Genomic DNA, 45457 nt, shown 5'->3' with positions numbered 1-45457 from the left:
GAGTGAGACCCCGCAGGAGCGTAGCTGTAAGGAGGCTCACGGGCGAGCCCGCGGAAAGCATAGCGCCTGGAGCGCAAATCAACAGCCTAAGTTGACACAGCCTTCAATAAAACAGATTACTTAATATAGAAAGAGTGAAGTTCGTGGGAAAATATGCACTAATTACGGGAGCAAGCGGCGGGATTGGGCAAGCGGTAGCGTTTAAATTAGCTTCTCTTGGTTTTAATTTATATTTACACTTTAATAAAAATGAAAAATCAATAATGGAATTACTTGAAAAAATTAAACCCTTTGGTGGAGAGTACATACCTATTCAGGCAGATTTAGAGGAGGCAGAAGGCTATAAAAAAATCTGTTCACAAATCTTCTCCCTGGATGAAATTATCCATTGTAGTGGGAATACTCAATATGGTCTCCTCGTCGATATAAAACAGGAAGAGGTAGAATCCTTAATGAGGGTACATGTAATGAATCCCCTAATGATAACAAAGGAACTGCTCCCAAAACTAATAAAGAAACGGTCAGGAAATGTAATTCTTATCTCCTCCGTCTGGGGTCAAACCGGTGCCGCATGTGAAGTGGTCTATTCGACTGCAAAGGGAGCACAAATTTCATTTGTGAAAGCATTAAGCAAAGAAGTGGCATTAAATGGGGTACGAGTTAACGCTATTGCGCCTGGTGCCGTTGAAACACCAATGATGAGCCAGTTCTCAGTGGAGGATAAACAACTTCTTCAATACGAAATCCCAATGGGCAGGCTGGGTGTTCCTGAGGAAGTAGCCAATGGTGTGAAATTTTTACTTTCGGAGGATTCTTCATATATTACAGGGCAAGTTCTTTCAATAAATGGCGGCTGGTATACATGAAATATACATTTTTTCCGTGAATAAATTCCGCCCTTTCATAGCAAAATATCAATGTACAACTATAAAGGAGGGTTTATTATGTCTGTTTTAGATAACTGGAAACAATGGGAAGACTTTCTTGCTGAACGACTTCATCAAGCACAAAATGAAGGAATGAGCGAAGGTGCTATAGGTGCTCTTGCATTACAAATCGGTGATTATTTATCAGAGCAGGTAGAACCGAAAAACGAGCAAGAAAGAATCTTGGCTGATTTATGGTCTGTTGCGGATAAAGAAGAGCAGCAAGCAATCGCCAACATTATGGTGAAATTAGTTCAAAATAACGGAAGTCGCTAGGAGAGAGGTTTTAACCTCTCTTTTTTTTTGCATTTTAGAAGCAAAATATATTAAATAAGCATTGAACTTGTTTTTGCTTTCATCTTCAATCAAAATCATATATTATTATGGATAGATAAGGAAATGAAAAATTTGTCGTTTTAGTTTAGGAGGTTTTTTATGGAGAAGAAAGAGTGGTATTTAGAATATGAGATTCAAAAAAACCGTCCTGGTTTGCTTGGCGACATCTCATCTTTACTAGGAATGCTGTCAATCAATATAGTAACCATTAATGGAGTGGATGAAGGTCGGCGCGGATTATTAATTTTAGCAAAAGATGATAATCAAATTAAACGGTTAGAGTCAATTTTAAATACAATGGACACAATAAAAGTAATTAAGATTAGAGAACCAAAGCTTCGTGATCGGCTGGCAGTCAGACATGGACGGTACATACAACGTGACGCAGATGATAAAAAAACATTCCGATTTGTCCGTAGTGAACTAGGGGTACTCGTTGATTTTATGGCAGAATTGTTTAAGCAGGAAGGACACAAACTGATTGGAATTCGTGGGATGCCAAGGGTAGGTAAAACGGAATCGGTGGTTGCTTCGAGTGTATGCGCGAATAAACGGTGGTTATTTGTATCTTCGACTCTTTTAAAACAAACCATACGTAATCAGCTAATTCAAGATGAATACAACGAAAATAATTTGTTCATTCTTGATGGGATTGTTTCAACAAAACGTGCAAGTGAACGGCATTGGCAGCTTGTACGCGAAATCATGCGTTTACCTGCGGTTAAAGTGGTCGAACATCCTGATATCTTTGTGCAAAATTCTGAGTATACGCTTGATGATTTTGATTATATTATCGAGTTACGGAACGAGGCAGACGAAGAAATTACTTATGATATTGTCGACCAAAATAACTTATTCTCTGGCTCCGATTTTGGAGATTTTGGATTTTAAATAATTGGAAGGTGTTAACAGGTGACTGAATTAGGTAATCGACTAAAAGATGCGCGATTAGCCAAAGGATTAAGCTTAGAGGATTTACAGTCTATCACAAAAATTCAAAAGCGGTATTTAATAGGTCTTGAAGAAGGTAATTATTCTAGCATGCCAGGAAACTTTTATGTTCGAGCTTTTGTGAAGCAATACTCTGAGGCTCTTCAGCTTAATCCTGATGAAATTTTTGAAACGTATAAGAATGAAATACCAGCAACTCATAATGATGATTTAACTGAAAAATTTTCTAGAGTAAAAACACGTAAGACGGTATCAGAAGGATCCTCGAAAATATTTGATATTATCCCAAAAGTCTTAATTGGAGTCTTTATTATTGGTGCTGCGGGGGTACTGTATTATTTCGTTGTAAATAACGTCGGGGACAAGGCGAATGATTTGATTAACAATGAAAATGAACCTGTAAAGTTTGTCCGCTCTGAAAATCTTGAAAAGGCGGAGGACGCAGAAAAAGACAAGACAAAGGAAAATGATAAAGAGGAAAAAACGGATGAACAAAAGACGGTTGAAGAAACACCTGTTGTAGAAGCGCCGAAACAGGAATTAACACCAGTTCAAAACAGTGGAAAAAACTCTACCTATGATTTGAAAAATGCAGATAAATTTGTTGTGAAACTGGTTTCAACAGGGGAAACATGGGTAAGTGTTAATAATAGCAGTGGTCAATCCAAGTTCCAGGGGTTATTATCAACCACTGGTACACAAAGTACGGAAGTAGATTTAACTGGCGATACCAAAGCAGTAATTGTTGTTGGTCGAACGCTCGATACAGAAATCTACGTAAATGACCAGAAGCTTGAGTATGCAATCGCACCTGCTGATGTGGTTCGTCAGAACATTACGATTCAATTTGTTCAGAAGAACGAATAGTCATCTAGTGATGACTATTTTTCGTTCTAATATTATTTGGAGGCAAAAAAATGAATGTACCAAATCAAATAACGATATCAAGAATACTTTTAATTCCAATTTTCTTGATTATTATGCTTGCCCCCTTTGAGTGGGGAAATATGCATCTACTGGGAGTTGATCTTCCGGTAACTCATTTTGTTGGAGCATTAATTTTTATTTTTGCTTCTTCTACAGATTGGGTAGACGGCTATTATGCCCGAAAATATAATCTTGTTACAAATATGGGGAAATTCCTCGATCCGCTTGCCGATAAATTACTCGTCTCTGCTGCGCTGGTTGTCCTTGTTGATCTTGGATATGCAGCCTCATGGATTGTGATTGCAATCATAAGCAGAGAATTTGCTGTCACAGGTCTTCGTCTTTTGCTAGTTGAGGGTGGAGAAGTTGTAGCCGCCAATAATCTCGGGAAAATCAAAACCTGGGCACAAATCATCGCTATTTCAGCACTATTATTACATAATATTATTTTTGAAATGATTGGATTTCCATTTGATGATGTAGCATTATGGGTTGCATTGATTTTTACTGTCTGGTCTGGATGGGATTATTTTTCAAAGAATATGCATGTTTTCAAAAATTCTAAATAGAACATGAGGTAACGGATGATGAATGCAGAAATTATTGCAGTTGGTTCTGAATTACTGCTAGGTCAAATCGTTAATAGTAATGCACGATTTCTATCGCAACAACTTGCTGGACTAGGTATAAATGTTTTTTTTCATACAGTGGTTGGCGATAATCCTGACCGATTAAGGTCTGCGATAGAGATCGCAGAAAAGCGCTCTAATTTGATTATTTTTACCGGCGGGCTTGGACCGACAAAAGATGATTTAACGAAAGAAACAATTGCTCGCCATTTGGGGAAAAATCTCATTATGGATCAAGAGGCATTAGAATCTATTGAACTTTATTTTAAAAAGGGAAATAGGGTAATGACTGAAAATAATAAGAAGCAGGCCATTGTTTTAGAGGACTCTACTATCCTGCCAAATAATCATGGGATGGCTCCTGGCATGATGGTCGATATTGGCGATCGTATTTATATGCTTTTGCCTGGACCACCGAAAGAAATGGAGCCTATGTTTTTACAATTTGGAACAGCCGCTCTATCAAAACAAGTAAAAACGGATGAGAAAATAGTTTCTAGGGTTTTAAGGTTCTTTGGAATCGGAGAGGCTTCGTTAGAAACTGAAATCATTGATTTAATAGAACAGCAAACAAATCCCACAATTGCCCCACTTGCTGCAGACGGAGAATGTACCTTACGGCTTACTGCGAAGCATCAAGATATGCAAACAGCAGAGTTAATGCTGGATGAAGCAGAGGGGAAAATTAACGATCGTGTTGGCCAGTATTTATATGGGTATGACAATACTTCTTTGGTAGCTGAACTAATGAAAGTTTTAAAAGAAAAACAATTAACAATCTCAGCGGCAGAGAGCTTAACAGGAGGGTTGTTTCAACAGGAACTAACTAGTATTCCAGGTGTAAGTTCGGTCTTTAAGGGTGGAGTTGTTTGTTACACGAATGAGGTTAAGGAGAAAGTCTTAGGAGTTAAAAAGGAAACAATTGAAAGTTTTGGCGTAGTAAGTCATGAGTGTGCTAAAGAGCTGGCTGAAAATGTTGCGGAATTAGTATCTGCTGATATAGGAATTAGTTTCACTGGTGTTGCTGGCCCTGACGAGCTTGAAGGAAAGCTTGTAGGAACCGTCTATATTGGTATTTCGATTAAAGGGAAACAAACAGTGGTTGAAAAGCTGGAACTTGGCGGTTCGAGGGAAGCAAACCGGACCCGTTCAGTAAAATACGGCTGCTATTATTTAATAAAGCATTTGCAAGAATCACAGAAAGCTAACTAAGCGCTCTGTGATTTTTTTTACCAAAAAAGTAATGGTCTGAATATAGAAGAAAAAGGATAAATCAATGGAAAAGTTAATCGAAAAGATATAATTGGCTGGGAGAATTACCTATTTTTACATGACTACTAGATTCAAAAAAGTCGAATGAATGTTCGTTTTTTTGCTGTACAAAAGTCTAAAAAGAGGTTATATTATTAATAGGAATTAAATTATAGAATTTGGCTATTAACTTTTTGGTTTATATATAAGGGAGGAACTAGTAGTGACTGATCGTAAAGCGGCCTTAGAAATGGCGCTAAAACAGATTGAAAAGCAATTTGGTAAAGGCTCTATTATGAAAATGGGAGAGAAAACTGACACAAGAATTTTAACAAGTCCTAGCGGCTCACTAGCACTAGATTCAGCACTTGGAGTTGGCGGATACCCTAGAGGAAGAATTATTGAAATTTACGGACCAGAAAGCTCAGGTAAAACAACAGTTGCCTTACATGCTATTGCAGAAGTACAAGCTGCAGGTGGACAAGCAGCGTTTATCGACGCCGAGCATGCCCTGGATCCAGCATATGCACAAAAACTTGGAGTAAACATCGATGAGCTATTGCTATCCCAGCCAGACACTGGTGAACAAGCACTAGAAATCGCAGAGGCACTTGTACGAAGCGGTGCAATTGATATTCTAGTAGTCGATTCCGTTGCAGCATTAGTTCCAAAAGCAGAAATTGAAGGAGAAATGGGAGATTCTCATATGGGTCTTCAAGCCCGCTTGATGTCTCAAGCGCTCCGTAAACTTTCTGGTGTCATTAATAAATCAAAGACCATCGCAATCTTTATTAACCAGGTTCGTGAAAAAATTGGAGTTATGTTTGGAAATCCCGAGACAACTCCTGGTGGTCGTGCATTGAAATTCTACTCTACGGTACGTATTGAGGTGCGTCGTGGAGAAGCACTAAAGCAAGGTACTGATATAGTTGGAAACAAAACGAAGATTAAGGTCGTTAAGAATAAAGTTGCTCCTCCATTCCGTACAGCTGAAGTGGATATTATGTATGGTGAAGGAATTTCTAAAGAGGGCGAGATCATTGATATTGGCTCTGAATTAGATATCGTCCAAAAGAGCGGTTCTTGGTATTCATATAATGAGGAAAGAATCGGTCAAGGCCGTGAGAATGCAAAGACTTTCTTAAGAGAAAATCCAAGCATTCGTCTTGAAATTCAGCAAAAAATCCGTGCGCACTATGGATTAGACGGTGAAAAGATTGTCACTGAAGTCGATGATGATGAGCAATTTGAATTAATAGATTAACAAAAAGAGCAAAGCCTGATTAGGTTTTGCTCTTTTTAATAAAATGCATAGTTATTTATAAAAATGTATATTTATTCATCCGATAACAATTTAAGTAATTTTAAACTATGAACAAAGTCTAAATATTTCAAAAAGCTGTCAGGAGTTACCCTTGACAATGAATATACACACATTTACAATTAACATGTATATTTTACATTTTTGTTAATATTACAATGAAAAGCTTGGTGCTTGCTGTATGTTGAACCTAACCAATGTACATGCCGACACTTAAAAAGTGTAACAAAAGTTCATAGCAAGAGGAGGTGTAACGATGGAACCTATTACTATCATCTCCATTTTGCTTGGCATTATCGTCGGTGCCGTTGTTGGCTATTTTGTTCGTAAATCCATTGCTGAGGCAAAAATAGCAGGTGCAAAGAATGCTGCAGAGCAGATTCTTGAAGATGCAAAGCGTGACGCTGATTCATTGAAGAAAGAAGCTTTGCTTGAGGCAAAGGATGAAATTCACAAGCTTCGTTCAGAGGCCGAACGTGAGGTTCGTGAACGAAGAAATGAACTGCAAAAACAAGAAAACCGTTTACTGCAAAGAGAAGAGAATTTAGATCGAAAGGATGAATCGTTAAATAAACGAGAAATTCTATTAGAAAAGAAGGATGATTCTCTAAACCAAAGACAACAGCATATTGAACAGATGGAAAGCAAAGTGGACGAGTTGGTACGAAAACAACAAACTGAACTTGAACGAATTTCGAGTTTAACTCGTGAGGAAGCGAAGAACATCATTATCGATAAAATGGAGCAGGAATTAACCTATGACACTGCGATAATGATTAAGGAAAGTGAAAACCGCGCGAAAGAGGAAGCAGATAAGAAAGCGAAAGAAATTTTATCGCTAGCAATCCAGCGTTGCGCTGCTGACCATGTAGCGGAAACGACTGTATCTGTAGTCAACCTTCCAAATGATGAAATGAAGGGTCGTATTATTGGCCGTGAAGGAAGAAATATCCGTACACTAGAAACACTTACGGGAATTGATTTGATTATCGATGATACCCCAGAGGCAGTAATTCTATCAGGATTCGATCCAATTCGTCGTGAAACGGCTCGATTGGCGCTTGAAAAGTTAGTTCAAGACGGACGTATCCATCCTGCACGTATTGAGGAAATGGTAGAAAAATCACGTCGTGAAGTGGATGAGTATATTCGTGAAGTGGGTGAACAAACGACCTTTGAAGTCGGTGTTCATGGATTACATCCGGATCTTATTAAAATCCTGGGACGCTTAAAGTTCCGTACAAGTTACGGACAAAATGTCCTAAAGCACTCAATGGAGGTAGCTCAGCTATCTGGCTTACTTGCAGCTGAACTTGGTGAGGATGAAACGCTGGCACGTCGTGCAGGGCTGTTGCATGATATCGGAAAAGCAATTGACCATGAAGTGGAAGGAAGCCATGTTGAAATTGGGGTTGAACTTGCAACTAAATACAAGGAACACCCGGTGGTTATCAACAGTATTGCCTCACATCATGGTGATACGGAACCAACATCAACCATATCCGTTCTAGTGGCTGCTGCTGATGCGTTATCAGCCGCAAGACCTGGAGCACGTAGTGAAACTCTAGAAAACTATATTCGCCGCTTAGAAAAGCTGGAAGAGATTTCTGAGTCCTATGATGGTGTAGAGAAATCCTTCGCCATTCAAGCTGGACGTGAGGTGCGGATTATAGTTAGACCTGATGCAGTGGATGATTTAGCTGCACATCGTTTGGCTCGAGATATTCGGAAACGAATCGAAGAAGAGCTTGATTATCCAGGACATATTAAAGTGACAGTCATCCGTGAAACACGGGCTGTGGAATACGCAAAATAAAGCGGTGCTTATGCACTGCTTTATTTTTTTGCAGGGTTCCTAACGGTTAAATAAAATAAAATGTGATACAATTTATAGTAAATAAATGCATCACGAAAGGATTACAAATGAACTTATTATTTATTGGAGATGTTGTAGGCTCACCAGGCCGAGATATGGTGAAAGAGTATGTGCCAAAAATTAAAGAAAAATATAGACCTAATTTTACGATAATTAATGGTGAAAATGCTGCAGGAGGCAGAGGGATTACAGAAAAGATTTACCGGGAGTTTTTGGGTTCCGGCGCACAGGCTGTAACCCTTGGAAACCACTCCTGGGATAACAAAGAGATCTTTGAATTTATCGAATCGGCAAAGAATATGGTACGACCGGCAAATTTCCCTGAAGGTACCCCAGGGAAAGGATTAGCATTCTTTAAGGTAAATGACCTAGAAGTAGCTGTCATCAATTTACAAGGGCGCACATTTATGCCGCCTCTAGATTGTCCTTTTAAAAAGGCGGATGAATTAGTGGAAATGGCACAGGAAAGAACACCATTTATTTTTGTGGATTTCCATGCAGAAGCAACAAGCGAAAAACAAGCAATGGGCTGGTATTTGGATGGAAGGGTTTCAGCTGTAGTTGGCACACATACACACGTTCAAACCGCTGATAGCCGTATCCTGCCAGGAGGCACAGGCTATTTAACGGATGTAGGGATGACAGGTCCATATGATGGAATTCTTGGTATGGAAAGGGAGGCAGTCATCACAAAATTCCTTTCAAGCCTTCCTATACGATTTGAAGTTCCTAAAGCGGGTAGAACCCAGCTTAGTGGAGTCTACATGGAACTTGACAGGAAAACTGGCAAGAGCAAAAAAATGGAAAGAATTTTAATAAATGAAGATAATCCTTGGTATTCTTAACCTTCCAATTGTGGAAGGTTATTTCTTTGTCTAGCGCAAGCAGCCTAGGGGCTCGGGGTCATAAGCCAATCCGTCAAGAAGGTAATGACCAACCTTCTCGCCGGCTCGTCTTATGCCTGTCGCCCCTGTACAAGGCGCTTCCGCTTTTCAAATTTTACTGATAAATAAGCACTTTTTTTGTCCAAGCCGGAATATGTCTTTTGCAGAATGAATATAGTAGCAGTGGAATCTTATATACCTGATTTGCTCATGAAACTGCTCATGTCAGGATCGGGATTATACAAGGGGGAGCTAGGAATGGAAATATTAAAAGTTTCAGCAAAATCTAATCCTAATTCTGTAGCTGGTGCACTTGCTGGAGTTCTGCGTGAAAGAGGTGCAGCAGAAATACAGGCGATTGGTGCAGGTGCATTGAATCAAGCTGTTAAGGCGGTAGCGATTGCAAGAGGATTTGTAGCACCTAGCGGAGTAGATTTGATTTGCATCCCTGCGTTCACTGATATTAAGATTGATGGTGAAGAACGCACGGCTATAAAGCTTATTGTTGAACCAAGATGAAAGAGATAGAATCAAAGATGTGAAACAAGATGAATAAAACAAACTTTTACCTGCTTAAATTGTAAGCAGGTATTTTTATATACAAATCATATTAAAAATGTTATTCTAGTATAAATGAAAGCGTTTTCCGAGTTAAAGTATTAAAGTAATATATTTTATTAGATTTATTAATAAATCGCATAACAACAACGTTTTATAACCATTTTATATAGTTATATGCAGATTTAATAAATGTCAATTTTTATAATATAAAAAAATATTCATATTTTAGACAATATTTCGTATGAAAGGGTTGCAATTTTTGGTTTAGAGGTCTAGAATTGTAAGCGTTTAGTACATCTTCAAGTTTCAATTTATTTTTCCTTTAAAGCTTTAAAGGCTAAAATCTAGTGAATAACTCGGAATTGTGCTACTCTAAATGAGAGTTATAAAATATATTTTTTACATATCCAAAGGGGTGTAAGTCATGATCAATCAACTTTCGTGGAAAGTTGGCGGACAACAAGGGGAAGGTATTGAAAGTACAGGGGAAATATTTGCTATTGCATTGAATCGCCTCGGTTATTACTTGTATGGTTATCGTCACTTTTCATCTCGTATCAAAGGCGGTCATACAAACAACAAAATCAGAGTCAGCACGACAGAAGTTCGTTCAATCTCTGATGATCTTGATGTTCTTGTCGCTTTTGACCAAGAAACTATCGATTTAAACTACAAAGAGTTACACAGCAAAGGTGTAATACTTGCGGATGCAAAGTTCACGCCGAAGAAACCAGAAGATACACAAGCAGCATTGTATGCGGTTCCATTTACAGAAATTGCTACTGAATTAGGAACATCCCTAATGAAAAACATGGTAGCCATTGGTGCTACATCAGCTGTCTTGAATCTTGATATTCATGTTTTTGAAGAAGTAGTTCAAGAGATTTTTGGTAAAAAAGGTTCTCAAGTAGTTGCGAAAAACATGGATGCCATTAAAGCTGGATATGATTATATGAAGAAACAGCTGGTAGATGGTATTGAAATAATGGAACTTGAAAAAGCTGACGGCAAGAAGCGTATGTTCATGATTGGAAATGATGCTATTGCATTAGGAGCAGTTGCGGCTGGATGTCGTTTTATGGCTGCATACCCAATAACACCAGCTTCTGAAATAATGGAATATTTAATTAAAAAGCTTCCTGCTCTTGGTGGTACGGTTATTCAAACGGAAGATGAAATTGCTGCCTGTACAATGGCAATTGGTGCTAACTATGCTGGTGTTCGTACAATTACGGCATCTGCTGGTCCAGGATTATCATTGAAAATGGAAGCAATTGGTCTTTCAGGTATAACTGAAACTCCGCTGGTGGTAGTTGATACTCAGCGTGGCGGTCCATCTACAGGATTACCAACAAAGCAAGAACAGTCAGATTTAATGGCTATGATCTATGGAACACATGGAGAAATTCCTAAAATCGTTATGGCTCCAAGTACTGTAGAAGAGGCTTTCTATGATACAACTGAGGCATTTAACCTTGCTGAAGAATATCAATGTCCTGTAATTGTTCTTACAGACCTTCAACTATCTTTAGGTAAACAGACAGTTGAACCTTTAAGTATGGATAAAGTAGAAATCAGACGTGGAAAGCTTGTTACTGATGAAATTCCTGAGAGTGAAAATAAAGCGTATTTCAAACGTTATGAAGTGACATCTGATGGAGTTTCTCCACGTGTCATCCCTGGTATGAAAAATGGTATTCACCATGTAACTGGTGTTGAACATGATGAAACAGGAAAACCTTCAGAATCGGCTGTAAATAGGAACGCTCAAATGGACAAGCGATTCCGTAAAATTGAAAATATTCGTTTCAATACACCAGTGTACAAAAACACTAAGCATGAAGATGCTGACATTTTACTAGTTGGTTTTAATTCAACTAGAGGTGTAATTGAGGAAGCTATGGTTCGTTTAGAAAAAGAAGGAATGAAAGTAAATCACGCTCATATTCGTTTGATTCACCCATTCCCAACGGACGAAGTATTACCACTTGTTCGTTCAGCAAAGAAAGTAGTGGTTGTTGAAAACAATGCTACTGGTCAATTGGCAAACATTATGAAAATGAATGTTGGGCATGCTGAAAAGATTATTAAACATTTAAAATATGACGGTAATCCGTTCCTACCACACGAAGTATATACAAAATGTAAGGAGTTGTTCTAAACATGGCCACTTTTAAAGACTTTAGAAATAATGTAAAACCGAACTGGTGCCCTGGCTGTGGCGACTTCTCTGTACAAGCGGCAATGCAACGTGCAGCAGCAAATGTAGGTCTTGAGCCTCAAAACTTAGCTGTTATTTCTGGTATCGGATGTTCTGGTCGTATCTCTGGTTATATTAATTCATATGGCTTCCATGGAATTCATGGCCGTTCATTACCAATCGCTCAAGGTGTAAAAATGGCAAACCGTGATTTAACAGTGATCGCTTCCGGCGGTGACGGTGACGGTTTTGCAATCGGAATGGGACATACCATTCATGCGATTCGTCGTAATGTAGATATCACCTACATTGTTATGGATAACCAAATCTATGGTTTAACAAAAGGACAAACGTCTCCGCGTTCAGCTACCGGCTTTAAAACGAAATCATCGCCGCTAGGTTCGATTGAACAACCGATTTCACCAATGGAGATGGCTTTAACTGCAGGGGCAACATTTGTTGCACAAAGTTTCTCTACAGATTTAAAAGACCTAACTGCATTAATTGAAGCAGGCATTAAGCATAAAGGGTTCTCTTTAATTAACGTTTACAGTCCTTGTGTAACCTATAATAAGGTCAACACTTATGATTGGTTTAAAGAAAATCTAACGAAGTTAAGTGATATTGAAGGATATGATCCTTCAAACCGTGAAAACGCTATGCAGACATTGATGAAGCATAATGGTTTAGTTACTGGTTTGATTTATCAAAACACAGAACGTAAATCCTACCAGGAATTGATTAATAATTACTCTGAAACTCCATTAGCACATGCAGATCTTAACCTTGATCAAGAATACTTTGATAAATTAGTTAACGAATTTATGTAAGTACATGGAAAATCCCGTAGTATACTGCTACGGGATTTTCTATTGTTTTCAAGCCTATAAACCTTTATACTATAATAATGTGCGGAAGTGTGTTAGGTAGGATTCTTATACACTAGTACAGGGAAAATTTTACTTTTCATAGACTAATTTTTAAATTGACTGAAAGGAGATTTATTATTTATGAATGAAAAACAACGTATAGATGCTCAACAAATCGAAGCTGCTAATTCTTCGGACAAAAAATCCGCCAAGGATTACAGTAAGTACTTTGAGCAGGTAATTACAGCACCTTCATTAAAAGACGCTAAAAAGCGTGGCAAAGAAGAAGTAAAGTATCATAACGATTTCTCTATTCCAGAAGAATTTCGTGGTATGGGAGAAGGCCGTAAGTTTTATATCCGTACCTATGGCTGCCAAATGAATGAACATGATACCGAAGTAATGGCAGGAATCTTTTTGGCTCTAGGGTATGAACCTACAGATTCAACTGAGGATGCCAATGTGATTCTTTTAAATACATGTGCAATTCGTGAAAATGCAGAAAACAAAGTGTTCGGTGAACTAGGGCATTTAAAGCATTTGAAGTTGGAAAAGCCAGATTTACTTATAGGTGTATGTGGATGTATGTCTCAAGAAGAATCTGTGGTTAATAAGATTCTAAAAACCTATAATCAAGTTGATATGATTTTCGGTACCCATAATATCCACCGCTTGCCAAACATATTACATGAAGCTTATATGTCAAAAGAAATGGTTGTTGAAGTATGGTCTAAAGAAGGGGACGTTATTGAAAACCTTCCAAAGGTAAGACGCGGAAATATAAAGGCATGGGTTAACATTATGTACGGCTGCGACAAATTTTGTACCTATTGTATTGTTCCATTTACACGCGGTAAAGAGCGAAGCCGTCGTCCTGAAGAGATTATCCAAGAAGTCCGTCATTTAGCTGCACAAGGCTATCAGGAAGTTACACTCTTGGGCCAAAATGTAAATGCGTATGGGAAAGATTTAGAGGGTGTGACCTATGGTCTAGGTGAACTTATGGATGAATTACGGAAGATAGATATTCCGCGTATTCGTTTTATGACAAGTCATCCACGTGATTTTGATGACCATTTGATTGAAGTTCTTGCAAAAGGCGGCAATTTAATGGATCATATCCACCTTCCTGTTCAATCCGGGTCTACTGATGTATTAAAGATTATGGCTCGTAAATATACGAGAGAACAATATCTAGAACTGGTACGCAAGATTAAAGCAGCGATTCCAAACGTTGCATTAACTACTGATATTATTGTTGGTTATCCAAATGAAACGGATGAACAATTTGAAGAAACAATGTCTTTATATCGTGAAGTGGGCTACGAACTAGCGTATACGTTCATATATTCACCTCGTGAGGGTACCCCTGCTGCAAAAATGCAGGATAATGTTCCAATGGAGGTAAAGAAGGAACGTTTACAGCGTTTAAATGCTTTAGTTAACGAGATGTCTGCTGAGGCAATGAAGAAATATAAAGGCCAAATTGTCGAAGTTCTTGTCGAAGGGGAAAGCAAGAATAATCCTGAAGTACTTGCAGGATACACGTCTAAAAGCAAGCTTGTTAATTTTGCTGCACCTAAATCAGCGATTGGTAAAATCGTAAAGGTGAGAATTACCGATGCAAAAACATGGTCATTAAACGGAGAAATGGTGGAAGAATTAGAACCAGTAGAGGTGAAGTAAAGTGGCTAAATATACAAAAGACGATATCATCGCTCGTGCCCAAGAATTAGCACGTATGATTGCGGAAACAGAAGAAGTTGATTTCTTTAAACGAGCAGAAGCACAGATTCACGTAAACGCAAAAGTTAGTACGCTAATTTCTGATATTAAGGGTTTGCAAAAGCAAGCAGTTAATCTACAGCATTACGATAAGCCAGAAGCATTGAAAAAGGTGGAAGACAAAATTGCTTCCATTGAACAGGAACTAGACAATATTCCGGTTGTGCAAGAGTTTAAGCAATCTCAAATTGAAGTAAATGAATTGCTTCAGTTAATTGCCACAACGATCTCAAATAAAGTAACAGATGTTGTTATTGAATCAACCGGTGGAGATGTATTAAAAGGTGAAACAGGTGCAAGTGTAAGTAATGGCGGGTCTTGTGGAAATCATGACGACCATGACCACAATCATTAAATAAATCATAACCAGGCTTTGTTAAAGCCTGGTTTTTTTATGCATTTATCTCACAGAAGAAAATCCTCCTGACTTAAATACATGCCTAATTGTAACCTACATAAAACTCCCGCATAAAATGTACTATGACTAAACTTTTAACCAGTATTCTCAGAAATATATCGCACACTAGTCTAAAAAATTGCATAGGATGAAATGAAAATGAATGAGGAGGTTTCGCGCGAAATGGGAGAATACAGAGAGATAATTGTTAAGGCCGTAGTAGCGAAAGGGCGTAAATTCACCAATTCCAATCATACGATTAGCCCGGCACATAGTCCAACCAGCATACTTGGCTGTTGGATTATCAACCATAAATACAACGCGAAAAAAGTCGGCAAAACTGTAGAGATACACGGCTCTTATGACATCAATGTATGGTACTCATACAATGACAATACCAGAACTGAAGTTGTTACTGAATGTGTTAAATATACAGATGTCATTAAGTTGAAATACCGTGACCATGATTGCTTGGATGACAATGAGATTTGTGCTCGTGTTTTGCAACAGCCTAATTGTTGTGAAGCAGTCATCTCCCCAAATGGCAATCGAATCATTGTTCATGTTGAAAAGGAATTCCTAGTGGAAGTAATTGGTGAAACAAAAGTATGTGTTGCCATTAATCCAAAGGGCTGCCAAGATGATGACGATGATTGGGGAATGGATGTTGATGACGAGGAATTTGAGGAATTAAACCCAGATTTCTTACTTGGAGTCGAAGAAGAATAAACATACTAGGAAGTTTCTACTTCCTAGTTTTTTCTTTTGTATCATTATATAATAGTTTTAAAGAAAAAAATGTATGATAAAAAAGAAAAATCAGCATGCTATTTTTTAGGAGGTGTCAATGAGATGGACCCTAGACAACCTGGAAATAACAAACTGCCTGATTTCGACCAATTGAACGACAGAATTATTGCTGAGCAGCCCTCGGTACCACATTTGATCATTAAGACCAATCTTGACCCACAGGATTCTACCGAAAACAATCCATATTATCAGGGGAAGGATACAAGTAACCCCAAAGCATTTAAAGACTATTTTGAAGAATAATGAAAGCCAGGATTCACTTTCCTGGTTTTATTTTTTTGCTTTTTGAGTATTTTGTACTAATTTTAATCTCTTTCGTTTCAAATAAATTGGAAAATCATGTACCACCTCGTGAGTATAGAAATATTTTCTTTAAAATAAGAATATTTTATTTATTCAAAGTGTATATCGGATATATACTAACATAAAGAATTAATAATCCGCTTTTTTCTGAGGTGTGCAATGAATATAGAGAAATATATAAAATTAATTGGAAATGAATTACTGCCCAATATCCAGCTGACAATGGAAGGTCCATTTGAACCAATTATTGTTAAAAATGTCTCGAATACTTGGAAAACAATCGGCAGCGGTAATTATGCAGGTGTCTTTTTGCATCAATCAAATCCTAAATGGGTTGTTAAGGTGTATGGAAGAAAACCTGAGGATTTAAAAAAGGAAGTTAATGTATACAAAAAGTTAGGTAAGCATGAATCTTTTTCCTCACTAATTGACTATGGAGATAATTATTTGATTTTAAAAAGGATAGATGGAATGAATTTGTTCGATGCGGTTGTTAAAGGCATCCGCATCCCTGAATCTGTTATCCGGGATGTAGATGAGGGGATAGCATATGCGCGTTCAGTGGGTTTAAATCCATTTGATGTCCATGGAAAAAATGTCGTTATGAGTAATGGAAGGGGATATATTGTGGATGTTTCGGATTTTTATAAGCATGGTAAATGCCGTAAGTGGGATGACTTGAAAAAAGCGTATTATAAAATTTATTTGCCGCTTATTTATAAATATCATCCACCTATTCCATTTTTTATTGTCAACAGTGTTCGAAGAGGATATCGATTATACCGAAAAATAAAAAAGGGAAATAAGTAAACCTATTTCCCTCATTTTGTTTATTGATTATTATTTTGAAATTGTACCATGAATTCACTAAAAGCTTTACATGTTGCATATGGGACAGAGTTATAGGTGGATGCACGGCAGCCTCCGACAGAGCGATGTCCATTAACACCGACGAATCCTTCGCTCTTAGCCTCACTTAAGAATTTCTTCTCCAGTACTTCATCGTTTACTCGGAAGGTAATATTCATTAGTGATCGGCTTTCAGGTTCAGCGTGACCAATATAAAAACCATTGCTTTGGTCGATTGCATCATATATAAGTTTCGCTTTATCCTCGTTACGTTCAGTAATGGCAGAAATTCCGCCTAATTCTTTTATACAGCACAAAACTTCACCAAGCATATAGATTCCGAATGTCGGAGGTGTGTTATATAAAGAGTTGTTTTTTGAGTGGGTACTATACTTTAACATTGTAGGAATGTTAGGATTAGCTTTTTCAATCAAATCCTTGCGAATGATTGCCACTGTAACGCCGGAAGGACCAAGATTTTTTTGAGCACCGGCATAAATTAAACCAAACTTGCTGACATCAAAAGGCTTAGATAAGATATCACTGGACATATCAGCAATCAGTGGAACATCACCTGTATCTGGGAAGTCACGCCACTGAGTACCATAGATAGTATTATTAGATGTTAGATGTATATAGGCATCCGTTGAATTGTACTTCAATTCTTCAAAAGAAGGGATTCGGCGATATTGGCTTTCCTTTGTGCTGGCAACATGATAAGGATTCCCAAATAACCTTGCCTCTGAAAAGGCTTTTTCAGACCAAGAACCTGTCATTATATAGCCTGCTTTATCCCCAGGCTTCAAGAAGTTCATGGGAACCATTGAAAACTGGAGACTTCCTCCACCCTGCAGAAAAAGTACCTCATAATCTTCCGGAATAGATAACAATTCTTTTAGAAGGGCAATGGCATTATTATGTACCTCTTCATAGGCTGCGCTTCGGTGGCTTAGCTCCATGATTGACATACCGGTGCCACGAAAATCAATAAGTTCCTGCTTGGCTTTTTCAAGCACCTCAAGTGGAAGGGCGGATGGTCCTGCATTAAAATTATAGGCACGCTGTATTAGTGAATTCATTTTCTCACTCCCCATTTTCATTTATTAGAATATAACATATTTTCTAACATTTTAAATGCAAAAGACTCAAAATAATTCATTGATATATCAATATTTTTAGTGAATGCGGTTACATTTCTTACGAATAACAAGTATTTATTTTTAATATTCTGATATTATATAAATATAGATTATTATTGTCTGAAAGGAGAGGGAAACTTGGATTTCCCATTCTCTCGGAATGCTAATTGTAATGTAAGGTAATAGAAGTAATATTTCAGATAAATAGCTTCAGGTGCATTTAATGAGGCTATTCTATATTTATTTGGGTATAAACAAATTAGATAAAAAACGCTGAATTTTCAGCGTTTTTTTCATTTGCTATTGGATAATCTAATAGTAATTATTCAGAAAATAAAAAACATTATGAATATATTGACAAGTATTTATACCGATTGTAGAATTACAGTTAGTAAAAGAAAGCGCTTTTTTTACGCTTTTCACCGGTAAAACGTAAAAAAATAAAATATTAAAATTTTAGTGTAACTAAAACTGAAATTTTAGCTGTTGTTTCTTGCAGGCCACAAGGGCAGCAGAGTTTATCATTTTTAGAAAATGAAAACAAATATAGGGAGGATCCAAATGGCAAAGAATATCAGTAAAAATATGCTAAAGTTTTTAGTCGTCATTCTAGCGTTCCAAGATGTAGCTGCTGGTGTAGCAGGATCCATTATGGCTGACATCATTAAGGCATTTCCTGAATATGATCCAACAATTGTCATGTTGGTTGCTACTTTTCCAGGTCTCATACAAATCGTTCCTGCACTTTTTTATGGAAAACTTACAAAGGTGTTTAAAAAGAAAACATTGTTATTTATCGGTTTGACCTTATTTATTATTGGTGGGATACTCCCAACCTTCATAGATAACCTGCCATTAATTATTGCGATGAGAGGACTATTAGGGCTAGGTGTAGGGATAACGATGCCGTTATCAATAGATGTGATTACAGATTTCTTTGACGGCAGAGAAAGAGATTTCTTAATTGGTTTTGGAACTTCCACGGTTGCTTGTATTGGGGCAATATTCTTCCAGTTAGGCGGCGGGATTTTAGCTGATTCCTTTGGCTGGCAATATGGTTTCCTAACATACCTTTTCCCAATTTGGATTTTAGCTATTACCATGTTGTATCTTCCTGAACCTGAGAAGAAACAATTTTCAGAAACGACTAGCTCAAAGGCTAAAGTCAAGCTTCCGAAAGCAATTTATTGGGTATGTTTAGGACAGGTATTTTATTCTGGTTTGATTTTTGGTTATGTAACAAATATTTCTGTTGTTATTCAGGGGGACCAACTAGGTAATGCAACAGAAGCAGGTATGGCAATCTCCGTATTCACTTTTGGTACGCTGATAGCTGGGTTTATTTTCGGAAAAATAAAACATGCACTGCCAACCTTCTATCTGCCTGCAGGCGTTTTAGTAACAGGGATTGGAATGGCGGTCTGTTATTTCTCACCAACCTTAACAATGATTTTTGTTGGTAGTATTATTGGTGGGTTTGCAATGGGAATTGGACTTCCAGGGGTATTCACTAAAGTTTCAGAACTTACTCCTCCTGGTGCCCCACCAGCAGTAGGGTTAGTTGTTGTAGGCCAGGGTTTAGGCGGTATTTTAGGGCCATTTGGATTCCAAATGGTACAGAACATATTTAATCAGGATATTGGCAGATTCCCATTAGCTGTAAGTGCAATCGGATTAATTATCTTGGCTTTGATATGGGCGATAGCGGTTAGGAAACCGAACAAGGATTTAGAGGCTACTTTAAATCATTAACATTATAGGGATGAGAGGATGTTACAAAGATTTTTTTGTACATCCTTTTTTATATTTAATAGGTTTTGTTGGTTTTGGGATAGATTCCTTTAGTCTTGTCTACTTTTTTGATTTTGAATTAATAAAATATTTAGAATTAATTGACAAGGAATAAAAGTGGAGGTAAAATTATAGTTAGTTAATGAAAGCGCTTTTGATATGGAGTTTACACTACAATCATGGTATAAAACACGTAACTGAAATTTTAGTAAAGGGAAGCACTACTGCCTTAAAGTATTTTAAGAAAGTGAGGTTATGAAGTATGTCGGATGTTAATACTAGAAAAATTCCAACCGGAAACTATCAAACTTTTATTAATGAGGGTGGAGATAAGAAGTCATCTGAGACCATTATTTTTCTTCACGGCAGTGGCCCAGGGGTAAGTGCCAAGTCAAATTGGAAGGAAATATTACCTCATTTTAAAGGGGAATTCCATGTAGTGGCACCTGATATCTATGGATTTGGAAATACCGATCATCCTGAGAATTACCCAAAAAATGGGGCAGAGTGGATGAATATCAGGGTTAAGCAGGTAATTGAGCTAATGGATGCTTTAGAGATTGATAAAGCCCATTTAGTTGGAAACTCTCTTGGAGGTGTTATCGCTCTTCACCTTTTAATGTATGCTCCAGAACGGTTTGACCGTGTCGTTTTAATGGGAGCAGGCGGAGGATTATCAGAACCTACTCCTGAGTTGGCTAAATTAGCAAACTTCCACAAAGATCCGGATCCAGTTGCCTTTAAAAACTTATTGAGCTGGTTCTTATATGATAAAAGTATTCTTGAGGATAAACTTGAGAAAATTGTATCTGAGCGATTAGAGCTGTTTTTAAGACCGGATGTTCGCAAATCCTATGAGGAAAATTTCTCAAAGTCCCATTTGTCAGATATGCTGGTCCCACCTTCAGCACTTAAAGAAATGAATCATGAAATTTTACTTATACATGGACATCAAGATAGATTTGTACCGCTTCAAAGCAGTCTTTATGTAATGGATTATTTACCGAATGCACAGCTCCATATCTTTAAACGTTGTGGACATTGGGCGCAGGTTGAGCAAAAAGAGAGATTTCTTAAACTTACATTAGATTTTTTCAACGGTGAATTATAAGAATTAATATATTGATAGTATTTATCTATTTAAATATACCGTTGAATCCCTTACCTTATTATTAAGGGAACATAAACAAAAAGAGGATAAAGGGTGTATTGAAAAATGAAAATAGATCAGGCATATCGATATATTAAAATGCAAATTATTGATGGTACATGGGAACCTGAATCTGCTATTAATGTTAATGAAATTACTGCACATCTGAACATAAGCAGAACTCCCGTTCATAAGGCATTAGCGAAGCTTGAACAAGAGGGATTTCTTTCTATTATTCCTCAAGTAGGGGTTTATGTTAAAAGACCAGAGCAAAGTGACGTTTTAGAACGGTTATTGGTTTGTGCAAATCTGGATGCCTTAATGACAGAACGTGCTGCATTTAAGCTCAACGAAGAAGAACTTACATATATGAAAGAGACATTGGCGAAGATGGACAATCCAGGGATATCCGAGGATGAGTATTCTGCCCTCAATATTGAGTTTCACCGAACTATTTATGAAGCCTCAAAGTTAACGTATGCACTTAGTCTTGCCAAGCAGCTTTGGGATTACTTGAATTATGTTGGCAACCCAGTTGTTTTGTTTTCAAAAGATCGAAGAAAACAATCTCAAGCTGAACACTGGATGATCTACTATAGTTTGAAAGAGAAAGACTCTAAATTAGCAAAAAAGCTGATGGAAAAACATCTGCTTCGCGTCGCCGAAGCGGTAAGCGGAAAATACCAGAATGTAGATTCAACGCAGCATATGTTTAACTAAAAAGTGCAAGCGAGGCAATATCCACTATTTTGCGGGAGGTATTCATATGGAACAAAGTGTGTTGGAAACCAAAAATGTATTGGTAGAAAGAGCGAGGGCTCTTATTCCTAAACTTAGAGAGTATAGTGATGACATTGATAAGAATAGCAGAATCCCTGATGTTATTGTTGACGAATTGAAAAATCAGGGTCTTTTGAAAGTACTTAGACCATATATGTTTGGCGGCTATCAAACAAATATGAGAGCGTTCACGGAGGTCGTTACGGAAATATCCCGCGGGAATGGTTCAGCCGGTTGGTTCGTATGTCTAAGTAATATTCGAGATTATATGATTTCTTACACCTTTGGAGAAAAAGCACTGAATGAAATCTATAATTCTGGCAAAGATGTAGTCCTTGCAGGAAATTTTAAACCTATTAAACGTGATATCAAAAAAGTAGAGGGCGGCTATTACATTGAAGACGCTCAATGGCCATTTGTTTCCGGAAGCCCTCATGCTGACTGGTGCTACTTTGGATTCCCATTAGCAGATGAAAATGGCGGAATGGAAATGGCCATTATGGTTATTCCTCGTGAAGAACTTGAGATCCTTGATGACTGGCATGTTATGGGCCTAAAGGGTTCCGGCAGCAATAGCTGTAGAATTCAAAATGTATTTGTACCTGAACACAGGGTATCATTGGATCGTCTAGCGAGTAAAGGTCATTACTTAATTGATCCGCTTAAGGATGTTGCTTTATACAAATCTTCCTTTGTTCCATCACTTACTTTATCGATTGTAGGGCCGGCATTAGGGCTTGCACAGGCTGCGATGGATCTCTATATGGAGAGACTTCCGAAAGCTGGAATTGGAAACACCTTTTATCATAAACAAAATGAAGCACCAATCACACATCACCAGGTTGCCCAAGCACAATTGAAAATTGATACTGCTGAAATGTTTTTATACCGTGCTGTGGATAAAATTGATAGCTATGCTGAACGCGGAGAAGTAATGGATACTGCTGAAATTGTAAAAGTGAAGGCAGATTTCGGCTATGTAAATCAATTATGCAAGGAAGCGATTGATCTTCTAGTTGCTGGAGCCGGTTCCATGTTTACCTACCATAATAATCCTTTACAATTAGTCTACCGTGACTTTTTCGCCATGCACTTACATGGTTTCATTACACCATCAAGTTTAATCGAAACATATGGAAGAGTCCTTTGTGGCCAAGAACCGAATACCTATTTTGTCTAATCTAAAATGAAAAGGCTTTCCGTACTCTGAAGATTCAAATAAAAAACAATTAGGAGGAAAATAACATGAGTTTACCAGAAATCGCAAAGTTAGGACACGTAGCTTTAGTTTCGTCAGACCTTGAAAAATCACTTTGGTTCTTTAAGGAATTGATTGGATTAGAAGAAACAGAAGAAGTGAATGGCACACATTATTTACGTGCATGGGGTGACTTCGAACATCACACATTATCCATAACAGCGGGCGAAAAGTCGTATGTTGATCATATCGCATGGAGAACAAAACGTCCCGAAGATGTGGAGCAATTTGCTCATTTACTTCAAGAAGCAGGCACAGAAGTAAGCTGGGTGGAGGCTGGAGTGGAAGCAGGGCAAGGTAGAGCGATTCGCTTTAAATTGCCAAGTGAGCACCGGTTTGAAATTTACTATGACATGGAAAAAACCTTAGCTGAGCCATCCAAACGTTCAGTATTAAAAAATCAAACGTATAGATCATGGGAGCGAGGCGTATCACCTCGAAGAATTGACCATGTCAATATCCTATCTTCATTAAAAGCTAATGTTATTTCAGATTATTTAATGGAAAAGTTAGGCTTTAAAATGAGAGAATGCGTTCAAGCTCCGGATGAGTCGTTAATTGGTGCATGGCTAAGCGTAACACCACTGGTACATGATATTGCGGTAAGTCATGATCCATTCTCACCTTCAACACATCAAATTCACCATCTGTCTTACTGGCTGGACAATGCCCAAGACCTTCTTCGTGCAGCAGATATCTTAACAGAACATGGTCTAAAGTTTAAAGGTCCAGGTAAGCATGGTATATCTCAAGCAATGTATATCTATGTTGTGGACCCAGGAAGTGGAGTTCGGTTGGAATTGTTCACCAATGGCTATTTGATTTTTGAACCAGACTGGGAGCCGATTGTGTGGACTTTAGATGAGATGGATGTAGGCTTTACCTTCTGGGGCGATCAAACAGACACGGTGCCAGAAAACAATCCGACTATTGAAGCTTAAGAATATAGTAGATTAATTTTATAGAAGAGAGGTTAGTAAAATGGATGATCGTCAATTTCGAACCGCGATGGGAAAATTTGCAACAGGAGTAACTGTCATTGCTACAGATTTGGAAGGAGATGTGCATGGGATGACAGCGAATGCTTTCATGTCCGTGTCACTTGATCCGAAACTGGTTGTAATCTCTATTGGAGAAAAAGCAAGGATACTTGAGAAAATTAAACAAAGCAAAACCTTTTCAGTCAATATTTTAGCTGCTGACCAACAGGAACTTTCGATGATTTTTGCAGGCCAGTTGAAGGAACACCGCGAAGTGGAGTTTGACCGTCTTGATGGAAAGCCTGTCATAAAGGGAGCAGTTGCACAAATTGCCTGTGAGGTATCTGCAGAACATCTTGAAGGCGATCACACGCTATTCATTGGAAGAGTGACAGATATCCATTTAGAAGATGCTGAACCGCTTGTATTTTACAGTGGAAAGTACCGAGCTTTAGTAGAAGAAAAAGCAGTTACGGTATAATTAACACTTTAATTGAAAAGGGGACAGCTGTAATGGATATTCAAAAAGCAGCAACTGCTTTAATGGAAGCGGAAAATGAGAAAAAACCGATTGCCCCATTCACTTCATCAACAGAAGAAATTTCTGTTGATGATGCTTATAAAATCCAGCTTTACCAAATTCGCCGAAAGGTAGAAAACGGTGCTGCAATAGTTGGGAAAAAGATTGGGCTAACAAGTAAAGCAATGCAGGAAATGCTTAATGTTAACGAACCAGATTATGGGCATCTCCTAAATGACATGATGTATGGAGATGGTGACACGATTAGTCTTAATAAATTTATTCAGCCGAGGATTGAATTTGAGATTGCGTTTGTTCTGAAAAGGGATTTAACAGGTCCGGGTGTGACGATGAACGATGTGATTGACGCTACGGACCATGTTGTACCTGCCCTTGAAATTATTGACAGCCGAATAAAAGATTGGCAAATCAAATTTGAGGATACAGTTGCAGACAATGGTTCATCCGCTGGTGCAATTATTGGAAGTACAAACGCTAAACTAGATGATTTAGATTTGGCAAAGGTTGCTATGACAGTATCTAGAAATGGTGAATTTTTGGACTCAGCATTTGGATCAGCAGTGATGGGACACCCGGCCGAAGCCGTTGCCTGGTTAGCCAATGCACTCGGAAGCTACGGAATTTCTCTTTATGCTGGTGAAGTAATTCTTTCAGGAGCGCTTTCAAAAGCAATACCAATTGAAGATGGCGATACCTTCACAGCTGAATTTGAACAAATAGGGGCTGTAACTGCTACCTTCAAGAAATAATAACACGCTATATAAGATTAAGACTCCTTGTATGTAAAATGTAAGGAGTCTTTATTTTAAACTTTAGCCATTATTTGGAATCAATCCTGTTTAATACTTAATCCAAAGAGGGAGAAGGCGAGTTTATGAAGGGGAACCTTGACAATCTACTGGAACCAAACTACATAGAAGATGGAAATAAAAAAATTCTAACCACAGCTGGAGCCTTTGGACTATTACGTAAGGGAATAATAGAGAACTTAGGGTCAAAGAGAGCCAAGGGGTTTTTGCTTCGTTATGGTTGGAACTTGGGTGTCAGTGATGCTGAAGAAGCAATGGTAACGAGTACCTCTATAGAATATCTTATTAATCAAGCCTCGGTTCTCCATTTAAGTTCAGGACATATTGGAGATGTCCAGTCTGAAAGATTTATTGAATTAGTTGATTCAGAAAATATAAAAACAATCAGAGCAAAAGGAAAGTGGATCCATTCATTTGAAGCATATGAGCATCTTAAACATCACGGAAAATCGGATACGCCTGTCTGCCATACTTTAACAGGGTATGCAAGTGGCTATATGTCTACAATTTGTAAAAAGAGTGCGATTGTAAAGGAAATTAGTTGTATAGCCAAAGGGGACTCTGAATGCTGTTTCGAAATGAAGCTCCAGGAAGATTGGGGAATAGAGATTCAGGAAGAGCTAAAATACTATAATGAAAGTAATATAATTGAAGAATTAGAGTATACGTACGAGCAATTGTTAGAGCAACGCAATTATATCGATAAGGTGTCTAAATTTCATAAGAAATTAACGGAAAGTATTTCTAATGGAAGCAATTTGCAGGATATTGCCGATTCTGCATTTGGGCTATTAAAAATACCCATATCAATCGAGGATTTAAGTTTTCAAAAAATTGTTTACTCAGGAATGGAAGAGGACGAGTATAGCAGTTTAAGTAAAGAACTGAAAGAGAGTTTAATACGAAAAAGTAGAAAAAATAACAAAATACTGCCTCTATTTAAAGAGACAACAAGATTAAAAACAGAAAACCAAGAACGACTTATAACTCCGATCATTGTACAAAAAAAAGTAATTGGGTATTGTACGTTTCTATATTTAAAAGATACAGAGAAAAGCTCTGAGAATAATATTATGTTTATTGAGCGGGTAGCAAATGCAGCTTCTTTATACCTTTTAAATGAAAAGACGAGCTTTGAAGCGCTTGAAAAAATGAAAGGATATTTTTTGGAACAAATTTTAAAGGGACAGTATTCTTCTAGAGAGGAAATCATCAATCGTGGCCGTTATATGGGGGTGGACCTTGAAACTCCATTTTATATTGCAGCCATTGACTATAAAGAGTATGGTAAAACTGCAAAAGATAGTAATGAGCACTATGATCAAATCTTAGAATCAATTGCTAAGTACCTTGACATTCAGGGATATAAAGCACTCATCGGTCAATATGAAGGTAAAATCATTATGCTGATACCTGAGTTGTCAAACATTTTACCAAATATGGAAAAAATCTTAAAACATATTGAAACAACTCATTCCTCTTACAAATTTAAAATTGGAGTTAGTGACAATTCTGAGGAAATTGAAAATATTTTGGAGTATTTGGATGAATCACTTATCAGCCTTAGAATGTCTACGGAGAAGAAAATTATTCATTTTAAAGATTTAGGGATTGTTGGTATCTTGATTAATTCGAAAAATGTTAGCGGGATTAAGAAAATTGCCAAACAAGAGTTAGGACCCCTTTATAAATTGGGTGAGAGCAAACAAAAGGAATTAATGAAAACACTTTATGTTTTTTTATCAAATGGTGGAAAACTTCAGCAAACGATGGATGATTTGTCTTTATCGATGAGTGGTCTTATGTATCGGATTAACAAGATAGAAAGTCTAATCAATAAAGATTTACGAGATTCATCACAAAGCTATCAGTTATTATTGATTTTAGATTCACTCTTAGCTTTAGGGGAGCTAGAGATATAAGAATAGAGAGTTAAGTTGGTAGAGCATCCATGTTTGATTGCTCTTTTTTTCAGAGGAAGTATCAAAAAACCAATATAAACTAGTTGAAAATAGTAGAAAATTCAATGAGTTTTACTCTAGTTTATATAGTTGTAATTTTCTAATATTTACAAATGTAAGGGTTTTCTTTTTGATACAAGAATCTGGGAGGGATCTATTTGAATCAAGTTACATCTATTAATACCGTTGAAAGAAGTACTGTAAAGAAAACAATGAGAAGAATACTGCCGTTTATTTTAATTCTCTATGTCGTTGCTTTCTTGGATCGCGTTAATTTGGGATATGCAGCTTTGGAGATGAATGCAGATTTAGCATTAACGGCTGAAGCGTTTGGCTTATTGTCTGGTTTATTCTTTATCAGTTATTTCATCTTTGAAGTCCCGAGCAACCTGATTTTACACAAAGTTGGTGCGCGGCTTTGGGTTGCCCGTATTATGATCACTTGGGGTATTGTAGTCGTATTAACTGGGTTTATCCAATCTGCGACCCACTTATATATTTTGCGCTTTTTATTGGGTGCTGCAGAAGCAGGGTTTGTCCCAGGGATTATTCTTTACTTAACGTATTGGTTTAGAGCCCGTGAAAGAGGTAAGGCAACTGCTCTCTTTTTTGTTGCCTTGCCATTAAGTGCATTAATCGGTGCGCCTCTTTCTACCTGGATCATGGATACTGTGACTTGGGGAGGATTAGCAGGCTGGCGGTGGATGTTTATTTTAGAGGGCATACCTGCAGTTCTATTAGGTATTGTGGTTTTGTTTTACTTGACTGACCGTCCTGTTAACGCCAAATGGTTAACAGAAAAGGAAAAAACATGGCTTGAAGATGAACTTGTTAAAGAAAGAAAACTAAGTGCAAAATTAAATAAATCATCACATCTTGGTATGTTAAAGGAATCGAAAGTTTGGAAATTAGCTTTATTTAATATTGCTGGTTTTGTTGCGGTGAATGCTCTCTCGTATTGGATGCCTACGATCATTAAATCACTTTCATCTTCTGAAACAACCAATATGCAAATTGGCTGGCTGGCTATGATTCCTTCAATTATCGCGATTCCATCCATACTTTTTACAGGGTGGAATGCAGATAGAACGGGCATGCATAAATTGCATTTAGGTGCATGTGTTTCAATTGCTATGATTGGGTTCATAGGATGTGCATTCGTTTCAAGCGTGCCGCTGATGGTATTAATGCTATCAATTACTTCAGCAGGACTTTATGGTATATCCGGAACTTTCTATGCCTATATCACCTTTTTCTTTTCTGAATCAACCGCACCAGCTGGGATTGCATTAGTGAGTACACTTTCTTCACTTGGCGGTTTCATGGGCCCAATGTTAATGGGTATATTCAATTTTAAACAGGCGATGTTTATCATTGCTGGATGCTTACTGGTCAGTCTGATTACTTTATTTACCTTAAGATTAGTAAAGAAAGAACAGAAAGACCTAGTCGATACAGGAGCGGTAGAGATCCCGAATTGATTTGAACGGCGTATTTAATCGAATCTCCATAATTATTTGAGCCCAATTTGGGCTTTTTTTATGGAAATTCCCCCCCATTAGCTGAAATTTTTAGTTAATCTGTCAACAATCCAACAAAAAACTACTAAAAAATGACTAATAATCAAATACTTTTTATTCTAGAAATAAACGATTAAATTTTCTAAAATTTCAGTATAGATAAACTTTTCTAAGTTTAAAAGTTTAATTTAAAAATGTAAGGGATTTCAAACAGGGGACTTTCTTAAAAAACTTTTATATGTGCAAGGAGGAGAATGGAAAATTGACAAACATTAATCAAAAATCAATTAAAACTACTAACTTTGAAACCTATTTAAATCGTACTGGTGAAGGCAATTCAGAAGTGATTTTATTTTTACATGGTTCCGGACCAGGTGTTACATCGTTTGCAAACTGGCGCTATGCCTTAAATGCATGCTCTGAGACATATGACTGTCTTGCACCAGATCTTTTAGGGTTTGGAAACAGCAGCCATCCTGAGACATTGCCAAAGAATAGGCAAGGATGGATGGATTTATGGGTAAATCAACTCATGGAGCTTCTAGATGAATTGGGTGTTCAAAAGGCCCATTTAGTGGGGAATTCGTTGGGATGTTCCATTGCACTTGAGCTTCTATTAGAACATCCGGAACGTTTTGACCGAGTGGTTTTGATGGGACCGGGAGGAACACCAAATACCAAATTAAGCCCAGAATTAGCTCGTGCGAAAGGTTTTTATGACAATCCATCACCAAAGAAATTGCGGCAAATTATGAGCTGGTTTGTATATGATGCGGAGGAAATGGCACCAATCATTGATGCGATTACTGATTATCGATATGAAACAGCCATGAAACCAGATGTCCGTATTTCCAATGATTCTATTTTCTCAACTGCTGCGGTGCCTGTTCCTGTAACAGCACTAAGAAGAATTGAGCATCCTGTCCTGCTCGTTCATGGTCGTGATGATATGGTTTGCTCGGTAGAGTCTAGCTATTACTTGCTCTCACATCTGCCGAATTCACAACTCCATGTATACGGTAAATGCGGTCACTGGACTCAAATCGAAAAGCAAGAAAGCTTTAATCAACTCATTCAAAATTATTTTGCAGATATCATTTAATGAAAAAAAGGAGGAATGTAGAATGTCTTTACCTGAAATTGCTAAGTTAGGGCATGTCGCACTCGTTACACCGGATCTTGAAAAATCACTTTGGTTTTTCCGTGATGTAATCGGTTTAGAAGTAACGGAGGAAGTAAACGGAACGTATTATTTACGTGCATGGGGTGATTTTGAACACCACTCACTATCATTAACAGCAGGGGATAGAGGATATGTTGATCATATTGGCTGGAGAACAAAACGACCAGAAGATGTAGAAGGTTTTGCTCAGCTGCTTGAAAAAGCCGGAACAGAAGTAAAATGGATTGAAGCAGGAGAAGAGACTGGTCAAGGTAGAGCGATTCGTTTTAAACTGCCAAGTCAGCATTCCTTTGAAATTTATTATGATGTAGAAAAACCGAAAGCAGATGAAAAAAGACGTTCAGTCTTGAAAAATCAAACATACAAGGCTTGGGCACGTGGCTGCTCACCTAGAAGATTTGACCATGTAAATATTGCTACTTCCATGGATGTACAAGAAATCCTTAATTACTTGGGCAATCAATTAGGTTTTAAGCTGCGTGAATATGTGAGGTATAACAATGAAACAACCTTAGCCGGCTGGATGAGTGTAACACCTCTCGTTCATGACATAGCTGTTATCACAAGACCACAGGCAAAAACGCCAAACCAGCTTCACCACATTTCCTATTGGCTGGATAACGCACAGGATGTCCTGCGGGCAGCTGATATATTAAGCGAAGAGGGCATTAAGTTCATCGGCCCTGGTAAACACGGGGTTTCTCAAGCTTTATACTTATATGTAATTGATCCAGGCAGTGGCTGCCGTGTTGAATTGTTTAGTAATTCCTATTTAATTTTAGAACCGGATTGGGAGCCTGTTGAGTGGACAGAAGAGGATCATTCCATTGCAAACACCTATTGGGGCGATTCCGTTATGGACAAGGAAATGAACAAACCAACAATTGAGGCTTAAATACAAAGGGCGCAAGTGCCCGTTTAGCGAAGTACACTAGTCGCTGGGCGCTGGGGCTGGATTTAGAAAGCTGACTCAAAAGTAATTGAGTCAGCTTTTTTAAAAGAGATTTTTAGGTGGAAGTGTCCACCTTAGGAAAGAGAGGCAGATTGTAGTGAGTGATAACAGAATTTATGAAACAGATATTGTTGTAGTTGGTGCGGGAAATGCTGCTATGTCCGCAGCGATATCCGCAAGGGAAAATGGCGCGAGTGTTTTGGTGCTTGAAAAATCACCAGAAGCTGAAAAAGGAGGAAACAGCACCTATACTCATGGTTCCATTCGGTTTGCTTATAATGGTGTCGAAGATTTAAAGGAGATTATGCCAGATTTTTCTCCAGAAGATATCGAGACATCAGATTTTGGAGTCTATTCCGAGGAAGAATTTTATGTAGATATGTGTCGTGTTACAAATTATCGGACCGACCCGGAATTGGCCTCGATTCTTACAGGGAAAAGTTTTGAAACGATGAAATGGCTCACCTCCCATAAGGTACGCTGGGTGCCTATATATGGTCGTCAAGCCTTTAAGGTTGACGGTAAATTTAAGTTCTGGGGCGGAATGATTGTTGAATCCGTAGGCGGTGGACCGGGATTAGTGGAAACCCTGCACAAAGAAGCATCTTCTTTAGGTGTGCAAACCCTATTCAATGCCATGGCGACTGAGCTAATCCATGATGACCAGGGTGTACATGGAGTGATTTTTAAGCACAATGGCAAAACAACAAAGGTACATGCTAAAGCAGTGATCTTGGCCTCTGGAGGCTTTCACGCAAATCCTGAAATGCGGACGCGATACTTAGGACCTAAATGGGATTTGGCTCATGCTAGAGGGAGCCGTTTTAACACCGGAGAAGGTATTCAAATGGCATTAAACATTGGCGCTCTTGCCAGCGGTAACTGGTCGGGCTGTCATTCGGTCGGAGGAGACAGGTATCTTCCGGATTTTACGGAAGGCTTTCAAAAACTTAGCTATCCTTTTGGAATCATGGTAAACGCAGAAGGAAAGCGCTTTGTGGATGAGGGAGCTGATTTCCGGAATTACACGTATGCAAAATATGGCAGGTTAATTCTTGAACAGCCAGGACAATTTGCCTGGCAGATTTTTGACCAAAAAACAGCTCGACTATTACGAGAAGAATACAAGGGCAGGCAAGTGACCAAAGTAAAAGCCGCTACACTAGAGGAATTAGCTGAAAAACTCGAGGGCGTTAATCCTGAAGGGTTCTTACAAACGGTCAAAGAGTACAATGCGTCGATTCGGAAAGATATTCCGTTTAATCCAAATATCAAAGACGGCAGACGTACAGAAGGATTACCGGTACGTAAATCAAATTGGGCAAACACATTGGAGGACGGCCCGTTTGAAGCCTATGCGGTTACCTGCGGCATTACCTTTACTTTTGGCGGATTAAAAATTAACCCAAAGACAGAAGTTCAAGATGTATTATCCAACTCTATTCCAGGACTATATGCTGCTGGAGAATTAGTAGGAGGTTTGTTTTATTTTAACTACCCAGGTGGTGCAGGACTGATGGCTGGATCTGTATTTGGGAAAATTGCAGGGGAAAAAGCAGCGAAATTTATCAAAACAAAGGAACTATTGAATTCATAAAAGATTCCTTACTTTTTCTGGTTTTTGGGCCACAACTACTGATTTATCACCAAAAAACTAATAATAGTTATCTAAAAACATTTGAAAATTGAAAGGTTTTTACCCTTTAAAAAAGTTTTGTAATTTTCTAAAATTTAACTAAGATCTTAAACGAATAAGCGAAATAAAATTGAAAAGGGGATTTTATAATGAACAAAGTAGCCTATAGTGATGCTTACCTTGTAGATAAGGCCAAAGCACTTGTTCCAAAGCTGAAGGAAAGAGCTAAAGAAACGGAAGAAATTCGCCGAATTCCTGAAGCAACCATAAATGAATTAAAAGAAGCTGGTCTTTTCAAGTTACTTCGTCCACAAATTTATGGCGGCTATCAAACGAGTATGAGAACCTATTCTGATGTTATTGTTGAAATTTCCCGCGGCTGTGCTTCAACAGGCTGGATTCTATCACTTTGTGCTATTCGAGAACTGATGGTGGCGGAATCATTTACGGAAAAAACGCATCAAGAAATATATGGAGAGAATGAGGATAATGTTCTTTTCGCAGGAGTCTATGAACCTAGAAAATGTATTGCCAGAAAAGTTGAAGGTGGATATTTAATCGAAGAAGGTTTCTGGATGTTCTGCTCAGGATCACTTCATGCGACTTGGGGATACTTCGGAATGGCTATCAGGGATGATGAAGGAAACCTCGTAGATCAAGCCTTAATGACACTTCCTTTCGAAGAATTAGAGATTATGGATGACTGGCATGTTATGGGGTTGAAGGGTACAGGAAGTAACAGCGTAAAAATGACGAACGTCTTTATTCCAGATCATCGAGTTGTTTCATTTGCAGATGTATTGAATGGACAATTTAAATCAGATCATCTCAGGGATATACCTTTATATAATACAGCACTTTTTCCAGCTCTAGCTTTATCTCTTGCATTGCCAGGATTAGGATTGGCCAAGGCAGCATTAGAATTTTTCCAAGTAACGCTTCCAAATCGAAAGGCTGCCCATATTGGTGTAGAAAATTTAGTTGATTCACCTACTCTCCATTCTTTACTTGCCGAAGCTGCGTTGAAAATTGATACCGCTTCCATGCATTACTACCGTGTGGCCGATGAATTAGATGCTTGGGCTGCCAGCGGTAATTTCATGGATAAGCCAGCACGAGTGAAGGCTCTAGCAGATATCGGTTATGCCAATCAAGTAAGTAAAGAAGCACTCGATATTTTAATTCTAGCAAGCGGTTCTGGTTATGTATATGAAGGTCATCCGCTGCAAAGGATTTTCCGTGATTTTTGGACGCTATATTCACACAGAACGCTTTCACCTTTAATCACCAAAGAAAATTATGGTCGCGTTCTATCCGGTTTAGAATCGAATGCACTAAGGTATTAGAGTGCTGCTAATCTACCAAAAAAAATCTTAATCAAGAAGAAAGGAGACTGTATGGAAACGATCTATATAAACCGTGATAATTTAGCAGATTGGCAGGGAAAGGCAAACGCATGTGTAATGGCCCTTGGTTTTTTTGATGGACTCCATTACGGACATCGAGAAGTAATTAAAACAGCTTTACGGATAGCGAAAGATAAGGGTGTATCGCTCGCAGTTATGAGTTTCTTTCCACATCCAAAGTCTGTCCTATCTAATGGGGAAAAACAAATTGACTATTTAATCCCCCTTTCTGTTAAGGAGAAAATTCTTCGGGGGCTTGGTGTCGATACGTTTTATATTGTTGAATTCACTAGGGAATTTGCCGCTCTATCACCTGAACAATATGTTAAAGATTATCTGGTCAATCTAGGGGTTATCCATGCAGTTGCTGGTTTTGATTTTACTTATGGCTCTAGGGGAATCGGAAATTTAGAGCGTTTGAAGAATGATTCCGGGGGAATCATTGATTTGACAAAGGTGGAAAAAGTAGCATGCCGTGGCGAGAAAATCAGCTCTACCAGCATACGTGAAAGATTAGTTGCAGGCAATGTAGAAGAACTGCCAGATTTTCTTGGCTGTTTGTATGAAGTAGAAGGAATGTGGGATGGTCAAACCTTCAAACTGAATCCATTCTATACACTTCCTGCCCCCGGAAAGTATGCGGTAACCATTAATATGGGAAATTTATCTATGCCTACAGAAGTGATTGTGGAAGAAAAATCTCTCAAACCTGTTTCAGAACTGCCGCTATATATATTTGGGAGGCTATCGATTGTTTGGCATCAGCGTATCTCCGAGGAGGCTCCCTCTTCTCGTCCTATTTTAAAAGTTGGAGGATTAACTCTATGAATAAATGTAAAGATTTTCAAAAGCTGCTTCATGAACCAGGTTCCTTTATCCTTCCTGGTGCCTATGATGCGATGTCTGCAAAATTAATAGAAGAAATTGGCTTTAAGGCGATTTACGCAACGGGAGCTGGTATATCCAATGCGCAGCTTGGCTGGGCTGACGTGGGACTTACTTCTCTAAAGGAAGTGGTTGATATTGTTGCAAGAATGGCCGACGTTACAAATATTCCGATAGTAGTAGATGGAGACACTGGGTTCGGTAATGCGATCAATGTCATTCGGACTGTAAAAGAGTTTGAACGCGCAGGTGTCGCAGCCATTCAGATGGAGGATCAGGTATCACCAAAGAAATGCGGTCATTTTAACGGAAAAGAAGTCATTTCTAAGGAAGAAATGGTAGGGAAAATCAAGGCGGCCTTAGATGCCAGGAAAGATGAAAATCTCGCGATAATGGCACGCACTGATGCAATTGCTGTCAATGGTGTGGAAGACGCGATAGATAGGGCTTTTGCCTATTACGAAGCGGGCGCCGATATTATTTTTGTAGAAGCACCAAATACAGTTGAGCAATTACGGCAAATTACAAGTTCACTAAAAGGAATCCCGCAGGTTATTAATTTAGTAGAGGGCGGCAAAACTCCGCTAATTTCCTTAAAAGAAGCAGAAGAAATCGGTTTTAAAATCATGCTGTGTGCAAATACAGCACTTCGCTCCGCCATTAAAGGGATTACTGAATCCTTAAGAATTCTTAAAGAAGAAGGCTCTCAGGAAAATCTATTACCTTTAATTTGTACCTGGGAAGAAAGACAGTCTCTTTTCAAACTGGGTCAAATCAAAGAGTGGGAAAAGAAGTATTTAAATATATAAGGAGGACCAAAAAATGGAGAGAGAATTGGATTATGACATTGTAGTAATTGGCTGCGGTGTGGCTGGAACAGCAGCAGCTTTGTCTGCTGCGGAAAGTGCCAAGAAAGAAGGAAGGAATTTACGAATTGCAATCTTAGAACGTACAGATTACGATCATCGAGGCGGAAATTCAAGGTGGACAGCGTCTTATATGCGTATGAAAAATATTGATGAAATAGCAGACAACTTTGTTGAAGATATGATGGCGTTCTCAGATCATTTCTCCGATAGGGAGTACATAGAAACGCTCGCAGATAACGCCGGCAGTACACTAAGGTGGGTCGAGGAAAAAGGGGTAGAATTCGATTACCTGCCAACGATGTTTTTAACTGCTTCAAGACCGCGGCTGCTTCCAGTCGGCGGCGGCCGGGCAATCATTGACACATTATCACGCCGTGCTGGCGGATTAGGTGTTGAGATTATTTATGAGGCAACTGCATGGAAATTACTACTTGATGATGAAGGTGCGATAAATGGACTTATGGTTCGGGTTAAGGGAGGAAATTCTCTTCAGCTGAAAGTAGGCGCCGTTGTTCTTGCTGCCGGCGGATTCCAGGGAAATCAAGAGATGATGGCACAGTATGTTGGCAGGGATGCACATAAAATTCGAACCGTTGCTGAAGGTGGCCTTTACAACAAAGGGGAAGGTATTCGGATGGCGATGGCAATAGGGGCGAAGGGAGCGGGTCAGTTCGATGCCTTTCATGCCGAACCAGTTGACCCTAGAAGTAAGCGGGAAGAAGCAGCCGTTATGACCTACCCTTACGCGATTTTGGTTGACAAAAATGGCAACCGTTTTGTTGATGAAGGAATTTCCACTGTAGATGAGCAATATGAAGCGGTAGCCCGCAAAATCTTCTACGATCTCCCTGACCATATCGCCTATATGATCAGTGACCAAAAAATGTATGATATTCCGAATTATGAGAGAGCAATAGAAACGGACAAACCGGCGATTGAGGCAGATACATTAGAGGAATTAGCAATGAAAATTGGGGTGCATGTAGATCAGTTGACGGCAACGGTAGAAGACTTCAATGCAGCTGTACAGCCAGGGGAATTCCACTGGGATAAGAAGGACGGAAAACAGGCTGTTGGGATTACACCGGCAAAATCAAACTGGGCCATAAGAATCGATAAGGCGCCATATGTTGCCTACCCAATTGTCTGTTCCAATGTTTTCACTAATGGCGGCTTAGCTTCTGATACGAATGGCCGGGTTTTATCACAGGATGATGATGTAATTCCAGGATTGTACGTTGCAGGTGAAACAGCTGGTCTTTATTATGGCAAATATCCAGGCGGCACATCCGTGCTTCGCGGACTCGTGTTTGGTAAACGTGCTGGTGAGCATGCAGCTTCTTACGTTAGTAGTGATAAAAAACTTAGTGTGTAAAGGAGGGGTGATTATCGTTGGAGTTAAATAATAAAGTTGCGTTTGTAACTGGCGGCGGCAGAGGGATTGGCCGGGAAACCTGCCTGCTTTTAGCAAAGCAGGGGGCAAAAGTAGCTGTTTTTTCTCGAAATCTAACAGAAACTTCGGAAGTGGCAGCTTATATTAGAGAAGAGCTAGCTGGCGAAGCCATCGCACTTTCTGGTGATGTACGCTCTGAGGAAGATGTTAATAAAGCAGTTCAGGAAACGGTAGAAAAACTCGGAACGATTGATATTTTAATCAATAATGCTGGTGTCATGCTGCTAAAGCCATTCGATGAAACGACGGTTGAAGAGTGGGACTTCGTCCAAGAAATCAATACCCGCGGTGTGTTTTTATGTGCGAAAGCAGTAGTACCGCAAATGAAAGAGAAAAGGAATGGTGTCATTATCAATCTATCATCCATTTGGGGAACAAAGGGCGGTCCTGACAGAAGTGCCTATATTACCTCGAAATTTGCGGTAATTGGATTTTCTAAAGCATTAGGTGAAGAGTTAAAACCGTTCAATGTTAGAGTAAATGCGGTCTGCCCAGGCCCAGTTGACACAAAGATGATGGAAGATATTGCACCAGAAGCGAACAAAGATAATTGGCTGCATCCAATTGACATGGCAACTGTAATTGTTGATTTATGTCTGCCAAAAATGAAAGCCGTATCCGCGACAGTAATTGAGGCATTTGGGAATGGAAGACCAGTAAATTTATAAACGAATATGTTAATAGAAAAGGGGAAAGAAAATGGAAAACTTTACAACAGCAATTGAATCAAAAAATATTAGCTTAGCTTTAGCAAATAAAATGCTCGAAGCTGCATTAGCTAAGGGACAAGAACTAGGAATTCCGTTTAGTATTGCCATTGTCGATAAGCCTGGAAATTTAAAAGCATTTTATGCGATGGATGGTGCTCCAGTTCTAAGTCTTGATATCGCTCAAAATAAAGCGTTTTCTGCTGCAGCCTACAATCGTGCAACACATGAATGGTATGACAGATTAAAAGACGATCCTCCACTTTTACATGGTATTGTTCATACGCCTAGATTAGTCATTTTTGGCGGTGGATATCCAATCAAAATCAATAACGAACTCATAGGTGGAATCGGAGTGAGCGGTGGGCATTATTCACATGATATGCAGGTATGCCAAGCAGCATTAGTAGTGTTAAAAGCTTTTGAGTCTGAGGTGTGATGGCAGATGGATTGCTATGAATTGATCATATTAGGCGGAGGACTGGCAGGAATGTGTGCTGCCGTGGAGGCTGGGGAGCAGGGCGTTAATGTCCTGCTCCTTGAAAAACAGGATGAACTTGGCGGCAGCACGGTCCTCAGTTCAGGGTATATGGCATTTGCAGGTACGGATATGCAGGAGAAGGCAGGAATAATCGATTCTACTAAATCCCTTTTGGCTGACATGGTGGAAGTTGGCGGTGGAGTAAATGAAAAAACACTAGTAGACGCTTATGGCGAACAACAGTTAGAAACCTATCAATGGCTGGTTGACCACGGTGTCGAGTTCAGATCGTTGGAAGCGGTAAGTGGTCATAGTGTTCCACGTGGGCATATTATTGATCCTCATCAAGCAATCCAGTCCTTATACCGAAGGGTTAAGCAGTTACCAAACGTGACAATTTGCTTTAATGCTCCAGCACGAAGACTACTTAAGAATGCTGAAGGTCGGATTGATACGGTATTATACGAGGCCGAAGGTGCAGAGAAAAAAGCGCTCGCGACTAAAGGGGTATTAATTGCCTCTGGAGGGTTTGCTAAAAGTGAAGAGCTGCTTGGTCATTTTGCACCGCAATTAAAGGGGGCACTAAGGATTGGTGGTGCTGGGAACCAGGGTGACGGAATTCGGATGGCTTGGGAACATGGTGCATGGGTCCAGGATCTGCCGTATTTAAATGGAACGTACGGTTTCCATCCAAGTGCAGCAGGACCGGTTAAGTCGCAGGGATTGGCTTTTTACAAAGGTGCAATTATGGTTAATCAGTTTGGTAAGAGATTCGTTAATGAGTCTATTTCTTATAAATTATTAGGTAAAGCAGCTTTCGAGCAGCCGGAGCAGATTAGTTATCAGGTTTGGGATCAGACTGTCATGGATAAGAGTGTATTTGATGATCCTCTCTATGACTTTGAATTGTTAAATAGACGCCGACTGCTATACAAGGCTGGTACCTTGGAGGAATTGGCAGATTGCATTGATGTTCCAATAGAAGTATTGGAAGATACCATTTCTAGATATAATCAAGGCGTTCTTAACGGAGAAGATCCAGACTATGGCAGAAATTCTTTGACACATAACTATGGAAAACCAACATCAATTGAAAAAGCCCCATTCTATGCATTCGAATCAACGGTCGCTATGCTGGCAACCTATGCAGGTGTGTCTGTCAATGCTGAAGCCAAGGTAGTGAATTCTTTCGGTGAGCCGATTCCGGGATTGTATGCAGCGGGAGAAGTAACTGGCGGATTCCATGGGGCCGGATACATGACGGGAAGTTCGTTGGGGAAGGCAGCGGTATTTGGACGGGTTGCTGTTCGGGAGGCATTGTCTGAGAACGCAGTTGTTTGAGAATGATAGATTGGTCGTAACGCAAATATAATTTGAGAAACGCAGATATAATTCGATACAATACAATTCCGTAAAAAGGAGGTCTTCTGTATGAAAATTTGGCATCAAAGTCTTACAACTATTGACCGGGTTCCCCATTATCGGGATGCAATCATCAAACATGTAAGCAGGATTGCTCGCCAGGATGTCGAGGTGGTTTTACATGGTATGTCGGAAGAGACGTATCCTTCCCACTACCCTGGGATCTTTATAACCCATTCCTACCTACAAAATCTCCACCGGGAACAGTTCGTACGAGCTGCACTTACAGCTGAAAAAGCCGGGTACGATGCAATGTTCATTGCAACCATACCGGACGTAGGGCTTTTGGAAGCACGTACGTTGGTAGATATTCCTGTAGTGGGGTATGGTCAAGCCTCCTTCCATATGGCATCCATGCTTGGGGACCGTATAGGAGTAGTAAATTTCCTAGCTCCATTAGCAGATCAACTCCGTCAGAATGCTGACAAGTACGGATTAGGAGGAAAACTTGGTCCAATCGTTCAAACTGAGGTGGGCTTTGAAGACATTATGGCCGGATTCAATGACCCTGAGCCGATCATTGAATCCTTCAAAAAAGCAGCGGAGCTGGCTATCGCAGATGGAGCCGATGTAATCATTCCAGGAGAGGGTCCAATGAATGTCTTTTTAGCGACACATGGAATTTCTAGAATTGGCGATGTGCCAGTGGTTGACTCCTTTGCGGCTGGAATCAAGATGTGCGAGTCACTTGTAGATTTGCGCAAAAATTCGGGTGTCTATATGACCCGTCGTGGATTCTACAATGCAAAGCCACCTGTTGAGGCAGTGGAAAGACTAAGGGAAATGTACGGATTCATACCTTCTCCTAATCCTAAAGACGACAAAGGGCTATCCGTTAAAGGGATAGGAGTTTAAAACGAAAAAGTGAACAAATAGAGAGGTGAAATTGAGATGCACATCGTTGTATGTCTTAAACAGGTTCTAGACCCGGAAATTACACCAAAATATTTTAAAATTGATCCCGAGACGAATCGTCCTGAGAATAGTGACACTGACTTTGTACTAGATTCATTTGCGGAGAATGCGCTTGAACTAGCTGTTCAACTTCGTGATAAGGTTCCTGGAGCTACTGTAACAGCACTTTGTCTAGGTGATGAGGAATCGGAGGAGGTACTACGCAGGGCACTCGCCTTTACTGCGAATGCAGCTGTAAGGGTGTGGGATGAAGAATGGGAGAATCTAGACGGACAGGCTGTTGGCCATATTCTAGCACAAACCATTAAGTCCTTAGGTGGAGCACAACTTGTGCTGACAGGGTACCAAGCAAGTGATATCGAGGAAGGTCTTGTTGGACCTGTTATGGCTGAAGAACTAGGAATTCCTTGTGTAACACTTGTTTCAGACCTTGAGGTGGAAGAGAATAGTGCAAAGGCTACTGTTGAAGTTGAAGGTGGATATGCTGTTGTCAGTGTTCCATCTCCTGCTGTATTTACCATCATAAGCTCTGAGACAAACGTTCCAAGGCTTCCGAAGGTCAAGGATATTAGACTTGCGAGAAGTAAACCCATTGTACTATTAGAATCAGACGATCTTAATCTTGATCCTGAGCGTTGTCAACCAGGTGTTAAGCTAGAGCGGGCATACGTCCTGAATATGGAAGTTGCTTGCGAGGTCTTGCCTGGCAATGATGGCGCAGAACTTGCTAGCGAATTAGCTGACCGGCTTTTTGCTCTCAAGATTATATAGGGGGAATTCAACTATGTCGAGAATTCTTGTATTTGCAAATCAACAGGGGGATGGCTTGAGTTCAGGTGCCAAGGAAGCGATAGCATTTGGCAGTCGCTTGGCTAGTTCCACTGGAGGCGAAGTTCGATCTGTCACACTTGGACCTTTTGCTGAGGCTGGCGCTAAGGAAGCAATAGCCAGTGGGGCAAGCATCGCTTACACCATTTCTAATCCTTTGCTAGCTGAATATGATGTTGAACTGTTTGTTAACAGCATCCATCCAGTTTTTCAACAGTCTGGAGCCGATATCCTTATCCTGTCCTTCGACAAGATGGGTAAGGATTTAGTAGGCAGATTAGCTACACGGAATTGCGCATCTGCTATTACGGAAGTAGTTGATTTTCATACCAGCAACGACAAACTAACATGGGTTCGCCCAATCTATGGAGACAAGGCATACGGGGAATACACTACTACCCGTTCTAAGGTGGTAGTTGGTATCCGTCAAAAGAGTCAGGAGTTAGCGGAGTTTGACGAGACAGCAACAGGTGAAATCATTCCAGTAGACTATTATCCTTCAGAAGAGATAATTGTAACGAAATTAGTTGTTAAGATTCAGTCGGCTTTGTCAGATATTCGGCTCGAAGATGCGTCAATTATTGTTTCTGGTGGACGAGGTATCGAAGGTGCTGAGGGCTTCAATATGCTTCAAACACTGGCAAACTTACTGGGAGGTACTGTTGGTGCTTCACGAGCAGCCTGTGATGCGGGCTGGGTTCCTTCTAATCTTCAAGTGGGGCAGACTGGTGCAGTTGTAGCTCCAGACCTTTATATTGCAGTAGGCATTTCAGGTGCCAGTCAGCATTTAGCAGGTATTACAAATGCAAAAACTGTTGTTGCCATTAATACAGACGTTGAGGCTCCAATCTATAAAAGGGCAAATATTGGAGTCGTAGCTGATTATAAGACTGTCATTCCTGCACTAACTGAAAAGTTAAAAAAAGTGCTAGTATAAAGGGTTCCGTTTTCTGGTGCTTTCTTATTAAAAGACACAAAAAGACGTATGAATTGGCATACGTCTTTTTCTTTATTTATCATTTGAATAAGCATCCAAGCTGATAAATAGGCGGAAAAATTCCTCTAATTTAGTAAATAGCTACGAAATTAGCTTAATTAGACGGAGAGTTTCCGCCTATTGGCTCGAAAATCGTTAAAAAGGGAGATTTTGCTTTGCATAGTCGGAAAATCTCCCCTTATATACTCCGAAACGAGCTCCATTATCCATCTAATCGGAAAATCTCCGCCTATAGCAATTGGCAGGGTGGTTGTTTTTATTATTACGTCTTTATTTTTGTTCCAACATGTCAATGAATAATTGAGCTTTATGTGTCAAGTTCAGTTTTGCACTAGAAGAGATGTAAGCCGCATTATTTTTTTTGTTGATTTCTAATACATATTTCTCCATAAATTTTAGTGCTTGCTTTTTAAATCCTTTTTCCAAGTGGTGTTCTGCCTGTTTGAGTGAATTTTCTAATTTAGAAGCTAACGGTCCAGTCAATTCTTTACTTGCTTTATATTCTGCCATTGTTTCTTCCAAAACTGACAGCAAACCTGGTGTAGAAAGATTTGGAAGAGGGACATTCGCCCAATTGGTATCACTTCCAAAGTAAAAGCTTGTATAAGAAGGCTGATTATAGGTTGTACTTTGTCTAGCTACTTCCGCTCGGTATTGGGCATCATGCATTAACGTATATAATTTGTGGTTAGTAACCTGAGTACTTGAGTAAATACGAATCGCTGAACTATCTTCGGTCCTTACTAGAAGTTCTTCTCTCCAGTCACCAAAGATATCTGCAACTAAACTTGGGTTGCCCTTTGTGCCGTTATTGGTTCTTGTGCCCTCAGCTGTAAGAACTCTTCCTTTTTTCCAATCATCAATGGTGGTGGTACCGTCACCTGAACCATTCACAATTTGAGTGGTCATATCACCAGCCCATTTAATATTCATATTTGTGCCAGGTGATGAGTTACTAATTTTGTTTCCATCGGCGCTCCACAATCCAACGGCCCAAGTTTCTAAACCAGGATGTGTTGGATCAATGTCACCAATCATTCCTCGTCCTGTATCCTTGCCAGTATAGCCACCATAAATAATTTCCCCTGTTTTAGCATCACGTAATGAATAGCCATAAGGTGCCCATGCAGCGCCTTCATGTACCATAAAGATTTCCATTCCAGGTCTGCTTGGGTCGATATCTGTTACATGCATCGCATCTCCATGGCCAAGTCTGGCAGTGGTTCCAGGTGATGCGCTTTCTGGAGGCATTATATCCATTGAACTGTATAACAAGGAGCCATCATCATCAATGGTCGCACTTCCGTATACGATTTCTTGTTTGCCATCTCCATCTACATCAGCTGCACTCAGGGAATGTGCTCCTTGTGTTGTTAGGATGCCAAATTCCGGATCAGTCCCGTCCCTGCCATGCGGACCATCATTAAATGGATTACTCATTGGTGTCCATCCGCTATCAACAGTCCAATTTTCTTTTAGTTCTTTACCATCCCAGCTATATGTAACGAGATTGGCTCTTGTGTAATAGCCGCGGGCAAACACGGCGTATGGCTTTTCTCCATCAAGATACGCGACATTTGCAAGGAACCGGTCGACACGGTTACCTGGTTCAATTCTAGACATTGCATAGTCGCCCCACATTAGGCCATCATCATGTCTGCTTGGTTTGTAATCGATCGTATCCATGTCTTCGCCTGTTTCACCATTGAAGACCGTTAAATATTCTGGACCCTCTAAAATAAAGCCTTCAAATGCTCGTAAATTATTTCGTCCGCTTCGACTTGGTGCAAATGTATCCATGAAATAATCTGTTAAACTCTCAGCATCTTCTTTTGATAATGGATAGTTGTATTGTTTATCAATACCAAAGGCTTCTTCAAGCGTGCTTGGCCAATTTCCATTGACCACTTCTTCATGCTCATGCCAGCCCAAAAACATGTCAACAACATGATTATAATAGTCTTCTCTGCTCATCCGATAATCATCTTCGTTACTATATCCAGCATCGATGTCTTTTTGAGGCATTGTAATAAACTTTTCAGAGGTGACATTTCCTTTATTATCAAACTTAACAATTTTAGTGCCAGGTGCAGTTTTGAACATTATTTCGGATTTGCCATCACCATCAAAGTTATAAACTAAGAACTGTGTATAGTGCGCACCAGAACGAATATTAACGCCTAAGTCTATCCGATATAAGAGTGTCCCATCAAATTTATAACAATCAATATAGGTGTTACCGGTGTATCCTACCTGTGAAACATCCTTAGAGTTAGAGGGATCCCACTTAACAAAATACTCATATTCCCCGTCTCCATCAACATCGCCGACACTCATATCATTTGCAGAATACGTATAACTCTCTCCTGCAGGGGTCACACCATCTGCTGGTTTCTTAAGCTGCAAGTCAACATATGATTGCTGCCAGGGAGTAATAGAAGAACTTTGATCCAACTCTATTCCATCTAATACAGAACGAACATAATAGCTGGAATCGGAGTCGCCATCTTGATCTACAAAGTTGGTGCTGTCTTCAACACTTGCAATCAATTTACCATCACGATATACATTGAAGTTGACACCTGTTAATCCTGTTTCCGAATAACCTTTCGCTTCATTCGCTAATAATCTCCAGCTTAGGAATACTCCCTCAGAGGTTGGTGCGGCAATTAAACCTCTGTCGAGATACTCTAATTGGATGCCTGTTAGATCACTAGTAACATTGTTTTTCTGGACCTCAACAGCAGATACACCAGATACACCTGTTAATAGCAGGGGCAATGCTAAAGCAGTGGATAGTACTTTTTTTGTATTTGTCTTCTTCAAATTTATTCTCCTCCTTCATTTTTTTGATACGGTTCTTCATAAAAGGCTGTGTTAAAGGTAAATTTATGATTTTAGAACTCTGTTGATTTGTGC

General features: G+C 39.2%; 41 protein-coding genes. 39 read left to right on the top strand and 2 right to left on the bottom strand.

Translation table 11 applies throughout. The features are described 5' to 3' along the window. The first annotated feature begins 143 nt into the window (after positions 1-143). From ymfI to CHI06_RS14720, 17 genes are all read left to right on the top strand, one after another. Positions 144-866: an elongation factor P 5-aminopentanone reductase gene (gene ymfI, locus CHI06_RS14800; RefSeq protein ID WP_095249347.1), complete on the top strand. Its 723-nt coding sequence runs from the start codon at positions 144-146 to the stop codon at positions 864-866. A gap of 78 nt (positions 867-944) precedes the next feature. Further along, the gene (locus CHI06_RS14795) at positions 945-1202 is read left to right on the top strand and encodes a DUF3243 domain-containing protein (RefSeq protein ID WP_095249345.1); all 258 of its coding nucleotides are present in this window, start codon (positions 945-947) and stop codon (positions 1200-1202) included. A 159-nt stretch (positions 1203-1361) separates the two neighbouring features. Continuing rightward, a complete protein-coding gene (locus CHI06_RS14790; RefSeq protein ID WP_095249343.1) occupies positions 1362-2153 on the top strand; it encodes a DUF3388 domain-containing protein in 792 nt (263 codons plus the stop codon). Positions 2154-2174: 21 nt separating this feature from the next. Continuing rightward, a complete protein-coding gene (locus tag CHI06_RS14785) occupies positions 2175-3080 on the top strand; it encodes a helix-turn-helix domain-containing protein (protein WP_095249341.1) in 906 nt (301 codons plus the stop codon). Between the two features lie 50 nt (positions 3081-3130). After that, positions 3131-3709, top strand: coding sequence for a CDP-diacylglycerol--glycerol-3-phosphate 3-phosphatidyltransferase (gene pgsA, locus CHI06_RS14780; protein ID WP_095249339.1), 579 nt, complete (start codon positions 3131-3133; stop codon positions 3707-3709). 18 nt (positions 3710-3727) lie between these two features. Further along, positions 3728-4981 (top strand): competence/damage-inducible protein A, encoded by a 1254-nt coding sequence (locus CHI06_RS14775; protein ID WP_095249349.1) that lies wholly within the window; start codon positions 3728-3730, stop codon positions 4979-4981. A 262-nt stretch (positions 4982-5243) separates the two neighbouring features. Next, positions 5244-6284 (top strand): recombinase RecA, encoded by a 1041-nt coding sequence (gene recA / locus CHI06_RS14770; protein ID WP_095249337.1) that lies wholly within the window; start codon positions 5244-5246, stop codon positions 6282-6284. A gap of 313 nt (positions 6285-6597) precedes the next feature. Continuing rightward, positions 6598-8157: a ribonuclease Y gene (rny, locus tag CHI06_RS14765; RefSeq protein ID WP_095249335.1), complete on the top strand. Its 1560-nt coding sequence runs from the start codon at positions 6598-6600 to the stop codon at positions 8155-8157. Positions 8158-8264: 107 nt separating this feature from the next. Next, positions 8265-9062 (top strand): TIGR00282 family metallophosphoesterase, encoded by a 798-nt coding sequence (locus CHI06_RS14760; protein ID WP_095249333.1) that lies wholly within the window; start codon positions 8265-8267, stop codon positions 9060-9062. Between the two features lie 297 nt (positions 9063-9359). Continuing rightward, the gene (spoVS, locus tag CHI06_RS14755; protein WP_026692408.1) at positions 9360-9620 is read left to right on the top strand and encodes a stage V sporulation protein SpoVS; all 261 of its coding nucleotides are present in this window, start codon (positions 9360-9362) and stop codon (positions 9618-9620) included. Between the two features lie 466 nt (positions 9621-10086). Continuing rightward, positions 10087-11823: a 2-oxoacid:acceptor oxidoreductase subunit alpha gene (locus CHI06_RS14750; RefSeq protein ID WP_095249331.1), complete on the top strand. Its 1737-nt coding sequence runs from the start codon at positions 10087-10089 to the stop codon at positions 11821-11823. 2 nt (positions 11824-11825) lie between these two features. Continuing rightward, positions 11826-12692 carry a 2-oxoacid:ferredoxin oxidoreductase subunit beta gene (locus CHI06_RS14745; protein ID WP_095249329.1) on the top strand — a complete coding sequence of 289 codons (867 nt, stop codon included), beginning with the start codon at positions 11826-11828 and terminating at the stop codon, positions 12690-12692. 180 nt (positions 12693-12872) lie between these two features. After that, positions 12873-14417 (top strand): tRNA (N6-isopentenyl adenosine(37)-C2)-methylthiotransferase MiaB, encoded by a 1545-nt coding sequence (gene miaB / locus CHI06_RS14740; protein ID WP_095249328.1) that lies wholly within the window; start codon positions 12873-12875, stop codon positions 14415-14417. A gap of 1 nt (position 14418) precedes the next feature. Next, positions 14419-14871, top strand: coding sequence for a RicAFT regulatory complex protein RicA family protein (locus CHI06_RS14735; RefSeq protein ID WP_095249326.1), 453 nt, complete (start codon positions 14419-14421; stop codon positions 14869-14871). Positions 14872-15096: 225 nt separating this feature from the next. Further along, entirely contained in the window at positions 15097-15642 is a 546-nt protein-coding gene (locus CHI06_RS14730) for an outer spore coat protein CotE (protein WP_095249324.1), read from the top strand. 123 nt (positions 15643-15765) lie between these two features. Next, on the top strand, positions 15766-15966 hold the full coding sequence (locus CHI06_RS14725) for a hypothetical protein (protein WP_095249322.1): 201 nt from the start codon (positions 15766-15768) through the stop codon (positions 15964-15966). Between the two features lie 219 nt (positions 15967-16185). After that, positions 16186-16836: a serine/threonine protein kinase gene (locus CHI06_RS14720; RefSeq protein WP_095249320.1), complete on the top strand. Its 651-nt coding sequence runs from the start codon at positions 16186-16188 to the stop codon at positions 16834-16836. Between the two features lie 20 nt (positions 16837-16856). Here the strand turns inward: CHI06_RS14720 and serC are convergent, their stop codons facing one another. After that, positions 16857-17954 (bottom strand): 3-phosphoserine/phosphohydroxythreonine transaminase, encoded by a 1098-nt coding sequence (gene serC / locus CHI06_RS14715; RefSeq protein ID WP_095249318.1) that lies wholly within the window; start codon positions 17952-17954, stop codon positions 16857-16859. Positions 17955-18575: 621 nt separating this feature from the next. Between serC and CHI06_RS14710 the strand changes: the two genes are divergently transcribed. The 22 genes from CHI06_RS14710 to CHI06_RS14605 all read left to right on the top strand — a co-directional run bounded on the left by CHI06_RS14710 (position 18576) and on the right by CHI06_RS14605 (position 42478). Next, positions 18576-19766, top strand: coding sequence for an MFS transporter (locus tag CHI06_RS14710; RefSeq protein WP_095249316.1), 1191 nt, complete (start codon positions 18576-18578; stop codon positions 19764-19766). Positions 19767-20067: 301 nt separating this feature from the next. Beyond that, positions 20068-20916 (top strand): alpha/beta fold hydrolase, encoded by an 849-nt coding sequence (locus CHI06_RS14705; RefSeq protein ID WP_095249314.1) that lies wholly within the window; start codon positions 20068-20070, stop codon positions 20914-20916. A 105-nt stretch (positions 20917-21021) separates the two neighbouring features. Beyond that, positions 21022-21675: a GntR family transcriptional regulator gene (locus tag CHI06_RS14700; RefSeq protein ID WP_095249313.1), complete on the top strand. Its 654-nt coding sequence runs from the start codon at positions 21022-21024 to the stop codon at positions 21673-21675. A gap of 46 nt (positions 21676-21721) precedes the next feature. Continuing rightward, a complete protein-coding gene (locus CHI06_RS14695; RefSeq protein WP_095249311.1) occupies positions 21722-22915 on the top strand; it encodes an acyl-CoA dehydrogenase family protein in 1194 nt (397 codons plus the stop codon). A 65-nt stretch (positions 22916-22980) separates the two neighbouring features. Beyond that, positions 22981-23934 carry a VOC family protein gene (locus CHI06_RS14690; RefSeq protein WP_095249309.1) on the top strand — a complete coding sequence of 318 codons (954 nt, stop codon included), beginning with the start codon at positions 22981-22983 and terminating at the stop codon, positions 23932-23934. 40 nt (positions 23935-23974) lie between these two features. Beyond that, the gene (locus CHI06_RS14685; RefSeq protein ID WP_095249307.1) at positions 23975-24454 is read left to right on the top strand and encodes a flavin reductase family protein; all 480 of its coding nucleotides are present in this window, start codon (positions 23975-23977) and stop codon (positions 24452-24454) included. 32 nt (positions 24455-24486) lie between these two features. Then, on the top strand, positions 24487-25263 hold the full coding sequence (locus CHI06_RS14680; RefSeq protein ID WP_095249305.1) for a 2-keto-4-pentenoate hydratase: 777 nt from the start codon (positions 24487-24489) through the stop codon (positions 25261-25263). Positions 25264-25388: 125 nt separating this feature from the next. Beyond that, the gene (locus tag CHI06_RS14675) at positions 25389-27245 is read left to right on the top strand and encodes a V4R domain-containing protein (RefSeq protein ID WP_095249303.1); all 1857 of its coding nucleotides are present in this window, start codon (positions 25389-25391) and stop codon (positions 27243-27245) included. A 197-nt stretch (positions 27246-27442) separates the two neighbouring features. After that, positions 27443-28765, top strand: a complete 1323-nt coding sequence (locus CHI06_RS14670) for an MFS transporter (protein ID WP_095249301.1) — start codon at positions 27443-27445, stop codon at positions 28763-28765. A 301-nt stretch (positions 28766-29066) separates the two neighbouring features. Next, positions 29067-29906 (top strand): alpha/beta fold hydrolase, encoded by an 840-nt coding sequence (locus tag CHI06_RS14665; protein ID WP_257009309.1) that lies wholly within the window; start codon positions 29067-29069, stop codon positions 29904-29906. A 22-nt stretch (positions 29907-29928) separates the two neighbouring features. Continuing rightward, positions 29929-30882, top strand: coding sequence for a VOC family protein (locus CHI06_RS14660; RefSeq protein WP_095249298.1), 954 nt, complete (start codon positions 29929-29931; stop codon positions 30880-30882). Positions 30883-31036: 154 nt separating this feature from the next. After that, positions 31037-32536 (top strand): FAD-dependent tricarballylate dehydrogenase TcuA, encoded by a 1500-nt coding sequence (tcuA, locus tag CHI06_RS14655; RefSeq protein ID WP_095249296.1) that lies wholly within the window; start codon positions 31037-31039, stop codon positions 32534-32536. 188 nt (positions 32537-32724) lie between these two features. After that, positions 32725-33921 carry an acyl-CoA dehydrogenase family protein gene (locus tag CHI06_RS14650; protein ID WP_095249294.1) on the top strand — a complete coding sequence of 399 codons (1197 nt, stop codon included), beginning with the start codon at positions 32725-32727 and terminating at the stop codon, positions 33919-33921. A gap of 51 nt (positions 33922-33972) precedes the next feature. Beyond that, on the top strand, positions 33973-34809 hold the full coding sequence (locus CHI06_RS14645; RefSeq protein ID WP_095249293.1) for an FAD synthetase family protein: 837 nt from the start codon (positions 33973-33975) through the stop codon (positions 34807-34809). After that, positions 34806-35675: an isocitrate lyase/PEP mutase family protein gene (locus CHI06_RS14640; RefSeq protein ID WP_095249292.1), complete on the top strand. Its 870-nt coding sequence runs from the start codon at positions 34806-34808 to the stop codon at positions 35673-35675. The genes CHI06_RS14645 and CHI06_RS14640 overlap by 4 nt, the downstream gene beginning before the upstream one ends. 13 nt (positions 35676-35688) lie before the next feature. Continuing rightward, positions 35689-37110, top strand: a complete 1422-nt coding sequence (locus tag CHI06_RS14635) for an FAD-binding protein (protein WP_095249291.1) — start codon at positions 35689-35691, stop codon at positions 37108-37110. A gap of 17 nt (positions 37111-37127) precedes the next feature. Then, positions 37128-37856 (top strand): SDR family NAD(P)-dependent oxidoreductase, encoded by a 729-nt coding sequence (locus tag CHI06_RS14630; protein WP_095249290.1) that lies wholly within the window; start codon positions 37128-37130, stop codon positions 37854-37856. A 31-nt stretch (positions 37857-37887) separates the two neighbouring features. After that, positions 37888-38334 carry a GlcG/HbpS family heme-binding protein gene (locus CHI06_RS14625; RefSeq protein WP_095249289.1) on the top strand — a complete coding sequence of 149 codons (447 nt, stop codon included), beginning with the start codon at positions 37888-37890 and terminating at the stop codon, positions 38332-38334. A 6-nt stretch (positions 38335-38340) separates the two neighbouring features. Beyond that, the gene (locus CHI06_RS14620; RefSeq protein WP_095249288.1) at positions 38341-39717 is read left to right on the top strand and encodes an FAD-dependent oxidoreductase; all 1377 of its coding nucleotides are present in this window, start codon (positions 38341-38343) and stop codon (positions 39715-39717) included. A 90-nt stretch (positions 39718-39807) separates the two neighbouring features. Next, entirely contained in the window at positions 39808-40653 is an 846-nt protein-coding gene (locus tag CHI06_RS14615; RefSeq protein ID WP_095249287.1) for an aspartate/glutamate racemase family protein, read from the top strand. Positions 40654-40689: 36 nt separating this feature from the next. Continuing rightward, positions 40690-41484, top strand: a complete 795-nt coding sequence (locus CHI06_RS14610; protein WP_095249286.1) for an electron transfer flavoprotein subunit beta/FixA family protein — start codon at positions 40690-40692, stop codon at positions 41482-41484. A gap of 13 nt (positions 41485-41497) precedes the next feature. Next, positions 41498-42478 carry an electron transfer flavoprotein subunit alpha/FixB family protein gene (locus tag CHI06_RS14605; RefSeq protein ID WP_095249285.1) on the top strand — a complete coding sequence of 327 codons (981 nt, stop codon included), beginning with the start codon at positions 41498-41500 and terminating at the stop codon, positions 42476-42478. Positions 42479-42808: 330 nt separating this feature from the next. Here CHI06_RS14605 and CHI06_RS14600 read toward each other — a convergent pair whose 3' ends face one another. Beyond that, positions 42809-45364, bottom strand: coding sequence for a rhamnogalacturonan lyase (locus CHI06_RS14600; RefSeq protein WP_179292625.1), 2556 nt, complete (start codon positions 45362-45364; stop codon positions 42809-42811). Positions 45365-45457: the final 93 nt, after the last annotated feature.

The sequence above is a fragment of the Bacillus sp. 7884-1 genome, from assembly GCF_002272245.1.
Taxonomy (GTDB): Bacteria; Bacillota; Bacilli; order Bacillales; family Cytobacillaceae; genus Neobacillus.
This window is presented reverse-complemented; position numbering and strand designations above follow the sequence as displayed.

What these genes read in the sequence shown, in the direction of transcription:
- CHI06_RS14795 (WP_095249345.1), top strand. Translation starts at nt 945, where the DNA reads ATGTCTGTTTTAGATAACTGGAAACAATGGGAAGACTTTCTTGCTGAA.
- CHI06_RS14790 (WP_095249343.1), top strand. Translation starts at nt 1,362, where the DNA reads ATGGAGAAGAAAGAGTGGTATTTAGAATATGAGATTCAAAAAAACCGT.
- pgsA (WP_095249339.1), top strand. Translation starts at nt 3,131, where the DNA reads ATGAATGTACCAAATCAAATAACGATATCAAGAATACTTTTAATTCCA.
- CHI06_RS14775 (WP_095249349.1), top strand. Translation starts at nt 3,728, where the DNA reads ATGAATGCAGAAATTATTGCAGTTGGTTCTGAATTACTGCTAGGTCAA.
- rny (WP_095249335.1), top strand. Translation starts at nt 6,598, where the DNA reads ATGGAACCTATTACTATCATCTCCATTTTGCTTGGCATTATCGTCGGT.
- CHI06_RS14760 (WP_095249333.1), top strand. Translation starts at nt 8,265, where the DNA reads ATGAACTTATTATTTATTGGAGATGTTGTAGGCTCACCAGGCCGAGAT.
- spoVS (WP_026692408.1), top strand. Translation starts at nt 9,360, where the DNA reads ATGGAAATATTAAAAGTTTCAGCAAAATCTAATCCTAATTCTGTAGCT.
- CHI06_RS14750 (WP_095249331.1), top strand. Translation starts at nt 10,087, where the DNA reads ATGATCAATCAACTTTCGTGGAAAGTTGGCGGACAACAAGGGGAAGGT.
- CHI06_RS14745 (WP_095249329.1), top strand. Translation starts at nt 11,826, where the DNA reads ATGGCCACTTTTAAAGACTTTAGAAATAATGTAAAACCGAACTGGTGC.
- miaB (WP_095249328.1), top strand. Translation starts at nt 12,873, where the DNA reads ATGAATGAAAAACAACGTATAGATGCTCAACAAATCGAAGCTGCTAAT.
- CHI06_RS14730 (WP_095249324.1), top strand. Translation starts at nt 15,097, where the DNA reads ATGGGAGAATACAGAGAGATAATTGTTAAGGCCGTAGTAGCGAAAGGG.
- CHI06_RS14725 (WP_095249322.1), top strand. Translation starts at nt 15,766, where the DNA reads ATGGACCCTAGACAACCTGGAAATAACAAACTGCCTGATTTCGACCAA.
- CHI06_RS14720 (WP_095249320.1), top strand. Translation starts at nt 16,186, where the DNA reads ATGAATATAGAGAAATATATAAAATTAATTGGAAATGAATTACTGCCC.
- serC (WP_095249318.1), bottom strand. Translation starts at nt 17,954, where the DNA reads ATGAATTCACTAATACAGCGTGCCTATAATTTTAATGCAGGACCATCC.
- CHI06_RS14710 (WP_095249316.1), top strand. Translation starts at nt 18,576, where the DNA reads ATGGCAAAGAATATCAGTAAAAATATGCTAAAGTTTTTAGTCGTCATT.
- CHI06_RS14705 (WP_095249314.1), top strand. Translation starts at nt 20,068, where the DNA reads ATGTCGGATGTTAATACTAGAAAAATTCCAACCGGAAACTATCAAACT.
- CHI06_RS14700 (WP_095249313.1), top strand. Translation starts at nt 21,022, where the DNA reads ATGAAAATAGATCAGGCATATCGATATATTAAAATGCAAATTATTGAT.
- CHI06_RS14695 (WP_095249311.1), top strand. Translation starts at nt 21,722, where the DNA reads ATGGAACAAAGTGTGTTGGAAACCAAAAATGTATTGGTAGAAAGAGCG.
- CHI06_RS14690 (WP_095249309.1), top strand. Translation starts at nt 22,981, where the DNA reads ATGAGTTTACCAGAAATCGCAAAGTTAGGACACGTAGCTTTAGTTTCG.
- CHI06_RS14685 (WP_095249307.1), top strand. Translation starts at nt 23,975, where the DNA reads ATGGATGATCGTCAATTTCGAACCGCGATGGGAAAATTTGCAACAGGA.
- CHI06_RS14680 (WP_095249305.1), top strand. Translation starts at nt 24,487, where the DNA reads ATGGATATTCAAAAAGCAGCAACTGCTTTAATGGAAGCGGAAAATGAG.
- CHI06_RS14675 (WP_095249303.1), top strand. Translation starts at nt 25,389, where the DNA reads ATGAAGGGGAACCTTGACAATCTACTGGAACCAAACTACATAGAAGAT.
- CHI06_RS14660 (WP_095249298.1), top strand. Translation starts at nt 29,929, where the DNA reads ATGTCTTTACCTGAAATTGCTAAGTTAGGGCATGTCGCACTCGTTACA.
- CHI06_RS14650 (WP_095249294.1), top strand. Translation starts at nt 32,725, where the DNA reads ATGAACAAAGTAGCCTATAGTGATGCTTACCTTGTAGATAAGGCCAAA.
- CHI06_RS14645 (WP_095249293.1), top strand. Translation starts at nt 33,973, where the DNA reads ATGGAAACGATCTATATAAACCGTGATAATTTAGCAGATTGGCAGGGA.
- CHI06_RS14640 (WP_095249292.1), top strand. Translation starts at nt 34,806, where the DNA reads ATGAATAAATGTAAAGATTTTCAAAAGCTGCTTCATGAACCAGGTTCC.
- CHI06_RS14635 (WP_095249291.1), top strand. Translation starts at nt 35,689, where the DNA reads ATGGAGAGAGAATTGGATTATGACATTGTAGTAATTGGCTGCGGTGTG.
- CHI06_RS14625 (WP_095249289.1), top strand. Translation starts at nt 37,888, where the DNA reads ATGGAAAACTTTACAACAGCAATTGAATCAAAAAATATTAGCTTAGCT.
- CHI06_RS14620 (WP_095249288.1), top strand. Translation starts at nt 38,341, where the DNA reads ATGGATTGCTATGAATTGATCATATTAGGCGGAGGACTGGCAGGAATG.
- CHI06_RS14615 (WP_095249287.1), top strand. Translation starts at nt 39,808, where the DNA reads ATGAAAATTTGGCATCAAAGTCTTACAACTATTGACCGGGTTCCCCAT.
- CHI06_RS14610 (WP_095249286.1), top strand. Translation starts at nt 40,690, where the DNA reads ATGCACATCGTTGTATGTCTTAAACAGGTTCTAGACCCGGAAATTACA.
- CHI06_RS14605 (WP_095249285.1), top strand. Translation starts at nt 41,498, where the DNA reads ATGTCGAGAATTCTTGTATTTGCAAATCAACAGGGGGATGGCTTGAGT.